General features: G+C 71.6%; 50 protein-coding genes and 2 tRNA genes (1 of these 52 running past the window's edge). 39 read left to right on the forward strand and 13 right to left on the reverse strand.

The window, feature by feature from the left end; all coding sequences use genetic code 11:
* The first annotated feature begins 154 nt into the window (after positions 1-154).
* From ACIPEP_RS00060 to ACIPEP_RS00085, 6 genes are all read left to right on the forward strand, one after another.
* Positions 155-334, forward strand: a complete 180-nt coding sequence (locus tag ACIPEP_RS00060; protein ID WP_070418781.1) for an SPOR domain-containing protein — start codon at positions 155-157, stop codon at positions 332-334.
* Between the two features lie 45 nt (positions 335-379).
* On the forward strand, positions 380-1,717 hold the full coding sequence (gene glnA / locus ACIPEP_RS00065) for a type I glutamate--ammonia ligase (protein ID WP_070418782.1): 1,338 nt from the start codon (positions 380-382) through the stop codon (positions 1,715-1,717).
* 22 nt (positions 1,718-1,739) lie between these two features.
* Complete coding sequence (locus ACIPEP_RS00070) at positions 1,740-4,712, forward strand: bifunctional [glutamine synthetase] adenylyltransferase/[glutamine synthetase]-adenylyl-L-tyrosine phosphorylase (RefSeq protein WP_402716115.1); 2,973 nt, start codon at positions 1,740-1,742, stop codon at positions 4,710-4,712.
* Between the two features lie 505 nt (positions 4,713-5,217).
* A complete protein-coding gene (locus ACIPEP_RS00075) occupies positions 5,218-6,816 on the forward strand; it encodes a glycosyltransferase family 2 protein (protein WP_402716116.1) in 1,599 nt (532 codons plus the stop codon).
* On the forward strand, positions 6,809-8,377 hold the full coding sequence (locus ACIPEP_RS00080; protein ID WP_402716117.1) for a glycosyl hydrolase: 1,569 nt from the start codon (positions 6,809-6,811) through the stop codon (positions 8,375-8,377). Before ACIPEP_RS00075 ends, ACIPEP_RS00080 begins: the two co-directional genes overlap by 8 nt.
* Positions 8,374-9,792: a UDP-glucose/GDP-mannose dehydrogenase family protein gene (locus tag ACIPEP_RS00085; protein WP_070418786.1), complete on the forward strand. Its 1,419-nt coding sequence runs from the start codon at positions 8,374-8,376 to the stop codon at positions 9,790-9,792. Before ACIPEP_RS00080 ends, ACIPEP_RS00085 begins: the two co-directional genes overlap by 4 nt.
* A 328-nt stretch (positions 9,793-10,120) precedes the next feature.
* Here ACIPEP_RS00085 and glnA (ACIPEP_RS00090) read toward each other — a convergent pair whose 3' ends face one another.
* Positions 10,121-11,545 carry a type I glutamate--ammonia ligase gene (gene glnA / locus ACIPEP_RS00090; protein WP_070418787.1) on the reverse strand — a complete coding sequence of 475 codons (1,425 nt, stop codon included), beginning with the start codon at positions 11,543-11,545 and terminating at the stop codon, positions 10,121-10,123.
* 141 nt (positions 11,546-11,686) lie between these two features.
* Between glnA (ACIPEP_RS00090) and ACIPEP_RS00095 the strand changes: the two genes are divergently transcribed.
* Positions 11,687-12,154, forward strand: coding sequence for an RDD family protein (locus ACIPEP_RS00095; protein WP_070418788.1), 468 nt, complete (start codon positions 11,687-11,689; stop codon positions 12,152-12,154).
* Between the two features lie 480 nt (positions 12,155-12,634).
* Here ACIPEP_RS00095 and ACIPEP_RS00100 read toward each other — a convergent pair whose 3' ends face one another.
* Entirely contained in the window at positions 12,635-13,363 is a 729-nt protein-coding gene (locus ACIPEP_RS00100; protein ID WP_402716118.1) for a DUF4191 family protein, read from the reverse strand.
* Positions 13,364-13,489: 126 nt separating this feature from the next.
* Here ACIPEP_RS00100 and ACIPEP_RS00105 point away from each other — a divergent pair, with 126 nt between their 5' ends.
* Positions 13,490-14,278 carry a hypothetical protein gene (locus tag ACIPEP_RS00105; RefSeq protein ID WP_402716119.1) on the forward strand — a complete coding sequence of 263 codons (789 nt, stop codon included), beginning with the start codon at positions 13,490-13,492 and terminating at the stop codon, positions 14,276-14,278.
* A gap of 73 nt (positions 14,279-14,351) precedes the next feature.
* On the opposite strand, the gene sucB is transcribed toward ACIPEP_RS00105, so the two are convergent.
* The 3 genes from sucB to ACIPEP_RS00120 all read right to left on the reverse strand — a co-directional run bounded on the left by sucB (position 14,352) and on the right by ACIPEP_RS00120 (position 18,922).
* A complete protein-coding gene (gene sucB / locus ACIPEP_RS00110; protein WP_092387436.1) occupies positions 14,352-15,866 on the reverse strand; it encodes a 2-oxoglutarate dehydrogenase, E2 component, dihydrolipoamide succinyltransferase in 1,515 nt (504 codons plus the stop codon).
* 49 nt (positions 15,867-15,915) lie between these two features.
* Complete coding sequence (lpdA, locus tag ACIPEP_RS00115) at positions 15,916-17,289, reverse strand: dihydrolipoyl dehydrogenase (protein ID WP_070418792.1); 1,374 nt, start codon at positions 17,287-17,289, stop codon at positions 15,916-15,918.
* A gap of 154 nt (positions 17,290-17,443) precedes the next feature.
* Positions 17,444-18,922 (reverse strand): leucyl aminopeptidase, encoded by a 1,479-nt coding sequence (locus ACIPEP_RS00120; RefSeq protein ID WP_071295247.1) that lies wholly within the window; start codon positions 18,920-18,922, stop codon positions 17,444-17,446.
* 76 nt (positions 18,923-18,998) lie between these two features.
* Here ACIPEP_RS00120 and ACIPEP_RS00125 point away from each other — a divergent pair, with 76 nt between their 5' ends.
* The 5 genes from ACIPEP_RS00125 (at position 18,999) to ACIPEP_RS00145 (ending at position 24,891) form a co-directional block, all read left to right on the forward strand.
* On the forward strand, positions 18,999-19,931 hold the full coding sequence (locus tag ACIPEP_RS00125; RefSeq protein WP_070418794.1) for a proteasome assembly chaperone family protein: 933 nt from the start codon (positions 18,999-19,001) through the stop codon (positions 19,929-19,931).
* A gap of 145 nt (positions 19,932-20,076) precedes the next feature.
* On the forward strand, positions 20,077-21,396 hold the full coding sequence (locus ACIPEP_RS00130; protein ID WP_402716120.1) for a nitrate/nitrite transporter: 1,320 nt from the start codon (positions 20,077-20,079) through the stop codon (positions 21,394-21,396).
* Between the two features lie 192 nt (positions 21,397-21,588).
* Positions 21,589-22,857, forward strand: coding sequence for an RNA polymerase sigma factor (locus ACIPEP_RS00135; RefSeq protein ID WP_402716121.1), 1,269 nt, complete (start codon positions 21,589-21,591; stop codon positions 22,855-22,857).
* 4 nt (positions 22,858-22,861) lie between these two features.
* Complete coding sequence (locus ACIPEP_RS00140; protein ID WP_402716122.1) at positions 22,862-24,121, forward strand: MurT ligase domain-containing protein; 1,260 nt, start codon at positions 22,862-22,864, stop codon at positions 24,119-24,121.
* The gene (locus tag ACIPEP_RS00145; protein WP_402716123.1) at positions 24,118-24,891 is read left to right on the forward strand and encodes a type 1 glutamine amidotransferase; all 774 of its coding nucleotides are present in this window, start codon (positions 24,118-24,120) and stop codon (positions 24,889-24,891) included. Before ACIPEP_RS00140 ends, ACIPEP_RS00145 begins: the two co-directional genes overlap by 4 nt.
* Before the next feature lie 602 nt (positions 24,892-25,493).
* Here the strand turns inward: ACIPEP_RS00145 and ACIPEP_RS00150 are convergent.
* The 5 genes from ACIPEP_RS00150 to ACIPEP_RS00170 all read right to left on the reverse strand — a co-directional run bounded on the left by ACIPEP_RS00150 (position 25,494) and on the right by ACIPEP_RS00170 (position 30,934).
* On the reverse strand, positions 25,494-26,756 hold the full coding sequence (locus ACIPEP_RS00150) for a glycosyltransferase family 4 protein (protein WP_402716124.1): 1,263 nt from the start codon (positions 26,754-26,756) through the stop codon (positions 25,494-25,496).
* Positions 26,753-28,318: a lipopolysaccharide biosynthesis protein gene (locus tag ACIPEP_RS00155; RefSeq protein ID WP_402716125.1), complete on the reverse strand. Its 1,566-nt coding sequence runs from the start codon at positions 28,316-28,318 to the stop codon at positions 26,753-26,755. Before ACIPEP_RS00155 ends, ACIPEP_RS00150 begins: the two co-directional genes overlap by 4 nt.
* Entirely contained in the window at positions 28,315-29,226 is a 912-nt protein-coding gene (locus tag ACIPEP_RS00160) for a beta-1,6-N-acetylglucosaminyltransferase (RefSeq protein ID WP_261646391.1), read from the reverse strand. The genes ACIPEP_RS00155 and ACIPEP_RS00160 overlap by 4 nt, the downstream gene beginning before the upstream one ends.
* Positions 29,227-29,307: 81 nt before the next feature.
* Complete coding sequence (locus tag ACIPEP_RS00165; RefSeq protein ID WP_156794728.1) at positions 29,308-29,478, reverse strand: hypothetical protein; 171 nt, start codon at positions 29,476-29,478, stop codon at positions 29,308-29,310.
* Between the two features lie 106 nt (positions 29,479-29,584).
* Positions 29,585-30,934 (reverse strand): glycosyltransferase, encoded by a 1,350-nt coding sequence (locus tag ACIPEP_RS00170; RefSeq protein ID WP_402716126.1) that lies wholly within the window; start codon positions 30,932-30,934, stop codon positions 29,585-29,587.
* Positions 30,935-31,246: 312 nt separating this feature from the next.
* Between ACIPEP_RS00170 and ACIPEP_RS00175 the strand changes: the two genes are divergently transcribed.
* From ACIPEP_RS00175 to ACIPEP_RS00230, 12 genes are all read left to right on the forward strand, one after another.
* Entirely contained in the window at positions 31,247-32,509 is a 1,263-nt protein-coding gene (locus ACIPEP_RS00175) for an ABC transporter substrate-binding protein (protein WP_402716127.1), read from the forward strand.
* A 159-nt stretch (positions 32,510-32,668) separates the two neighbouring features.
* Positions 32,669-33,643, forward strand: a complete 975-nt coding sequence (locus tag ACIPEP_RS00180) for a carbohydrate ABC transporter permease (RefSeq protein WP_402716684.1) — start codon at positions 32,669-32,671, stop codon at positions 33,641-33,643.
* A 95-nt stretch (positions 33,644-33,738) separates the two neighbouring features.
* The gene (locus ACIPEP_RS00185; protein WP_374475467.1) at positions 33,739-34,551 is read left to right on the forward strand and encodes a carbohydrate ABC transporter permease; all 813 of its coding nucleotides are present in this window, start codon (positions 33,739-33,741) and stop codon (positions 34,549-34,551) included.
* Positions 34,552-34,556: 5 nt separating this feature from the next.
* Positions 34,557-35,099: a hypothetical protein gene (locus ACIPEP_RS00190; RefSeq protein ID WP_402716128.1), complete on the forward strand. Its 543-nt coding sequence runs from the start codon at positions 34,557-34,559 to the stop codon at positions 35,097-35,099.
* A gap of 20 nt (positions 35,100-35,119) precedes the next feature.
* Positions 35,120-36,160, forward strand: coding sequence for a LacI family DNA-binding transcriptional regulator (locus ACIPEP_RS00195; RefSeq protein ID WP_092386715.1), 1,041 nt, complete (start codon positions 35,120-35,122; stop codon positions 36,158-36,160).
* Between the two features lie 129 nt (positions 36,161-36,289).
* Positions 36,290-36,955 carry an MBL fold metallo-hydrolase gene (locus ACIPEP_RS00200; RefSeq protein WP_402716129.1) on the forward strand — a complete coding sequence of 222 codons (666 nt, stop codon included), beginning with the start codon at positions 36,290-36,292 and terminating at the stop codon, positions 36,953-36,955.
* 101 nt (positions 36,956-37,056) lie between these two features.
* Positions 37,057-37,132 (forward strand) — tRNA-Glu (locus ACIPEP_RS00205).
* Positions 37,133-37,203: 71 nt separating this feature from the next.
* A tRNA-Glu gene (locus ACIPEP_RS00210) sits at positions 37,204-37,276 on the forward strand.
* Between the two features lie 71 nt (positions 37,277-37,347).
* Positions 37,348-37,755: a RidA family protein gene (locus ACIPEP_RS00215; protein ID WP_175475873.1), complete on the forward strand. Its 408-nt coding sequence runs from the start codon at positions 37,348-37,350 to the stop codon at positions 37,753-37,755.
* A 135-nt stretch (positions 37,756-37,890) separates the two neighbouring features.
* Positions 37,891-38,313, forward strand: coding sequence for a fluoride efflux transporter FluC (locus ACIPEP_RS00220; protein ID WP_402716130.1), 423 nt, complete (start codon positions 37,891-37,893; stop codon positions 38,311-38,313).
* Positions 38,310-38,684, forward strand: a complete 375-nt coding sequence (gene crcB / locus ACIPEP_RS00225; protein ID WP_071296136.1) for a fluoride efflux transporter CrcB — start codon at positions 38,310-38,312, stop codon at positions 38,682-38,684. The genes ACIPEP_RS00220 and crcB overlap by 4 nt, the downstream gene beginning before the upstream one ends.
* Entirely contained in the window at positions 38,681-39,286 is a 606-nt protein-coding gene (locus ACIPEP_RS00230) for a histidine phosphatase family protein (protein WP_070416429.1), read from the forward strand. Before crcB ends, ACIPEP_RS00230 begins: the two co-directional genes overlap by 4 nt.
* Before the next feature lie 99 nt (positions 39,287-39,385).
* On the opposite strand, the gene ACIPEP_RS00235 is transcribed toward ACIPEP_RS00230, so the two are convergent.
* Positions 39,386-40,453, reverse strand: a complete 1,068-nt coding sequence (locus tag ACIPEP_RS00235; RefSeq protein WP_402716131.1) for an FUSC family protein — start codon at positions 40,451-40,453, stop codon at positions 39,386-39,388.
* Positions 40,454-40,612: 159 nt separating this feature from the next.
* Here ACIPEP_RS00235 and leuC point away from each other — a divergent pair, with 159 nt between their 5' ends.
* The 6 genes from leuC (at position 40,613) to ACIPEP_RS00265 (ending at position 47,094) form a co-directional block, all read left to right on the forward strand.
* Positions 40,613-42,052, forward strand: a complete 1,440-nt coding sequence (gene leuC / locus ACIPEP_RS00240; protein ID WP_402716132.1) for a 3-isopropylmalate dehydratase large subunit — start codon at positions 40,613-40,615, stop codon at positions 42,050-42,052.
* Positions 42,052-42,648: a 3-isopropylmalate dehydratase small subunit gene (leuD, locus tag ACIPEP_RS00245; RefSeq protein ID WP_070416426.1), complete on the forward strand. Its 597-nt coding sequence runs from the start codon at positions 42,052-42,054 to the stop codon at positions 42,646-42,648. The genes leuC and leuD overlap by 1 nt, the downstream gene beginning before the upstream one ends.
* Entirely contained in the window at positions 42,648-44,015 is a 1,368-nt protein-coding gene (gene murA / locus ACIPEP_RS00250; protein WP_071296140.1) for a UDP-N-acetylglucosamine 1-carboxyvinyltransferase, read from the forward strand. The genes leuD and murA overlap by 1 nt, the downstream gene beginning before the upstream one ends.
* Before the next feature lie 4 nt (positions 44,016-44,019).
* Positions 44,020-44,856 carry a lysophospholipid acyltransferase family protein gene (locus ACIPEP_RS00255; protein WP_309888907.1) on the forward strand — a complete coding sequence of 279 codons (837 nt, stop codon included), beginning with the start codon at positions 44,020-44,022 and terminating at the stop codon, positions 44,854-44,856.
* A 91-nt stretch (positions 44,857-44,947) separates the two neighbouring features.
* Positions 44,948-45,961, forward strand: coding sequence for an NAD(P)H-dependent glycerol-3-phosphate dehydrogenase (locus ACIPEP_RS00260; RefSeq protein WP_070419107.1), 1,014 nt, complete (start codon positions 44,948-44,950; stop codon positions 45,959-45,961).
* Positions 45,962-45,993: 32 nt separating this feature from the next.
* Complete coding sequence (locus tag ACIPEP_RS00265; RefSeq protein WP_071302178.1) at positions 45,994-47,094, forward strand: D-alanine--D-alanine ligase family protein; 1,101 nt, start codon at positions 45,994-45,996, stop codon at positions 47,092-47,094.
* 7 nt (positions 47,095-47,101) lie between these two features.
* Here ACIPEP_RS00265 and ACIPEP_RS00270 read toward each other — a convergent pair whose 3' ends face one another.
* Positions 47,102-47,587 carry a DUF3515 family protein gene (locus ACIPEP_RS00270; protein WP_071302177.1) on the reverse strand — a complete coding sequence of 162 codons (486 nt, stop codon included), beginning with the start codon at positions 47,585-47,587 and terminating at the stop codon, positions 47,102-47,104.
* A 24-nt stretch (positions 47,588-47,611) separates the two neighbouring features.
* Between ACIPEP_RS00270 and thiL the strand changes: the two genes are divergently transcribed.
* The gene (gene thiL / locus ACIPEP_RS00275) at positions 47,612-48,619 is read left to right on the forward strand and encodes a thiamine-phosphate kinase (protein WP_402716133.1); all 1,008 of its coding nucleotides are present in this window, start codon (positions 47,612-47,614) and stop codon (positions 48,617-48,619) included.
* 25 nt (positions 48,620-48,644) lie between these two features.
* Here the strand turns inward: thiL and ACIPEP_RS00280 are convergent, their stop codons facing one another.
* On the reverse strand, positions 48,645-49,208 hold the full coding sequence (locus ACIPEP_RS00280) for an RsmD family RNA methyltransferase (protein ID WP_070416420.1): 564 nt from the start codon (positions 49,206-49,208) through the stop codon (positions 48,645-48,647).
* A gap of 129 nt (positions 49,209-49,337) precedes the next feature.
* Between ACIPEP_RS00280 and ACIPEP_RS00285 the strand changes: the two genes are divergently transcribed.
* The 7 genes from ACIPEP_RS00285 to ACIPEP_RS00315 form a co-directional block, all read left to right on the forward strand.
* Entirely contained in the window at positions 49,338-51,527 is a 2,190-nt protein-coding gene (locus ACIPEP_RS00285) for an ATP-dependent DNA helicase RecG (RefSeq protein WP_402716685.1), read from the forward strand.
* A gap of 20 nt (positions 51,528-51,547) precedes the next feature.
* Positions 51,548-52,042, forward strand: a complete 495-nt coding sequence (coaD, locus tag ACIPEP_RS00290; protein ID WP_070416419.1) for a pantetheine-phosphate adenylyltransferase — start codon at positions 51,548-51,550, stop codon at positions 52,040-52,042.
* Between the two features lie 87 nt (positions 52,043-52,129).
* Positions 52,130-52,732, forward strand: a complete 603-nt coding sequence (locus ACIPEP_RS00295; RefSeq protein WP_070416418.1) for a DUF177 domain-containing protein — start codon at positions 52,130-52,132, stop codon at positions 52,730-52,732.
* 47 nt (positions 52,733-52,779) lie between these two features.
* Entirely contained in the window at positions 52,780-52,983 is a 204-nt protein-coding gene (rpmF, locus tag ACIPEP_RS00300; protein ID WP_022905230.1) for a 50S ribosomal protein L32, read from the forward strand.
* Between the two features lie 13 nt (positions 52,984-52,996).
* Positions 52,997-53,722, forward strand: a complete 726-nt coding sequence (rnc, locus tag ACIPEP_RS00305; protein ID WP_309888899.1) for a ribonuclease III — start codon at positions 52,997-52,999, stop codon at positions 53,720-53,722.
* A gap of 4 nt (positions 53,723-53,726) precedes the next feature.
* Positions 53,727-54,698 carry a bifunctional DNA-formamidopyrimidine glycosylase/DNA-(apurinic or apyrimidinic site) lyase gene (gene mutM, locus ACIPEP_RS00310; RefSeq protein WP_336696682.1) on the forward strand — a complete coding sequence of 324 codons (972 nt, stop codon included), beginning with the start codon at positions 53,727-53,729 and terminating at the stop codon, positions 54,696-54,698.
* 32 nt (positions 54,699-54,730) lie between these two features.
* Positions 54,731-57,671 carry the 5' portion of an AAA family ATPase gene (locus ACIPEP_RS00315; RefSeq protein WP_402716134.1) on the forward strand. Its footprint extends 854 nt past the window's final position, so 2,941 of the gene's 3,795 nt are visible here — the first part of the coding sequence; it begins with the start codon at positions 54,731-54,733; its stop codon lies off the right edge, out of view.

Raw genomic sequence — 57,671 nt, forward strand, 5'->3', positions numbered from 1 at the left:
CCACTGTGGGGGGGGCGGGGGGGGCGCGGGGGGGGCCCGGGGGGGGGGGGGGGGGCGGCCCCCCCCCCCCCCCCCCGCGCCTCCAGGCGGTCACCCAGCGCGCGGGGCGCGGCGCGGCCGCACCGCCGCCGCCCCACCTGGGTACGGTGGCGGCATGAGTGACGAACGCATCGAGTCCCAGTGGTGGTTCAACGAGAAGACGCACGCCGTCGAGCAGGGTCCGCAGTCGCCGCAGCGCGACCGGATCGGCCCGTTCGCCTCGCGTGAGGAAGCGCAACACGCCCTGGACCGGATCAAGGCGAACAACGAGCGTTGGGACGACGAAGACCAATAGGCTGAGACTCCCAGCTGGACCAGCTGCACCACGGAAAGGGCGTCAATGGACAAGCAGACGGACTTCGTGCTCCGCACCATCGAGGAGCGGGGCATCAAGTTCATCCGACTCTGGTTCACGGACGTCATCGGGACCCTGAAGTCCGTGGCGATCGCCCCGGCCGAGGTCGAGGGCGCGTTCGCCGAGGGCATCGGGTTCGACGGCTCCGCGATCGAGGGCCTCACGCGCTCGTACGAGGCGGACGTCCTGGCCCACCCGGACCCGTCGACGTTCCAGATCCTCCCGTGGCGCGGCGAGATCGACCCGACCGCGCGGATGTTCTGCGACATCACGACGCCGGACGGTCAGCCCGCCGTCGCCGACCCGCGCAACGTGCTCAAGCGCACGCTGGCGAAGGCGAGCGAGCGCGGCTTCACGTTCTACACGCACCCCGAGATCGAGTTCTACCTGCTGAAGAGCCGTGATTGGAAGGACGGCGGCCCGCAGCCCGTCGACCGTGCCGGCTACTTCGACAACGTCCCCGGCGGCAGCGCGCACGACTTCCGTCGCCGGTCCGTCCGGATGCTCGAGGACCTCGGCATCTCGGTGGAGTTCTCCCACCACGAGGCCGGCCCCGGCCAGAACGAGATCGACCTCCGCTACGCCGACGCACTGACGATGGCGGACAACATCATGACGTTCCGCACCGTCGTGAAAGAGGTCGCGATCGAGCAGGGCGTCTACGCGACGTTCATGCCGAAGCCGATCTCCGGCCAGCCGGGCTCGGGCATGCACACGCACGTGTCGCTGTTCGAGGGCGACCAGAACGCCTTCTACGAGGCGGGTGGCCAGTACCAGCTGTCCGACACGGCGAAGCACTTCATCGCCGGTGTCCTCAAGCACGCGCCGGAGATCACCGCGGTCACGAACCAGTTCGTGAACTCGTACAAGCGCCTCTGGGGCGGTGACGAGGCCCCGTCGTTCGTGACCTGGGGCCACAACAACCGCTCGGCCCTCGTGCGCGTCCCGCTGTACAAGCCGAACAAGGGCCAGTCCGCCCGCATCGAGTACCGCGGCATCGACTCGGCGGCGAACCCGTACCTCGCGTACTCGCTGCTGCTGGCCGCAGGGCTCAAGGGCATCGACGAGGGCTACGAGCTCCCGCCGGAGGCCGAGGACAACGTCTGGAGCCTGTCCGACTCCGAGCGCCGTGCCCTCGGGTACAGCCAGCTGCCGGCGAGCCTCGACCACGCGCTGAGCCTCATGGAGGACTCGGAACTCGTGGCGGAGACGCTCGGCGAGCAGGTCTTCAACTTCGTGCTGCTGAACAAGCGCCAGGAGTGGAAGGCCTACCGCGACCAGGTCACGCCGTTCGAGCTCGACACGAACCTCGGCGCGCTCTGACGGCACCGGGGGCACGCACCACATGACCGGTCGGACGACGACGTCGCGTTCCGAGTTGGCCCGCCTGGGCTTCGCGGAGCTGTCGGAGAGCCTGGAACGCATCGCCGACCTGGAGGCGCGGTTCGGCCCCGACCTGCAGGTGCCGGTGAGCGGGTCCCCGGCACTGTGGGAGTCCACGGCCGATCCGGACGGCGCACTCCGCGCGCTCGAGCGGCTGCTCGAGCGCGCGCCGGACGAACTGCGTCCGGTCCTCGCGGACGACGCCGCCACCGAACGGCTCGTGCGACTCCTCGGGGCGTCGGTCGGGCTCGGCGAGTTCCTGCACCGCCGTCCGGCGGAGATCGACCTGCTCCTGGCGCCCGTGACGGCGCCGTGGTCGCAGCAGGAGTACACCGACTCGTTGCTCGCCGCGATCGACGGTGCCACGGGCGAGGACGCCCGGCTCCGGCTCCGGGTGCGCTACCGCCGGCACCTGGCCCAGATCGCGCTGTTCGACGTCCTGAACGCCGCGCCGACCGAGGCCTTCCCCGCCGTCGCGGCCGGGCTGGCCGACCTCGCCGGTGCCGCGCTCGAGGCCGCGGTGGACGTCGCCCGGCGCGAGGTCCCGTTCCCCGCGGCCGACGTCGAGGCGACACCGCTCGCCGTCATCGGGATGGGCAAGGCCGGGGCCCGCGAACTCAACTACGTCAGCGACGTCGACGTCATCTTCGTCACCGAACCCACCCGCGACGACGAAGCGGGCACGGGCGTGGGGACCGACCGCGCCGTGCTCATCGCCACGCGGCTGGCGATCGCGGCCACGCACGCCATCACCGACCTCGCGGCCGAACCGGCGCTGTGGGAGGTCGACGCGAACCTCCGGCCGGAGGGCAAGGACGGCGCGCTCGTCCGGACGCTCGACTCCCACGTGGCGTACTACGAGCGCTGGGCGAAGGAGTGGGAGTTCCAGGCCCTGCTCAAGGCGCGGCCGATCGCCGGGTCGGTCGACCTGGGGGAGCGCTACGCCACCGCGGTCGCCGACTTCGTGTGGACGTCGGCGCAGCGACCGGGGTTCGTCGAGTCCGTGCAGCGCATGCGGCAGCGGGTCACCGACAACATCCCCGACGACGAGGTCGACCGGCAGCTCAAGCTCGGGCCGGGCGGTCTGCGCGACGTCGAGTTCACCGTGCAGCTGCTGCAGCTCGTGCACGGCCGCGACGACGAGACCGTCCGGGTCCGGTCCACGCTCGAGGCGATGGACGCGCTCACCGACGCCGGCTACGTCGGCCGTGCCGAGGCCGCCCGGTTCGGTCCGGACTACGCCCTGCTCCGCCTGCTCGAGCACCGCATCCAGCTCCGCCGCCTGCAACGCACCCACCTGATGCCCTCCGACGAGGACGAGCTCCGGGTACTCGCGCGGTCGAGCGGTCTCGCCCGGTCCGCTGCGGCGCTCGAGACACGGTGGCGTGCCGTGAAGCTCGAGGTCCGTGGCCTGCACGAGCGCCTGTTCTACCGACCGCTCCTGTCCGCGGTGGCCGCGAGCGACGGCGACATCGTGCTCACCAGCGACCAGGCGGTCGACCGGCTCGGCGCGATCGGCTTCGCGGACCCCGCCGGGGCACTCGGCCACATCCGGGCACTGACGCAGGGCACGAGCCGCCGGGCGGCGATCCAGCGGAACCTGCTGCCGGTGCTCCTGCGCTGGATGGCCGAGGGACCGGCACCGGACCGGGCGCTCCTGGCCTTCCGCCGGCTGAGCGACACCCTGGGGGAGTCGAGCTGGTTCCTCCGCATGCTCCGGGACTCCTCCGGCGCGGCGCACTCGCTCACCACCGTGCTCTCGGAGTCGGCGTTCCTGTCCGGGCTGCTCGAACGCTTCCCCGAGGCGGTGGCCTGGCTCGACGAACCGGAGGCGCTGCTGCGTCCCCGGCCGATCGAGTCGCTGCTCGCCGAGGTCACCGCGACGACGGCACGGCACGGGGACGACGTGGACGGCGCTGCCGCCCTGGTCCGGTCCGCCCGCCGGCGTGAGACGCTCCGGCTCGGCATGGCCGCCGTCCTCGGACACCTCGACGTCGATGCCCTCGGCCCGGCGTTGAGCGACGTCACGGAGTCGACCCTGGCCGGTGCCCTCACGCTCGCGCGACGGGACGCCCCGGCAGGCCTGGAGTTCGGCGTCATCGCGATGGGGCGGTACGGCGGCCGTGAGCTCGGCTTCGGTTCGGACGCCGACGTCCTCTACGTGTACCGGGCGACCGAGGACGTCCCGTCCGAGCAGGCTTCGCGAGCGGCGCAGACCATCGTGCGGGAGCTCGCCCGGTTGACCGACGACGCGATCCACCCGTTCGACCTCGACATCGACCTCCGCCCCGAGGGCAAGAACGGCCCCGTGGTGCGCACGCTCGACTCCTACGGCGCGTACTACGCCCGCTGGTCGCTCACGTGGGAGGCCCAGGCGTTGCTCCGGGCCCGCGGGGCGGTCGGGGACGCGCATCTCCTCCGGGACTTCGAGCACCTCGCCGACCGCACGCGCTACCCCGAGCACATCGACGACCAGCAGGTGCGCGAGGTCCGACGCATCAAGGCCCGCGTCGAGTCCGAACGCCTCCCGCGCGGTGCGGACCCCGCCCGGCACCTCAAGCTCGGCCGCGGTTCCCTGAGCGACGTGGAGTGGTTCGTCCAGCTCCTCCAGCTGCAGCACGCGCTGACGATCCCCGGCCTCCGGACGACGTCCACGCTCGAGGCGCTCGACGCCGCGCGCGACGCCGGACTCGTCGCCCCCGACGACGCCGAGCGTCTCGGTGCCGCCTGGCGCTTCGCCTCGCGGACCCGGAGCGCGCTGGTGCTCTGGTCGGGCAAGACCACCGACGTGCTGCCCGTCGACCGGGTGCAGCTCGAGGGCATCGCACGCCTGATGGAGTACCCGCCGGGGTCCGCCTCGGAGCTCGAGGAGGACTACCTCGGGGTCACCCGCCGGGCACGTCAGGTCTTCGAGCGCGAGTTCTACGGCGCCTGACGCCCGTCGCGACACGCCCGGACCGACGTGTTTCGCAGCGAGTTGACACGTCCTCGGAAGTGAATTCCCCGTAACGTGCAGCGTCCCCCGTTCGACATCTGCCTGTACCCCGCCAGGTCGAGCTCGGGCGTCCGTTACCGGGACGTGATCCTGCTGGCCACGTCGACGCGAGGCGACGGCCGGAGCTGCTCGCGGCGCGCCCGGCGACCATGACCTGAACAGGGCTTTCGCTGGGGGCCGAGCCGCGCCTCCTGGGCCGCCCACCACCCGCACAGGGTGAGTGGCAGGGTGAACGCGGTCCACCGGAGTGCTGTCAGCACCAGTGCGGACACGATGACCACACGCGGAGGGGGACCGTGGTGTACCCCGTAACGTGCCCGTAACGCCCCCGGTCGGGGGTCGCGTTGCGCACCGGGTCACGGTTCTGCATCAATGGGGTCACCCGAACCGGCCCTGATTCCCCAACGACGCGGAATCTCCACCTCGAACGTTGAAGCAGGGATCGATGTTCACCTTCATTCTGCAGATCAGGCAGATGGTCGAAGGGCACCCCGAGTTCTACCTGTTCGCCGTGTACTCCGCGGTGATCTGGTTGCTCTGGCTGCTCAAGGTCATCCTGTCCGCCCGCTACCGCCCCTACACCGGCACCTACACCGGCACCACGAGCGTCGTCGTCCCCGTCGTGGACGAACCGCTCGACCTCTTCCGCGACGTCATCGGCCGCATGGTCGAGCAGCGTCCCGGCGAGATCATCGTCGTCATCAACGGCGCCCGCAACGAGGCCCTCGAAGCGGTCTGTGACGAGTTCGCCCCACTCGTCCGCTGGACGCACACGCCCATCCCGGGCAAGCGCAACGCCGTCAAGGTCGGCACCGAGATGTCCAACGGCGACATCACCGTGCTCGTCGACTCGGACACGGTGTGGACGCCCGGCACCCTCGACGAGCTGCTCAAGCCGTTCGCGGACGCCTCGGTCGGCGGCGTGACGACGCGCCAGCGCATCCTCGAGCCGACCCGCAGCTGGATCACCCGCTGGGCGGACTGGCTGGAGAACTCCCGCGCGCTGTACTCGATGCCCGCGCAGAGCGTCCTCGGCCAGATCGGCTGCCTGCCCGGGCGCACGATCGCCTTCCGCCGCGACATCCTCGTGCGCGTCATGGACCGGTTCATGCACGAGAAGTTCATGGGCGTGTTCCTCGAGGTGTCCGACGACCGGACCCTGACGAACCTCACGCTCAAGGAGGGGTACCGGACCGTCTACCAGTACACGTCGCTGGTCTACACGGACGCTCCGCTGCAGGTGAAGAAGCTGTTCAAGCAGCAGCTCCGCTGGGCCCGTGGTTCGCAGTACAACACGCTCCGGATGCTCCCGTGGATGCTCGGCCACGCGCCGATCCTCGCGGTGTTCTTCCTCACCGACATCATCCTGCCGTTCATGCTGTTCGGCGTGATCGCCGGCTGGATCTACCGCGCCTTCACCGGCCAAGGCGAGAACCTCTACCAGGGGATCCTGCAGCAGTACGGCTTCTCGACCGGCTTCGTCTACGTCGCCGCCCTCATGGTGGTCTCGTCGGTGCTCAGCATGGCGATCCGGCAGATGCGGCACCTCGCCGAGAAGCCGAGCGACTTCTTCCGCCTGCCGATGTTCATCATCGTGTCGACGTTCTTCCTCATGCCGATCCGGCTCATCGGTTTCTTCCGCCTGGCGCACGCGTCCGGCTGGGGGACCCGTGCCGGTGCGTACGCCGGTGGACCGATGGAGGAGGACCCCGCGGACGCGGTGCAGCCCTCGGCCGTCGCCACCCAGACCCCGGTGAGCCCGATCGACGCGGCTGCCCCGGCCCCGGCCGGTGGAACCGGCTACGGCGACGACCAGCGTGCCGTGGACCGGGCGTTCGACGACCTGTTCGGCCCGGACGCCACCACCAACTCCACCGCGACGGTGCTCGCGACCCGCCGCTCGGCAGCCACTGCAGCGCAGTCGCAGTCGGCGGCCGCGGCGGCCCCCGCCCCGGCACGCGTCCGTCGGTACAACCCGTACGCCGCGATCCCGTACTGCATCGGCTTCGCGATCTTCGCCCTGGAGGCCTTCCTCATTGTCTGACCTCATCCGCTCCTCAGGTGCCTGGTGGGCCCAGTCCAGCAAGCACGCACGACTCACCGCGGTCGGGACCACCGCCATCGTCCTCGTCCTCGGACTCATCACCTGGAACGTCTGGGTGTCCCCGGCGGGCTCGGTGTCCACCGCGGTCCACCAGGCGCTCGGTGTGACGCCGCCGAAGAAGAAGATCTCGGCGGCCGAGCTCCAGACGAAGCTCACGGCCGCCCAGGAGAAGATCTGGGCGCTCGAGGGCAAGCTCGACTCCTCGACCGCGCAGTCCGGCTCGCGTGCCGACCAGATCGCCGAGCTCAAGGCGCAGATCGCGTCGCTGCAGTCGGACCTCGGGGCCGCCAAGGCCGCCGGGGCACGGTCCGGTGACGGCGCGTCCGGTTCGGGAGGGTCGGGCGACGGTTCCGGCGGTTCCGGCGGGTCCGGCGGCTCCGGTTCCGGCAGTGGCTCCGGTTCGGGCAGCGGCTCCGGTGGCTCCGGTGGCTCCGGCAACGGTTCCGGCTCCGGCAACCACGGCGTCACGAACCCGAACGGCGGCCCCTCGAAGGACCCCGGCACGACCCCGATCGCCGTGCCCACCAAGGCGCAGATCATGGCGCAGCCGGCTCGCTGGTACGGCCTCTACACCGCGCAGTCGCCCTTCAACTGGGCGGAGTACGACGAGGTCTCGCAGCAGGTCGGCAAGGCCACGAACATGGTCGGCTTCTTCCAGGGCTTCGACCAGGACTTCAACGCCACCGCCGTCCAGCGCGCGTGGGCGAACGGCCGTCTGCCGCTCATGACCTGGGAGTCCGCACCCGCCAAGACGGGCAACGACGCGAAGTACGTCCCCGGGTACACGAACGAGGACATCGTCTCGGGCAAGTTCGACGCCTACCTCACGAAGTACGCGAAGGCCCTCGCGGCGAACGGGCAGCCGATGGTCATCCGGCTCGACCACGAGATGAACGGCTCTTGGTACAACTGGTCCGAGGGGACGGCGCAGCAGAACGCGGCCGGGTCCTACGTGGCGATGTGGCAGCACGTGCACGACGTCTTCCAGGCCAGCGGCGCGAACAAGTACGTCATCTGGAACTGGGCACCGAGCCGCATCGACAAGCTCGGCAACGACAAGTACATGCAGCTCGACTACCTGCGTGAGTACTACCCGGAGTCGAAGTACGTCGACTGGGTCGGGATGAGCGGGTACTACCGCACCGCGTCCGAGTCGCCGACCTTCGACAACACGTTCGGCAAGACCCTCGCCCAGCTCCGCCAGATCGCACCGGACAAGAAGATCCTCCTCAGTGAGATCGGTGCGACCGAGACCGGGACGAGCGTGACCAACGGGCAGAAGGCGAAGTGGATCACCTCGCTCTTCGACGGCCTCGCGGAACCGGCCAACGACGACGTCATCGGCTTCTCGTACTTCAGCGAGACCGCGACCACGGTCGTGGACGGCGTCCGCACCACGAACGACTGGCGACTCAACTCCCGCGCCGACAGCCTCCAGGCCTTCGTGGCCGGCATCTCGCGCACCGACACCGACTACGACCTGCAGGAGGTCAAGCAGTGACCGCTCAGAAGAAGACCGCAGACTCCCGTCCGGCACCCGTCATCAGCGTCATCGGCACCGGCTACCTCGGTGCCACCCACGCGGCTGCCATGGCCGAGATGGGCTTCGAGACCATCGGCGTGGACGTCGATCCCGCCAAGCTCGCGGCCCTGTCGGCCGGCGAGGTCCCGTTCTACGAGCCCGGACTGCCGGAGCTCATCACGAAGCACGTCGCCAGCGGCAAGCTCCGCTTCACGGCGTCGCTGCCCGAGGCCGTGGCCGCGGCCGACGTCCACTTCGTCTGCGTCGGGACGCCGCAGCGCGCCGGGTCGCACGCCGCGAACCTGACCTACGTCGAGAACGCCACCCGCGGTGTCGCCGAGAACCTCACGCACCCCGGCCTCATCGTCGGCAAGTCGACGGTCCCGGTGGGCACGGCCGAGCGGCTCCGCGGCATCGTCCGCGAGTTCACCCCGTCGGGTATCGACGCCGAGCTCATCTGGAACCCCGAGTTCCTGCGCGAGGGCAAGGCCGTCGACGACACGCTGCACCCGGACCGGCTCGTCTGGGGCGGTGCCTCCGCGTCGGCCGACGCCGTGATCCGCGAGGTCTACGCCGCACCCATCGCCGAGGGCACCCCGGTCATCACGACCGACCTCGCCACGGCGGAGCTCGTCAAGGTCAGCGCGAACGCGTTCCTCGCCACGAAGATCTCGTTCATCAACGCGATCTCCGAGATGTGCGCGATCACCGGTGCGGACGTGTCCACCCTGGCGGACGCCCTCGGGCACGACGCCCGCATCGGCCGCAAGTTCCTGAACGCCGGCCTCGGCTTCGGCGGTGGCTGCCTGCCGAAGGACATCCGGGCGCTCATGCACCGCGCGAACGAGCTCGGTGCCGGTCGTGTCGTCGGCCTCATGCAGCAGGTCGACGAGATCAACATGGGGCAGCGCGAGCGCGTCATCGACATGACGATCGACGCGCTCGGCGGCTCCGTGCTGAACCGTCGCGTCGCCGTCGTCGGGGCGGCGTTCAAGCCCCTCACCGACGACGTCCGGGACTCGCCGGCGCTCAACGTCGCCGCTGCGCTGCACCTCCGCGGCGCCCAGGTCACCCTGTGGGACCCGGAGGCGATGGAGACCGCCCGCCGCTCCTTCCCGACGCTCACCTACTCGTCGTCGATGGAGGGTGCGATCGAGGACGCCGACGTCGTACTCGTCCTCACCGAGTGGGACGAGGTCATCGCCGCCGACCCCGCGGCGCTCGCCTCGATCGTGGGGCGTCGCACGGTGATCGACGCCCGCAACTGCCTCCCGGTCGCCGACTGGGTCAAGGCGGGTTGGACCGTCCGTTCCCTGGGACGGCCCACTCCGGTCACGGGTGCACCCGTGAGCGTCGCTGCGGGGACGAACGACGCGGTGGCCACCGCGCGGTAGTCACCCGGACGCGAAGCGGGGTCTGTGCCGGGGCGGCACGGGCCCCGTTCTCGTGTGCCCGGCGCGTTCGGGCGCACCTGGTCGAAACGGGCGTACCTGGTCGGAACTTCCGACCAGGTACGCCCGATTCGTCGTGGCAGCGCGCGTGTCGTGGGAAGGAACGTGCGAGGCGACCGCCTGGAGGCGCGGTGCCGGCCCGCCGGGCGTGCGCCGCGCCTCCAGGCGGGCACGTTCCCACCCGGTGGCCGGGCCCGCAGGCGAGTGTCGGCACAGCGAGAACGCCCCCGCACCGGAGACCGGTGCGGGGGCGTTCGTGGTGCGGTGCGTGTCAGACGCCGAAGTAGAGCTCGTACTCGAACGGGTGCGGGCGCTGCGCGAGCGGGAGGATCTCGTTCTCGCGCTTGTAGTCGATCCAGGTCTGGATGAGGTCCTCGGTGAAGACGTTGCCCTTCGTGAGGAACTCGTGGTCCGCCTCGAGCGCCTCGAGCGCCTCGTCGAGGGAGCCGGGGACCTGGGGGATGCCCTTGGCCTCTTCCGGCGGGAGCTCGTAGAGGTCCTTGTCGACCGGCTCGTGCGGCTCGATGCGGTTCTGGATGCCGTCGAGGCCCGCCATCAGCTGCGCGGCGAACGCGAGGTACGGGTTGCCCGAGGCGTCCGGCGCGCGGAACTCGATGCGCTTGGCCTTGGGGTTCGTGCCCGTGATCGGGATGCGGATCGCGGCGGAGCGGTTGCCGGCCGAGTAGACCAGGTTGACCGGGGCCTCGAAGCCCTTCACCAGACGGTGGTACGAGTTGATCGACGGGTTCGTGAAGGCGAGCAGCGCCGGGGCGTGCTTGAGGATGCCACCGATGTACCAGCGGGCGAGGTCGGACAGGCCGCCGTAGCCGTTCTCGTCGTAGAACAGCGGCTTGCCGTCGCTCCAGAGGGACTGGTGGGTGTGCATGCCCGAACCGTTGTCACCGAAGAGCGGCTTCGGCATGAACGTGGCGACCTTGCCCCACTGGTCGGCGGTGTTCTTGACGATGTACTTGAACTTCAGGATGTCGTCCGCGGCGTGGACCATCGTGTCGAACTTGTAGTTGATCTCCTGCTGGCCGCCGGTGCCCACCTCGTGGTGCGAGCGCTCGAGCTCGAAGCCCGCCTCGATCAGCTTGAGGGTGATGTCGTCGCGGAGGTCAGCCGTCTTGTCGACCGGCGACACGGGGAAGTAGCCGCCCTTGTAGGGGGTCTTGTTGGCGAGGTTGCCGCCCTCTTCCTCACGACCGGTGTTCCAGGCGCCCTCTTCGGAGTCGACCGAGTAGAACGACTTGTTCTGGGTGACCGAGTAACGGACGTCGTCGAAGATGTAGAACTCGGCCTCGGGGGCGAAGAACGCGGTGTCCGCGATGCCCGTCGACGCGAGGTACTTCTCCGCCTTCTTGGCGACCTGACGCGGGTCACGGCCGTAGATCTCGCCGTTCCGTGGGTTGTAGATGTCGAAGATCATGATCAGCGTGCGCTCGGCGCGGAACTGGTCGATGTACGCCGTCGTCACGTCGGGGATGAGCTGCATGTCGGACTCGTGGATCGACGCGAAGCCGCGGATCGAGGAGCCGTCGAAGAGCTGGCCGACCGAGAAGAAGTCCTCGTCGACGGTGGAGGCCGGGATGTTGAAGTGCTGCTGCACACCCGGCAGATCCGTGAACCGGATGTCGAGGAACTTGACGTCGGTGTCCTTGATGAAGGCCAGGACCTCGGAGGAATCGCTGAACATGTGGGCCGATCTCCAATGGGTTGGGTGATGTCGGAGGGTCCATCTCGGCACCCTCCGACGAGGCTATTGACACCGAGTTTCCCGGACATGACTGGATTGTTTCGTGCGTGTTACGTCGACCCGTTCGCCTACGCTGGGACCATGGCCCGCAGCACCAGTTCGTCGTCCGCGTCGTCCTCCGGGGGATCGGGGCATCCCGACGGCTGGCCGGGCAAGGACCTCGGTCTGCCGGAAGAGGGGCCGCGCAGCGTCGGGCGGATCGGCCGCCGGATCGTGGCGCTGCTGATCGACGGTGCGCTGGCCGACCTCGTGGCGTACGTGACCGGTGTGTGGTCGCCGGTGAACGGCTCGGGGGACATCGCGCACTCGTGGATCCAGATCGCGATCTTCGCCGTGCTGCAGATCCTGTTCATCTGCCTGCTGTCGGGGTCGTTCGGGCACGTGTGCGTCGGGCTCCGGGTGGTGCCGATGCGCGGCGGGTACGTCGGGGTCTGGCGGCCGGTGGTGCGGACGGTGCTGCTGTGCCTGGTCGTGCCGGCGCTGATCATCGACCGCGACAGCCGTGGGGCGCACGACCGGATCGCGGGGACGGTGTTGGTGCGGCGCTGAGGGTGCTGCGGCGCGGAGGGGCGAGAGCGCGGCGCCGCGGGGCGCTGCGCGGCGGCGCGGAGCGCGTGGCGCGGGCGGCGCGTGAGCGCGGCGCAGCACGGTGCGAGGTTCCGTCCTGAGTGCGAGCAGGCGCCCGTCCCACGGTGCGCCGAACCTCGCACGGTGCGCGATCGACCCGTCGCCGACGTTCGGACCGCCAGCGCACGGGACCCGCGCTGCACGGTGCGAGGTGCTTCGCCGGGCATGAGGTTGCCCACTCGGTGCCGTACTACGAGCCCGCACCGCGTGGTCGTCCTCGCACCGACAGGCGAGAGCCGCACCGTGCGACGCCGCCGACGTCGCATGACGCCGCGCGGACGCCGTACTGCGCGACGCCGCTGACCCCACCGAGCCACCGCCCGCCCCGCCACGCGGCCCGCGGACGCAGAACGCCCCCGACCTGGCACGGTCGGGGGCGTTCGTCGCTTGTGGGGGAGTCCGTCAGCGCGGACGTCCCGCGCGGGCCCGCATCGGGTCCATCCCCTTCGGGATCGCCGAGGCCGGGCTCTGCGTGAGGGAGTCGAGCCGGTTCGCGACCGCCAGGACCTCGTTGCGGTTGAGCGCCTTCTTGAACTTGTTCATGGCACGGGGGAGCTTGTGCAGCGTCACGGAGTCGTCACCGTCGCCGTCCTTGCCGCTGGCCACGTGCACGACGTGCACCGGGACGTTCGGGACGATGCGCTGGACCTTGCGGCGCTCCTCGTCGACCTGGCGGTTGAGGTTGCCGCGCTGGCCCTCGGTGATGAGCACGACGCCCGGGGTGCCGACGGCCCGGTAGACAGCGGCCTGCGAACGACCGTGCACCGCGACCGGCATCTCGCTCGAGCGCCACTGACGGCGGAGCGAGTTCGACAGCACGGCACCCACGGCACCGGGCTGCCCCTCGATCTGCGAGTAGGCGGCACGTTCGGCCAGCCGACCGAGGACGATCAGGAAGAGCAGCACACCCAGCAGCACGCCGGCCACGATCCAGAGGATGATCGCGAGCCAGTTCTGCCCGGGCAGCAGCAGGGCGAGCAGGACGCCCAGCACCACCGGGACGACGAACGCCAGGGCGAACCACCAGACGGAGCTCGGGTCCGCCCGACGGGTCATCGTGAAGACCTGGTACATCTGCTTGAGACGACCCGGCTCCTTCGCCGTCGTACCTTGAGAACTGCTGCGTGCCATGCGACCAGGATACGGCCTGTCCCGACTTCCGAGGACCGTCGATGCTCTGGCTGTGGGCGAACAGCGTTCTCCACAGGACGGCGTTCCGTCCGCCGGAGGCTGGTCGGGCCCGGCCAGGCTGTCCGGATGCAGACGCTCCCCGATCACGTCCGGTGGCACGCGGTGGACGACGAGCAGCCGTTGCTCGCCTGGGTCGCCGACCGCGCCGCCGTCGCCCCGGACCCCTCGGCGCGGCACCTCGTCCCGGTCGTCGACGTCGGCCGACTGGCGGACGGACGGCTCGCCGTCGATGTCCTCCGTCCCGCGGGGACGGTGCTGTCCGCGGCACTCGACACCCTCGGCACGCCGACCACCGGTGTCGCCGTGACGCTCACCGTCCCGATGCTCGAGCTCGCAGTGATCGAACGGTCCGGCGCGGTGCAGATCGGCTCCGCGGGGCTCGACGACGTCCTGGTGGACGATGCCGGTGCGGTCGTGCTGTGCGACCGGCCACCCGGGTCGGACGGCGTCCGTCGGTCCGACCAGAGCGGCGCGAGGGTCCTGGTCCTCGCGGCCCGGCTGGTGTGGGAGCGGACCGACGCACGCGCGCCGGACCGTCCGGCCGTCGATGGTGCCCTCGCCGAGGCCCTCGACGGCGACACGACGGCGGTGCGTGCGGCGTTGGCGGTGGTCCGAGCGGCCGCAGCGCCGCGCCCGATCCGCTGGGAACGGCCGTCGGACGACCTGCTCGTCGGACTGCCCGAGCGCACGTCGATGCCACCGGGGCCGGCTGGCTCCCTCGAGACGGCGCTGCGCGAGGTCGTCGAGCACGGCCTCCCGATCGGCGGTGGGAGACGGCTGCCGCTCCGACGCGCGCTGGTGGGGGTCGTGGTCGCGGCGGGACTGACCGCGGCGGTGGTCTTCACGATCGGCTGAACACGCCAGCAACGGGGAACGGCCCCGATCCACGGTGGGATCGGGGCCGTCCGGAGTACGACGAGCGCTGGGCTCAGTACCCGAGGTTCGGGCCGAAGTTGCCCTCCTCGAGGCGGTTCTTCACCGCGACGAGGTAGCGCGACGCGTCGGCGCCGTCGATGATGCGGTGGTCGTACGACAGCGCGAGGTACACGAACGAACGGATCGCGATCGCCTCTTGGCCGTCGACCTTCACGACCGCCGGACGCTTCGTCACGATGCCCGTGCCGAGGATCGCCGACTGCGGCAGGAACACCACGGGGGTGTCGAACAGCGCGCCACGCGAACCGGTGTTCGTCAGCGTGAACGTGCCACCCGCGAGCTCGTCCGGCTTGAGCTGGTTGTTGCGGGTGCGCTCGGCGAGGTCCGCGATCGACTGCGAGAACTGCGCCAGGTTCAGCGACGCCGCGTCCTTGATCACCGGGGTGAGCAGGCCGCGCTCGGTGTCCACCGCGATGGAGACGTTCTCGGTCTCCGGGTAGACGATCTCCTCGCCCTCGACGGTCGAGTTGATCTTCGGGTGCGCCTTGAGCGCCTCGGACGCCGCGAGGGCGAAGAACGGCATGAAGGAGAGCTTCGAACCGGTCTTCTCGAGGAACTCGGCCTTGTGCGCGTCACGGAACTGCGCGACCTTCGTCACGTCCACCTCGACGACGCTGGTGAGCTGCGCGGTCGAGGTCATCGACTGCACGGCGCGCTCGGCGACGACCTTGCGGAGGCGGGTCATCTTCTCGCGGGTGCCACGCAGCGGCGACACCTCGGCGACGAAGGGGCCGGCCGGGGCCGCAGCGGCGGAACCACCGGCGGCCGGGGCCTTCGCAGCGGCTTCGGCGGCGGCGAGGACGTCTTCCTTGCGGATGCGTCCGCCGACGCCGGAGCCGGTGACGGTCGAGAGGTCGACACCCTGCTCGTTCGCGAGCTTGCGCACGAGCGGGGTGACGTAGCCGGAGGCCGAGGCGTCCTGCGTCGGGTTCGGCACCGAGGCGCTGGCGGCCGAGCCACCCGAGGCGGCAGCCGGAGCCGGAGCGGCAGCCGGAGCCGGGACCGCTGCCGGCGGGGCAGCGGCGGGCGGCGGGACCGGAGCGGCCTGCGGCACCGGAGCGGCGGCGGGCGGTGCCGCCGGAGCCTGCGGCGCAGCGGGCTGCGTCTGACCGGCGGGGGCCGGCTCGGGCTCGGTCGGCTCCGGGGCAGGGGTCTCGGACTCCTGCTCTGTGCTCGGCGCTGCCTCGGGCTCCTCGGCGTCGGCAGCGGCCTCGTTCGAGGACTCGTCCGACTCGGTGGAGCCACCGTCGGAGGAACCACCGTCGGACGACCCGTCGCCGATCTTCACCAGCGCGGTGCCGACCTCGACGGTCTCGTCCTCCTGCACGAGGATCTCCTCCACGACGCCGGCGATCGGCGACGGGATCTCGGTGTCGACCTTGTCGGTCGAGACCTCGAGCAGCGGCTCGTCGACCTCGACCCGGTCACCGACGTTCTTCAGCCATCGGGTCACCGTGCCCTCGGTGACGCTCTCGCCGAGCGCCGGGAGGTTGACGGATTCGCTCATCGGGTGGACTCCTCTTCGCAGGGGTGGTTCGTGGTGGTGGTCATGGTGTTCACAGTGCGTGCAGCGGCTTGCCCGCGAGGTGCAGGAACGCCTCGCCGAGTGCCTCGTTCTGCGTCGGGTGCGCGTGGACGAGCGGCGCGACGTCCTCGGGGTAGGCCTCCCAGTTCACGGCGAGCTGTGCCTCGCCGATGAGCTCGCCGACCCGGGCGCCGATCATGCTGACGCCGACGACGGGGCCGTCGACCACACGGACGACCTTGACCGAACCGGACGTGCCGATGATGTGGCTCTTGCCGTTGCCGGCGAGGTTGTACTCGTACGAGTCCACCTTGTCGGCGCCGTACTGCTCCTCGGCCTTGGCCTGCGAGAGACCGACCGATGCGACCTCGGGGTCGGAGTACGTGATCTTCGGGATGTTCTTGTCCTCGATGATGACCGGGTTGAGCCCGGCGATCTCCTCGGCGACGAAGATGCCCTGCTGGAAGCCGCGGTGCGCGAGCTGCAGGCCCGGAACGATGTCGCCGACGGCGTACACGTTCGGGATGTTCGTGGCGAGGCGCTCGTTCGTGGTGACGAACCCGCGGTCCATCGCGACGCCGACCTCGTCGTAGCCGACGTTCTGCGTCACGGGGCCACGGCCGACCGCGACGAGCAGGATGTCGCCGTCGAAGGTCTTGCCGTCCTCGAGCGTGACGACCACGCCGTTCTCGTGCTGCTCGACGCCCTGGAACCGGACACCGAGCGAGAACTCGATGCCGCGCTTGCGGAACGCGCGCTCGAGCTGCTTCGACATCGACTCGTCCTCGGCCGGGACGAGGTGGGGGAGCGCCTCGACGATCGTCACCTCGGCACCGAAGGACTTCCAGACGCTGGCGAACTCGACGCCGATGACGCCACCACCGAGGATGACGACCTTGTTCGGCACGTAGTCCATGCGTAGGGCGGTCTCGGAGGTGATCACGCGACCACCGATCTCGAGGCCGGGGAGCGACTTCGAGTAGGAGCCGGTCGCGAGCACGATGTTCTTGCCGGTCACGGTCTGGTCGCCGACCTGCACGGTGTTCTGCGAGGTGAGGCGGCCCCAGCCCTCGACGACGGTGATCCCGCGTGCCTTGATGAGCCCCTGGAGGCCCTTGTACTTCGACGAGATGACGCCCTGCTGGTACTCGATGACCTTCGGGACCTCGACACCGGCGAACTCGGCGATGACGCCGTACTTCTCGGCGTCGCGCGTCGCGTCGGCGACCTCGGCCGCGTGCAGCAGCGCCTTCGTCGGGATGCAGCCGCGGTGCAGACACGTCCCCCCGAGCTTGTCTCCCTCGATGAGCGCGACGCTCATGCCGAGCTCGGCGGCCCGGAGCGCAGCGGCGTAGCCACCACTGCCGCCACCGAGGACCACGACGTCGTAAGTCTGTTCCGTCACCTGGTGCAACTCCCTCGTGCGTGTCGGGACCGATCGGGCCCCACTGGACACCGCGGCGGCGGCGTCCGACGGTCGGACCGCATGGTTCCGGTCCCGTCCCGTTGGTTTCCGGCGGGGGCGCGTCGAGCGCGCCGTCCCGCCGGAGTCAAACCTACTACTTGGCCTGGAGCTCTTCTGCGAGCGAGATGAGCGTCCGGACCATGGCGCCGGTCGCGCCCTTGCCGAGCCACCCGTAGCCGCCGCCCTTGTTCTCCGACGGACCGGCGATGTCGAGGTGCGCCCACGGGATGCCCTCGCCGACGAAGCGCTCGAGGAACTTGCCCGCGAGCAGCATGCCGCCCGCCGGGTTGCCGACGGTGGCGTTGACCATGTCGGCGACCTCGCTCGCGAGTCGGGCGTCGAGCTCCTCGGGGAGCGGCATCGGCCAGATCGGCTCCGCCACGGCCCCGGCGACCGCGCGGACCTGCGCGACGAGGTCGTCGCTGCCCATGAGCCCGGTGGTGCGGTCGCCGAGCGCGACGACCTGCGCCCCGGTCAGCGTCGCGACGTCGACGATGGCGTCGGGCTGCTCGAGCGACGCGGCGGCCATGCCGTCACCCAGCACGAGTCGGCCCTCGGCGTCGGTGTTCGTGACCTCGACGGTCTTGCCGTTCTTCAGCGTGAGGACGTCGCCGGGGCGCGTCGCCGAGCCGGAGGGCATGTTCTCCGCCAGGCACAGCCACGCGGTGACGCGGACGTCGAGTCCGAGACGCGCGGCGGCGACGGTCGCGGCGAGGACGGTGGCGGCACCCGTCATGTCGGTCTTCATGCCGAGCATGGAGGCGGCCGGCTTGAGCGAGAGACCACCCGAGTCGAACGTGATGCCCTTGCCGACGAGTGCGAGGTGCTTCGTCGCGGACTCCGGCGCGTACCGGACGACGACGAGCCGCGGCGGGCGCTCCGAGCCGCGACCGACACCGAGGATGCCGCCGAAGCCCTGCTCCTCGAGCGCGGTCTCGTCGAGGACCTCGACGGTGAGGGGGAGCCCCTCGGCCTGCGCACGGGCGACGTCGGCGACGTCCGCCGGGCCGAGGTCACCGGCAGCGGTGTTGACGAGGTCGCGCACGAGCGTGGCGGCGTCGCCGACGATCGCCGGGCGGACGGTGGCGTCGGCCGCGGCGGAGGGTGCCAGCACGGTCACCTGCTGGTCCCCGCGTGCGGGACCGGTCGTGCCGGCGCCCTTGTGTCGGGTGAACGAGTAGGCACCGAGCGCGGCGCCCTCGAGCGCGGCGTCGACGAGCTCGGTCGTGTCGGTCGGCAGCGCGAGGACGATCGACGACGCGAGGGGGAGCTGGCGGACCGCGCTGCCGGCGGCCGAGCGGAGTGCCGCTGCGTCGGTGCCGGAGCCGAGCCCGATGAGCGCGATGCCCTGCGCGTCGACACCGACGGCGGGGATGCGCACCAGCTGGTCCTTCGCACCGGTCGCACCGATGGCAGCGAGGTCGATGCCGTCGAGCGCGGAGAACGGCGTCGTGGCGGGCGTCGCGATGGTCGCGGGAGCGCCGTCGGACCCGGGCCGGACACCGAGCACGAGGACGTCGGCGGAGATCGAGGCGGGAGCGGAGGAGTCAGTGGAGAGCGTCGGTCGGACCATGCCCCAACCCTATCCAGCAGGTGTTCGCTGTCGGCGTGGCCGCCCGGCACCGGGGGACACCGGCTCCCCGCCTAGCATGGGGACGGTGAACCACCCCGAGGAGCTCTACACCTTCGCCGAGGACGCGCCGTCCGTCCCCGAGGGGCTGCACCTGGTCGCCGGACTCACCGGGTTCGCCGACGCCGGCTCGGCCGTGGCGCAGGTGACGACCGCCGTCCTGGACGACCTCGAGACGGAGCTCGTCGCCGAGTTCGACCCGGACGTCCTGCTCGACTGGCGTGCACGCCGCCCGGTGATCACCTTCGAGCACGACCACATCGCCGCCGTCGAGCCCCCGCGGCTCCGGCTGCACCTCGTGCGCGACGAGATCGGCCAGCCGTTCCTCTTCCTCTCCGGGTACGAGCCGGACTTCCAGTGGAACCGGTTCGTCCGCGCGGTCACCGACCTCGCCGCCCAGCTCCGGGTCGCCGACACCACCTGGGTCCAGTCGATCCCGATGCCCGTCCCGCACACGCGCCCGATCAGCCTCACCGTCTCCGGCACGCGCGCCGACCTCGTCGAGCAGATGAGCGTCTGGAAGCCCGAGACCCAGGCGCCCGCGAACGTCCTGCACCTCGTCGAGCACCGGCTGTCCGAGCTCGGCGAACAGGTCACCGGACTCGTCCTGCTCGTCCCGCACTACCTGTCCGACACCGAGTTCCCGGACGCTGCCGTCGCCGCGCTCTCCGGCATCTCCGCCGCCACCGGCCTCATCTTCCCCTCCGACGAGCTGCGCGAAGAAGGACGCGAGTTCCGCACCCGCGTCGACGAGCAGGTCGCCGGCAACGAGGAGCTGCAGCGTCTGGTCGGGGTGCTCGAGGAACGGCACGACACCTACATGGAGGGCAACCCGATCGCGTCGCCGCTCACCGGCGTCGACGGGCAGGTCCCCACTGCGGACGCGATCGCCGCGGAGCTGGAACGCTTCCTGGCGGACCGCCGCACCGACGGCGACGCGAGCGGCGACTAGCCGTACCGATCAGCCGCACCGACGTGGCGGAGGCGGGTCGCGCCTCCTGGACCGTCGGACGGGAGGCGCGACACCCGTCGGCCCCGCTCGTCACGTTCTCCACAGCCCGTCCTGGCGGCGGTGCCGCCCCCGCTAGCCTGGTGACGTGAATTCCCGCCGCGCCTTCCTCGTGTGGGGCGTCGCGGTCCTGGCGTACGTCCTCGCGGTCGTGCAGCGGTCCTCGCTCGGTGTCTCCGGGGTCGACGCGCAGGACCGCTTCGCGGTGTCGGCGGCGGTGCTGTCGACGCTCGCGGTGGTGCAGATCGCCGTCTACGCCGGACTCCAGATCCCGGTGGGGATCGCCCTCGACCGCGTCGGGCCGCGCCGACTCGTGCTGCTGGGGGCCGCGCTGCTCGTCGCCGGCCAGGCCGTGGTGGCGGTGTCGCCCACCATCGGGCCGGCGATCGCGGGGCGTGTCCTCGTCGGCGCCGGGGACGCGATGACCTTCATCTCCGTGATCCGCCTCGTGCCGATGTGGTTCAGCGGGCCGATCCTGCCGCAGATCTCGCAGTGGACCGGCAACCTCGGCCAGGTCGGGCAGATCCTGTCGGCGTTCCCGTTCGCCGTGCTGCTGCACACCGCGGGGTGGTCGCCGGCGTTCGGCGTCGCCGCGGCCGCGAGTGCCGTCGGGCTCGTGCTGGCGTTCGTCTTCGTCCGGAACGGCCCCGTGCCGGTGCGCACCGACACGATCCCGCTGCCGCACACCTGGCGGGGCGCGTTCCACACCTTCGGGCACGCGCTGCGGCGTCCCGGTACCCAGCTCGGCTTCTGGTCCCACTACGTCACGCAGTCCTCCGGAACGGTCTTCTCGCTGCTCTGGGGCGTCCCGATGCTGCGCGGGCTGGGGTACTCCCCGTCCGAGGCGGCCGGCTTCCTCACCGTGATCGTCGTCACCGGGTTCGTCGTCGGGCCGGTGCTCGGCGTGCTCTGCGCCCGGTTCCCGCTGCGGCGGTCGAACCTCGTGCTCGGGATCGTCGTCGCCCTCGCGGTGGTGTGGACCGCCGTGCTCGTGTGGCCCGGACAGCCGCCCACGTGGCTGCTGATCGTGCTCGTCGTCGTGATGGGGATCGGCGGTCCGGGCTCGCTCATCGGGTTCGACTTCGCGCGGTCCTTCAACCCCGTCGGCTCCCTCGGGTCGGCGAACGGCGTGGTCAACGTCGGCGGGTTCCTCGCCGCGTTCGTGATGATGTTCCTGATCGGCACGATCCTCGATGTCGCGTCGTCGGCGTCGGGGCAGACCGTGTTCGCGTGGACGAACTTCCGGCTGGCCCTCACCGTGCAGTACGTCGTGGTCGGGATCGGCGTCGTGATGCTGCTGCACGCCCGTCGCCGCACGCGCCGGGTGCTGCACGCCCAGGACGGAATACGGGTGGGGCCGCTCTGGGTTGCACTCGTTGCGCGCCTGCGGAAGCGGAGCGTGCAATAATGAACGCGGACCCGTTCGGGCCTCCTGTGTCTCGGAGCACTCCAGTGCGCCGCAGAAACCGGGGGACTTGACATGGGTCCTAGTGCTGCCCGGAACGGTAGGACCTGATGACGCGGGAGACCGCGGCGCAGGCCCTGGGCGGCGAGGGAGGCCACGACCCCACGAACGTGGCACGACGAGAGAGGTGATCGCATGGCTGCCCGGAGCACGACGATCGATCCCACGAAGGACACCGAGCCCGAGGGCACCGCAGCAGAGAGCGCTGTGGAAGCCGAGGGGACGGCCGCGCCGAAGAAGCGCGCCACCAAGACCACCGCCAAGAAGGCCGCCCCGAAGAAGGCCGCCCCGAAGGCGAAGAAGAAGGCCGACGACGACGAGGACATCGACGAGGAGACCCCGGTCGCCGAGGCCGACGCGACCGACGACGCCGACACCGAGACCGACGAGAAGGACACCAAGCCGGACGCCGCAGCAGCGGTCGCCGCGGGTGCGCTCGTCATCTCGCAGTCCGACGACGACGAGGCGCCGGTCTACTCCACGACGATCACCGGTGCCACCGCCGACCCGGTGAAGGACTACCTCAAGCAGATCGGCAAGGTCGCCCTCCTCAACGCCGAGCAGGAGGTCGAGCTCGCGATGCGCATCGAGGCCGGCCTGTTCGCCGAGGACAAGCTGCAGCACTCGACCGGGCTCTCGAAGCCGGAAGAGCGCGAGCTGCGCTGGGTCGCCCGTGACGGTCAGCGCGCGAAGTCGCACCTGCTCGGCGCGAACCTCCGCCTGGTCGTGTCGCTCGCCAAGCGCTACACCGGCCGCGGCATGCAGTTCCTCGACCTCATCCAGGAAGGCAACCTGGGCCTGATCCGTGCGGTCGAGAAGTTCGACTACACCAAGGGCTTCAAGTTCTCGACCTACGCCACCTGGTGGATCCGTCAGGCGATCACCCGTGCCATGGCCGACCAGGCCCGCACGATCCGCATCCCGGTCCACATGGTCGAGGTCATCAACAAGCTGGCCCGCGTCCAGCGCCAGATGCTGCAGGACCTCGGTCGCGAACCCACTCCGGAAGAGCTCGCCCGCGAGCTCGACATGACCCCGGAGAAGGTCGTCGAGGTGCAGAAGTACGGCCGCGAGCCCATCTCGCTCCACACCCCGCTGGGTGAGGACGGCGACTCGGAGTTCGGCGACCTGATCGAGGACACCGAGGCGGTCGTCCCGGCCGACGCGGTCGGGTTCACGATGCTGCAGAAGCAGCTCGAGAGCCTGCTCGACTCCCTCTCCGAGCGTGAGGCGGGCGTCATCCGCATGCGCTTCGGTCTCGGGGACGGCCAGCCGAAGACCCTCGACCAGATCGGTGACACGTTCGGCGTGACGCGTGAGCGCATCCGTCAGATCGAGTCCAAGACGATGGCGAAGCTCCGCCACCCGTCGCGGTCGCAGTCGCTGCGCGACTACCTCGAGTAGGCCGATGCGCTTCGTCATCCCGATCCTCGTCGGGCGGATCCTCCGCGCCCTCGCACGTGCGCGGGGCGGTGGATCCGCCTACCCCGGGTACATCGTGCTCAAGCTGGTGCCGAACTTCCTCCAGCACGTCACCGCGCAGTTCCCGAACGGCGTCGTCTTCGTGCTCGGTTCGAACGGCAAGTCGACGACGACCCACATGATCTCCGACATCGTGCGGGCGCACGGGCTGCGGGTCTTCACGAACCCGTCCGGGGCGAACCTGCCGCAGGGCATCGCCTCGGCGCTGCTGTCCGAGGTGTCGCTGACCGGCAAGCTCAAGGCGGACATCGGCATCCTCGAGGTGGACGAGGCCTTCGCGGTCGAGCTCGCCGGGATCCTGTCGCCGTCCACCGTGACGATGCTCAACGTCCAGGTCGACCAGCTCTACCGGTTCTTCGAGACCGAACGCGTCGCCACGATGATGCTCGACACCGCGGCCCTGTCGACCGCGAACGTCGTCACCAACCGTGACGACCAGTTCCTCGACGCGTACGTCGGCACGGACGGCCAGCGCGTGCTGCGCTTCGGTGCCAGCGCCGAGGTCGTCGCCGCCGCACCGAACGGCCTGCAGAACGCCGACGACTTCGACCGGCAGGACGCCGTGCCGAACGTCGCCGACGCCGAGGTCGTGGTGAACACCGGCGACGGTGCGACCATCCGCTTCGACGGTGCCGAGATCCCCGTCCGCCTGCCGGCTCGCGGGCTGCACTACGCCGTCGACGCGGCAGCGGCCACCGCGACGGCGAGTGCCGCACTCGGTGCGCAGTTCCGCGCCGACGCCGTGACGACGGCCTTCGGCACGATGAAGCCGGCGTACGGACGTGGTGAGCGACTCCCCATCGCGGGCGAGTCCGCCGAGTTCACGATGTTCAAGAACGCCGCGAGCCTCCAGCTCAACCTCGACGCCCTGCCGGACCACCCCGAACAGGTGCTCATGGCGATCGACGAGGGCACGCCGGACATCTCCTGGATCTACGACATCGACTTCTCGAAGCTCGACCACGTCGACGTCGTCTCCGGCGACAAGGCCTGGCAGATCGCGATCGCCCTCGAGCACGCCGGTGTCCGCATCGGCCGGGTCGAGCCCGACGTCGAGGCCGCGATCAAGCAGATGGAGCAGCTCGGTTCGACGACCTCCGGGACGAAGAACTTCATCGTCAACTACGAGATCATGATGATCGCCCGCAAGGCCCTCGGCCACCCGGACATGGAGAAGACCGCATGACGGCCGACCGGCTGACCATCCTGCACGTCTACCCCCGCCAGATGGGCGTCTCGGGCGACCGTGGCAACGTGGCGGCCCTGGTCCGTCGTGCCGCAGCCGCGGACATCGCCACCGAGGTGCTCGAGTACGCGCCGGGTGACGAGCTCCCCGCCGCGGCGGACGTCGTCGTGATCGGCAACGGACCGCTCAGCGCGATGCGGTCGCTCGGTGACGACATCGCACGCATCGGTGCGCCGCTCCGCGAGTTCGCCGCTGCCGGGGTGCCGGTCGTTGCCGTCGGCGGCGGGTTCGACCTCGCCACGACCGAGGTCGTGCCGACGGACGGTGCTCCCGTCACCGGTTTCGGGGTCTTCGACGCGCGTGCCGTCCGCGGCGCCGAGCGTCGGGTGAACTACTTCGTGCTCGATACCGCGTACCCGCTGCTCCCCGGAGCCCCGACGCGCCTCGCCGGCTTCGAGGACCACGCGACGCGCATCGAGCTCGGTGCCGGTGTCCGGCCGTTCGCCGACGTCGTCTCCGGCGGCGGCAACCAGGCGGGCGCCCCAGTCGAGGGCGCGATCGTCGGCAACTCCTTCGGCACGCACACGCAGGGGCCGATCCTGCCGCTCAACCCGCAGCTGACCGACGGCGTCCTCGCCGCGGCCACCGCTCGGCTCGGCCGCGAGTACGCACCGGACCCGGAGCGCACCGCGTCGATCGACCGCTACGCGCGCGAAGCGCGGGCAACGGTCGACCGCTACGTCGACAAGGCGTTCAAGCGGATCGCTTGACGCGACTGCAGACAGACAGGAGGCGGGGGGGGCGCGGGGGCCCCCCCCCCCGGGGGGGGGGGGGGCGGCGGCGGGGGCCCCGGCCGCCCCCCCCGGGGCGTGGGGGGGCGCGGCGGGCGCCCCGCGCGCGCCGCGGGGGGGGGGGGCGCCCCGCGGGGGGGGGCGCCCCCCGGCCGCCCGCGGCCGCGGGGGGGGGGGGGGGGGGGGGGGGGGGGGCCCCCCCCCCCCCCCCCCCCCCCGTCCGTGCGTTCGCGAGGATCGCGGGCGCAGCGTGCGAGGTTCCGCGCGCGGTGCGGCCCGTGAGCCGTTGCACCGTGCGCGCGACCTCGCACGCTTGTGCGGCGCGTGCCGCCGCGGGTGACCGTCGTCGTGGGCGCGACCTCATCGCGGCGGGCGGCGCGGTACCGGCGGGCGGACGCCTGGGGGAACGGGCGGGCATCGCGCGGGGAGAGCACGTTCTGGACGGGAGGTGTGACCGTTCTGGTTCGCGATCGCCGGGGATCGCGAACCGGAACGGTCAGGCGGCGAGGAGAAGGCGACACGGGCGCGGGCACGCGACGGACGGGAGGGGCGGTGCCAGGGGGAGCCGCGCCTCCTGGGCTTCAGTGACGGGCGTGCGTGAGCAGGGCGCGCAGGAGACCGGCCACGTGCGGTCCGCGGCCGTAGTGGTCGCGTACCCAGGCGCGGCAGCGCTCGCCGAGGGAGGGGTCGCGGTCGGCGCGGTCGAGGGTGTCGAGGACCTTGGTGGCGAGCGCCTCGGGGTCGGTCGGGTCGACGGTCGACGTCGCCCACTCGCCGGCGAGGATCTCGCCCGTGCCACCGCTCTCGGCGGCGACGACCGGGCGGCCGGCGGACATCGCCTCGACGACGACCCGGCCGAAGCCCTCGGGCTCGATGGAGGGCACGACGACCATGTCGGCGGCGTGGAGCAGGGTGACGACGTCGTCCCGCTCGGGGAGGAGCACGACGGAGCCGGCGGGGAGGGACGCGACGGCGCGTCGGACGTCATCGGCGTCGTCGGGGTCGGCCGCTCCGGCGAGCACGAGCACGGGCGGGTGGTGCGGCTGCGTGGCGTGGTGCGTGCTGGCGGGCCCGAGCGCGGGGGTGAGGGCACGTACGGCGGCGCGCGGCGCGCGGGCGCGGTAGCGTTCGGCGTCCTGCTCGAGCACGAGGCGCCAGGCCTCGAGCAGCGCGAGCACGCCCTTCGACCGGGTGAGGCGGCCGTAGTAGAGGACGGTGCGGGTGTCGTCGTCGAGCCCGAGGGTGCGGCGGGCGCGGACTGTCGCGGACGGCGTGGCCGCGGGGAAGAGTGCGGTGTCGACGCCGTTCGGGACGACGGTGATCCGCGAGGCCGGGATGCCCACGTCCGCCCACGCACGAGCCATCGCGTGCGAGACGGCCAGGTAGTGCGTGCGGCCGCCGGCGATCGGCCCGAGGCGTCGGTAGTTCGGCGCGTGGTGCAGGTGCACGACGAGCGGGACGCCGGAGACCACGGACGCCACACGACCCCAGGGGAGGTGCTCGGGCCGGTTCAGCCAGATGACGTCGGGGCGCGAGCGGCGGAGGCGGAGGCCGTCGAGGACGAACCGTGCGGCGTCGCCGGCAGCGCTGCGGAGGCCGAAAAACCGGTTGCCGGTGCGGTGCAGGGCGACCCCGAGCTCGGCGAACTGGTCGCTGCCGGGTTCGGCGCCGTCGGGTCCCGGGGCGAGGTGGCCGCGGTGCCAGACCTCGACGTCCTGCCCGGCGCGCACGAGCTCGCGGGTGTCCTCGAGGACGCACCGCTCGACCCCGCCGGTGATGGCGAGCCCGTTCGTGACGACCGCGATCCGCAGTCGACGGTCGGGGCGTTCCGGGGCGTGGGTCACGGTGTGCCTCCTCGGGCGATCGCGAGCCTGCGGATGAACCAGGGCAGGCAGCCGAGGACGCCGGCCACGCGGACGATGTTCCACACGAGGTCCTGGGGCACGAGGACGGACACCCCGGCGACGACCACCACGGCCGCCAGGACGAGGACCGTCCGGGCACGCGGGCCGCGCCACTCACGGCGGTCGGGGAGCGAGAGCTGCTGCAGCGCCGCGAGCACCATGTAGGCGAAGACCGTGGAGACCCCGGCACCGGCGATGCCGAGCAGCGGGACCAGCAGCAGGTTCGCGCCGATGTTGACGGCACCGGCGATGGCCGCGATCACCCCGACGGCGACGCCGCGACGCTCCACGAGCAGGAGCCGTCCGGTCGCGCCGCTGGCGATCACCGGGAACGCCGTGAGCGCCACGATGAAGACCACGACGGTGAGCTCGTGCACGCGGTACGACGCCGGCGCGAGGATCGGGAGCGCGACCGGTGACACGAGGGTGACCGCGAGCAGCACCGGGGCGAGCAGCAGGTACAGCTGGTCCCGGGCGTGCAGGGCCAGCTGTCGGCGGGCCACGGCGTCCCGGAGCGCCGCGAAGTGCGGTGCCCACGCCTGGTTCGTGAAGGTCAGCAGGAGGATCACGGCGGAACCGACGACGTAAGCGATCTGGTAGCGCGCGACCTCGTCCGGGCCGAGCAGCCGCTGCACGACGATCCGGTCGCCGGCGTTCAGCACGAAGTAGGACAGGTTGCCGAGGGCGATCGGCACGCCGAGCTTGAAGGCCCGTGCGGTGGTCTGGCGGTCGAACAGGCCGGCGAGGCGAGGCCGGGTCGCCGCGAAGCCGATGACCATCGCGGCGGCCTGGGCGAACACGCCGCCCCATGCGTAGGTCGTGGCGTCGGCGTGCACGAACACGAGCAGGCCGAGGCCGATGATCGAACCGCCGACCGAGGACAGCAGGCTCGTGACCGCGAAGACCCGGATGCGGTCCTGGGCGACCAGGATCGCGAGGGAGAGCTGCACGACCGCGGCGGGGAAGATCCAGAGGACGGCGACGAGCAGGATCGGGTGTTCGCCGACGAACCCGGCGACGTCGCCCCAGAGCGGGATCGTGGCGAGGGCGACCGCGGTGACGACGGCTGCGAGGACGATGCCGACCGCGATGAGCCCGCGGGCCTTCCGGTCGTCACCGCCGTCCTCGGCGCGCTGCAGCACGGACGCCTGGTCGAGTCCCGCGACCGCGAGCACGACGAGCGCCTGGTAGAGCGCGATCGCCGAGGCGAGCACACCGAACTCGGAGAGCGGCATGAGGTGCGCGAGGACCGGCGAGATCAGCGAGCTCACGACGAGCTGCATCGACCACACGACCACGTACAGCAGGCCACGGCCGAACAGGACGGACGCGCCCTTCTGGACCGCGGTGCTGCCGGTGTCGGGGACGGTGTGGGCGGCGGCCTCGACGGCGGCCGCTGCCTCGGCGGCCTCGACCGCGGCGGCCTTCCGACTGGTGCTGTCGGCGTCGGGCGGGGTGGCTGCGGCGTGGCGGGCCTCGCGGCGGGTCTGGGGAACGGTCACGAGACACCCACCTCCGGGGTCCGGACGTGCTGTCGGAGTCCGAACGCCTGGTCGACGAGGTCGAGCAGGTCCGAGCTCGCAGCGGTCGAGAACTTGCGGGCGAAGAGGTGCGGCATCGCGGTGGGGTCCGTCGTCCATCGTTCGAGCAGTCGACCGGCGTGGGGGAGCGTCAGCCACGGCGGGCTCTTCATCTTCGAGCCGTCCCAGCCGATGAACCACAGGGTGTGCGGGACGTGGTCCTCGGCGAAGCCGTCGACCAGGGCGGGGGAGTTCAGCACGGTCGGCACGAACGACTCGTCGGCGATCCAGGTGCGGCGCCAGAAGCGGACCAGGTCGGGACGGGCATCGACGACCTCGACGACCGCGGCGGCGTGCGCGGCGCTGAGGACCTTGAGCTGCGACCCGCCCGTGAGCACGACGTCACGCGGGATCCGTCGGGGGATCGGCAGGCGGAGCATGTGCTTCCGCCACGCCCAGTGCGGGTACCGCATGCGCGCGACCCCGCCGCTGGCGCCCCACGCCGCGTGCGGGAGGGGGTGTGGGATGAGGAAGGACTGGTCGCGGTGGGCGTCGAGCAGCGCGGTGATCTCGGCGGGGTTCGCCAGCGGGTAGTCGCTGCCGGTCAGCACCGCCACGTGGCGCGCGCCGGTCTCGGCGAGGGCGGCACGGTAGCCGGAGACCTCGGCCGCGACGTTCTCCCACTTCGCCCAGCCCGTCCGCAGTCGCGGCAGGAGGCGGACCCGGTCGGGGAGCCCCTCGGTCATCGCCCGGTGCACGTCGTCCGGGGTCCGCGCGTCGACGTGCAGGAACACCGGGAACGGGTCGAGTGCCTCGACGAGTCGTCGGACGTGCTGGGGGTCCTCGTGGGCGAGGACGATGCACGCGAGCGCCGCGGGGGAGTTGGCCATGTCTCGAGTGAACAGGGCCGTCCGGACACCGACAAGGCGGTCCCGGGGCGGGTGCGGGGAAGCGGCGGTTTCCCGCAGCGGTCACCGGCGGCGGCGGTACCTCGGGCAGTCGCAGAGGGCGCAGTCGCTGCCCGGCCGGTAGTGCTCGTGGGCGTCCTGCGCGTGGCCGCACACGCAGACGGCCGTCTCCGTGGTGGCGTGGGACGTCGGCACGGTGACGGGCTCGAGCACGAGCGTGGGCCCAAGCGGCATGCGTCCTCCTCCGACCCGCGCGGTACGGGCAGCTGCACCGATCCTACGGGGCAGGGAGCGACGCGTCCGCCGACCGAGGGGGTCGGGCGTGGAACCGCCCGCGGGGTCACCCGGCGTGGAACCGGCCGGCCTCGACGTCCCGCCAGCGACGACGGCTGCGGAACCACGCCGCCGGGCCCGCCGGGAAGCCCCGGAGCTCGTGGTAGGCCAACGACCGCGGCACCCCGGCGTCCGGGACGGCGGGGATCGCGGGACCGACGGGCGCGGACTCGACGGCAGCGGGGGCCGGTGCGCTGCCGGTGCGCAGCCGTCCGACCGTCTCGCGGAGCTTCACCATCGCGGCGGCGGGCACGAGCCGGGCGAGGACCGCGACGTGCCGCCGGTCCTTGGCGGCGAGGGCGCACATCAGCGCGGTGAACCCGACGCCGTTGCCGTGCAGCTGCTTGTGCAGGTCCTCGATGCTCTGCCGGTGCCGGTGGTGCACGACCGCGCGCGGCTCGAACCCGATGCGCCCACCGCGCCAGAGCGTCTCGATGAACATCGCCAGGTCCTCGCCGCCACGGGCCGGGGAGCCCGCGCCGAGCGTGGTGTCGAACCCGCCGACGGCGTCGATCACCGACCGCCGGAACGCCATGTTCGCACCAGCGCCGTAGGCACCGATGCCGTACACGGCGAAGTGCTTCACGACCGACCCGTCCGGGCGGACCGCCTGCACCCGCGCGTGCCGCATCGTGCCGGCGACGTCGTCGGGGACGATCGTGACGGGCGCGAAGGTGCGCTCGCCGCTGAACCCGCCGTAGTACGCCTCGTACCAGATCTGCGCGGGCGTCGAGAGCTCGGTGGGGAGGATCACGCCGGACACCGCGTCGAGGTCGTCCTCGCGGACGAACCGCGCGCCGAGTGCGCGCAACCACTGCGGGTCGACCCGCACGTCGTCGTCGGTGAACGCGACGACCTCGCCGCGGGCGGCCGCGACCCCGGCGTTGCGGCCGGCGGACAGGCCGGGCCGGCGCTCCGTCACGAGGCGCACGCCCCGACCCGCGAGCAGTGCCGGGAGCCGGTCGTCGGCGGGTACCCGGACGCGGTTGTCGACGACGATCACCTCGTGGTCGGGGTAGTCCAGGTGCTCGAGGACGTCGAGCAGTGCGCCGAGGTCCTCGACACGATCCACCACCGTCGAGACGACCACGGAGATCGTCGGCAGGAGGGCATCCGGCACCGGTTCGACGTCGGCGAGCACGGTCTCCCGCAGCGATCCGAGCGCACGGGCGGCGTCGGCGGGGTCGTCGGTGAGCTCGACATCGAGCGTGCCCGTCGGACGCCCGCCGCGGTAGCCGATCACCAGCGCGGACGAGCCCGTGCCGTCCGCGACGAGGCGGGGGAGCGGTGCGTCGAGGTCGACGTCGATCACGCGTCGGGGTGCGGGGAGTGCACGAGCGGTGCTGGTGGTGGCCATGGTGTGGACGGTAGGTGCCAGGCCGCGGCGGCGACAACGGGGAGCGGGGCCGCTGGCGGTGATCGTGCGGAACCCCGCACGGCCGCGCTGACGAGCCCGGACGAGGGTGAGCGCTCACACCCGAAAAGCGAACGGCGCACGGTGGTCACGAGCAGGTCACGGATTCTTTGCAACCGGTTGCGAACGGCTGAGAGCGGGCGTAGCTTCCTCCTCCAGCAGGCAGCGTCGCCTGCTCCAGGCAGCGTCGACCCGATGGTCCTCGCCTGGTGATCTCAACGTGGAGACGACACTGTGAAGACAACACGCGCCAAAGTGCGGTTCGCATCCGTAGCGGGGATCGCGGTCATCGGCCTCGTGCTGACCGGGTGCTCGAGCGGCAGCTCGGCGTCGGACGACGCCAAGAACGGTCAGGACAGCCGCGGCCCCATCACCTACGTGCAGGGCAAGGACAACTCGAACGTCGTCCGCCCCCTGATCGCGAAGTGGAACAAGGCCCACCCCGACGAGAAGGTCACCTTCAAGGAACAGTCCGACCAGGCCGACCAGCAGCACGACGACCTCGTGCAGCACTTCCAGGCGAAGGACGCGAACTACGACGTCGTCGACGTGGACGTCGTCTGGACCGCCGAGTTCGCGGCGAAGGGCTGGCTCACCCCGCTCACCGGCAGCATGAAGATCGACACGTCGAAGCTCCTGCCGGCCACCGTCAAGACGGCCACCTACAACAACACGCTCTACGCGGCACCGCAGACCTCGGACGGCGCGCTGCTCTACTACCGCAAGGACCTCGTCAAGACGCCCCCGACCACCTGGGACGAGATGATGAAGGACTGCGACATCGCCAAGCAGGCCGGCATCGGGTGCTACGCCGGGCAGTTCGCGAAGTACGAGGGCCTGACCGTGAACGCCTCCGAGGCGATCAACGGCTCCGGCGGCTCGGTCCTCAGCAAGAGCGGCACGCCGGACGTCGACACGTCCGACGCGAAGGCCGGCCTGCAGAACCTGGTCGACGCCTTCAAGGACGGCAACATCCCCGCCGAGGCGATCACCTACCAGGAAGAGCAGGGCCGCACCGCCTTCGAGGCCGGCAAGCTCCTGTTCCTGCGCAACTGGCCGTACGTCTACAGCCTCGCGAAGACGGACGGGTCGAGCACGGTCAAGGACACCTTCGGCATCGCGCCGATCCCCGGCAAGGACGGCACCGGCGCCTCGACGCTCGGCGGTCACAACGCCGCGATCAGCGTGTACTCGAAGCACAAGGCGACCGCGCACGACTTCCTCGAGTTCCTGGAGTCGAACGAGACGCAGAAGTTCTTCGCCACGCAGGGCTCCCTCGCCCCGGTCGTCGGTGACCTCTACACCGACTCCGAGCTGACGAGCAAGCTGCCCTACCTGCCGACCCTGCTCAAGTCCATCGAGTCGGCCGAGCCGCGCCCGGTCACGCCGTTCTACCCGGCCGTGACGAAGGCGATCCAGGACAACACCTACGCCGCGCTCAAGGGATCGAAGAGCGTCGACGAGGCGATGAAGGACATGCAGGCGGCCCTCAAGACGGCCACCAGCAGCGGCAGTTAGCACCCGAGTACGCGGCGTTCGCCGCATCGGACTGGAGGCGCGGGTCGACCCCGCCCCGCGCCTCCCGTCCGTCCCATCCTGCGTTCCGACACCCGGCAAGGAGGCCGTCACGTGTCAGCAGCAACCGAGATCCCCGCCGCCATCCCCAACCCGACGGGCATGGAGCCGCAGAAGCGGCGCAAGGGCGGACTCAACGCCGAGCACGGCCGATGGGCCGTGTACCTCATCGGCCCGACGATCGTGCTCCTCGCCATCGTCATCGGCTACCCGGTGGTCAGCGCGATCATCCAGTCGTTCCAACTCGACCAGGGTCTCGACAAGGCGACCCAGCTCTTCGTCGAGGGCGGCTTCGCCGGCGTGACGAACTACGTGCACTGGCTCGGACAGCAGTGCGGGAACGTCACCTGCCCACCCGGCAGCCTCGGCTCCCAGTTCTGGGTGTCGATGGGCAACACGTTCTTCTTCACGGTCGTCACCGTCGCCCTGGAGACGGTGATCGGCGTGTGGATGGCGATCATCATGAACCGCAACTTCAAGGGCCGCGCCCTCGTCCGTGCCGCGATCCTCGTGCCGTGGGCCATCCCGACCGCCGTCACCGCGAAGCTCTGGTACTTCATCTTCGACGCGAACGGCGTGCTCAACCACGTCCTCGGGCAGCAGATCCTCTGGACGAGCGGCGAGTGGGCGTCCCGGTGGGCGGTCATCATCGCCGACACCTGGAAGACCACGCCGTTCATGGCGCTGCTCATCCTCGCGGGGCTGCAGCTCATCCCGGAAGAGGTCTACGAGGCCGGCAAGATGGACGGCGCCTCCACCGTCCAGCGCTTCGTGCTCATCACCCTGCCGCTCATCAAGCCGGCGCTCATGGTCGCGGTCCTGTTCCGCGTGCTCGACGCGCTGCGCATGTACGACCTGCCGGCGATCCTCACCGGCGGTGGCGGTGGTTCCGGCAACGCCACCACGACCCTGTCGATCCTCGTCGTCGAACAGATCCGGCAGGGCTTCAACTCCGCGTCGGCACTGTCGACCATCACCTTCCTGGTGATCTTCATCGTCGCGTTCGTCTTCGTGCGGTTCCTCGGCGCCAACGTGGTGCAGACGCAGGCCGCCCAGCAGAAGGGGGAGCTCAAGTGACCCTCGCAGCCGACCGTCCCCGGTCCAACGCCCGAGCCCGCGACATCGCCGTCGACCGCAGCGATGTTCGGGTCAAGCGCCACACCGGCCCGCGGATCCGCACCGCCGTGCAGGCCATCGTCATCGCCGTCTGGTGCCTCCTGCCGTTCTACTGGATGGTGGTGACCAGCTTCCGCGACGTCGGGTTCACGTTCGACGCCACACCGTGGCCGACGCACGTCACGCTCGACAACTACGCGACGGCGTTCTCGACGTCGCTCGGCAACCACCTCGGGCGGGCGCTCGCGAACAGCCTCCTCATCGGCGGCGTCGTGACGATCATCGCCCTGCTCGTCGGCACGAGCGCCGCGTACGCCCTGGCCCGTCTCGAGTTCAAGGGCAAGTCGCTCATCGCCGGTGCGATCCTCGCGGCGTCGATGTTCCCGGGCGTCGCGCTCATCTCCCCGCTGTTCCAGCTGTTCACGGACATCGGGTGGATGGGCTCGTACCAGGCGCTGATCCTGCCGAGCATCTCGTTCGTGCTGCCCCTGACCGTCTACACGCTCGCGAGCTTCTTCCGCGAGATGCCGTGGGACCTCGAGGAAGCGGCACGCATCGACGGGTGCACCCGCGTGCAGGCGTTCCGACGGATCATCCTGCCGCTGGCCGCCCCGGCCGTGTTCACGACGGCGATCCTGGCGTTCATCTCCAGCTGGAACGAGTACCTCATCTCCTCCCAGCTCTCGAGCGACGCGACGCAGCCGGTGACCGTGGCGATCGCCTCGTTCGCCGGGTCCCAGCCGCACCAGGAGCCCTACACGGCGGTGATGGCCGCCGGCACGATCGTCACGATCCCGCTCGTGGTCCTCGTGCTCATCTTCCAACGACGCATCGTGGCCGGCCTCACCGCCGGCGGCGTGAAGGGCTGACGACCATGGCACAGCGCGGACCGACCCGGCCCACGGCCCGGATCGAGGAGGCCATCGGCTTCGTCGGCACGTTCGGCATCCTGTTCCTCGGGGCCACGGTGTTCTGCGAGCTCACCGGCCGCCCGGCGCTCGGCTGGGCGCTCACGCTGCTCGTCTGCGTGCTCGGCGTGGTGGTGCTCGACCGGTGGCGGGTGTCGGTGCTCCGCCGCACCCGTTCGACCGACGGTGTCGGCGGGGCGGCGCCGGTCCACGCTTCGGTCGCGCGGCCGTCGACGGCGCCGGTCGCCGCGGCCGGTGCCGGTCCGTCGGGGTGGCGGTCGGACCCGTCCCGCATCGCCGTGCAGCCCGCGGCGGACGGTCGGGTGCACCGCCACGTCGGGTGGGACGAACTGGCGCCCGCCGGTCGTCGGGCCGCTCGGACGCGGCGCGTTGCCCCGATCCCCGGAGCAGCGCCCGGCACGGCGCTCCCCGGGGCGGGCAGTGCGCCGACGGTCGCGCGAGCGCAGACCGGCCCCGTCGCCGAGGTGCGGCGGCCGTCGGACGGGTGACGGGCCTCCCGGGACCGTCCATGGGCATCCAGGAGATCGCGACCGTCACGGGCCTGTCGAAGTCGACGGTGTCCCGCGCACTGCGTGGGATGTCGACGGTCGCGGACACCACGATCGACGAGGTGCGACGGGTCGCCGACGAGCTCGGGTACGTGCCGAGCTCGGCGGCGGCCGGTCTCGCCACGGGGCGGCAGCGTGCGATCGGCGTCGTCGTCCCGGTGATCGACCGGTGGTTCTACGTCAAGGCGCTCGGCGGTGTCGACGCCGAACTACGGCGGGCCGGGTACGACCTGGTGCTGTACAACCTCGGCGGACCCGGCGGCGACCGCGACCGGGCGTTCCGACGGTCGATGCTGCGGCACCGGGTCGACGGCCTCGTCCTGCTGTCGCTCGTGCTCGACGAGACCGAGCGCGCCGAACTGGAACTCACGCGGCACCCCATGATCGTGATCGGCGGTCCGGCGCCGGGCCTCCGGAACGTCGGCGTGGACGACGTCGCCGTGGCCGGGATCGCCGTCGAGCACCTGTGCGGACTCGGACACCGGGACGTGGCCTACGTCGGCGGACAGGACGAGGCGGGGATGAACGTGGCGGTGCCGTGGCTGCGGCGGGACGGGTTCGTGGACGCCCTCGCCGCGCGGGGGATCGCGGTGCGGGAGGACTGGATCCTCGACGGGCGGTTCTCCTTCGCGGGTGGCGTCGACGCGGGGGAGGCGTTGTTCGGCGGCCGTGACGGGCGCCGCGGTGTCGGGCGTGACGGCGCGTGGCCGACCGCGGTGTTCTGCGCGTCGGACGAGATGGCGCTCGGGGTGGTCCTCGCCGCGCGTCGAGCGGGCCTCTCGGTGCCGGAGGACGTCTCGGTCATCGGCATCGACGGCCACGAGTACGGCGAGGTCGCCGGGCTGACCACCATCGCCCAGGACCCGGTTGCCCAGGGTCGGGTCGCGGCGCGGGCCGTGCTCGCCGAGGTCGACGGCGGGCTCGCGGGGCCGTTGCCGGCGTCCCCGGCGCACCTCGTGGTGCGGTCGACGACGGGGCCACCCCGGGCCGTCCGCGCGTAGGCGGTGGCATCGCCGAGCTCCGAACCACGAACGCGACATCGAACCGGGCGCCGCGCCTGGTTCGACGTCGCTTCCGTGGTTCGACGCAAGCCGCGCCGCACCGCCGCGCCGCCGCGTAGGGTCGCCCGCATGGAGGTCACCAAGCTCGAGCACGCCTGCCAGATCGTCACTGAGGGCAGCGCGCGCCTGGTCATCGACCCGGGCAACTTCACCCGGCCCGTCGACGTCACCGGGGTCGTCGCCGTCGTCGTCACCCACGAGCACCCCGATCACGTCACGCCCGAGCAGGTCCGGCGGATCCTCGACGCGAACCCCGGGGCGGTCGTGATCGGCCCCGCCGGTGTCGCCCGGGCGCTCGCCGGCGCGAGCGACGCGGGCGGCGCGGGCGGCGCGGACGGCGTCGTGGTGGACGTCGTCACCGCCGGGGACCGTCGCACCGTGGGCCCGTTCGACCTGTCGTTCCACGGCACGCGTCACAACCTGATCCACTCGAGCGTCCCGATCGTCGACAACACCGGTGTCCTCGTGAACGGCAGGCTCTTCCACCCGGGCGACTCCTACACGGTTCCCGACGTCCCGGTCGACGTCCTCGCCGCACCCGTCGGTGCCCCGTGGCTCAAGGTCTCCGAGATGATGGACTACGTCCTCGCGGTCGGGCCCCGCCTGGCCTACCCCGTGCACGAGGCAACGCTCTCCGACGTCGGCTACGGCATGCACACCGGTCGTCTCCGCGAGGCCGTGGAGCCCGCCGGCTCGCTCGTCGTCCTCCGTCCCGGGGAGTCCCTCACGATCTGACGGGGGCGGTTGTCCCGCCGCGGCATGGCGGCGCACCCGGGCGACACGCCTCGTTTTGGCACGGCGTCGGGCTTGTGCAATACTTGTCGAGTTGTCGGAACGGCCCCATCGTACAGCGGCCTAGTACGTCGCCCTCTCACGGCGGTAACGCGGGTTCGAATCCCGCTGGGGTCACCACAGGTGGCTTGCCTCCGACTCCGACAACGACCATGACCCCCGCTTCCGGGCGGGGGATTCCCATGTGTGACGGCCCCATCGTACAGCGGCCTAGTACGTCGCCCTCTCACGGCGGTAACGCGGGTTCGAATCCCGCTGGGGTCACACCAGCACGAAAGCCCTCCGGTCCGCCGGGGGGCTTTCATCGTCCCGGTCGGCTCTGCGAGGCTGACGGGGTGACCAGTGTCGTGCAGCTCATCCGTTCCGGTGCCCTCAGCGACGTCGCGGAGTACGCGTACGCCGCGTCCGTGCCGGCCGGCAGCCGACTCGTGTTCCTCGCCGGCGCGTGCCCCCTCGACGCCGACGGCCGGACCGTGGCCGTGGGCGACGTCCGCGGTCAGGCGGCGCAGTGCGTCGAGAACCTCCGCACCGCGCTCGACGCCGCGGGGGCCGGGATCGCCGACCTCGCCCAGACCCGGGTCCTCGTCGCGTCGACGCGGCAGGCCGACCTCGTGGCCGCGTGGGAGGTCGTCCGCGAGGCCGTGGGCGACCACGACGTGCCGAGCACCCTCGTCGGGGTGACCGTCCTCGGGTACGACGACCAGCTCGTCGAGATCGAGGGCATCGCGGCCGTCGCGGACTGACGCGGTACGCTGATCCGGTCGTCAGACCCGGCAGTGGGGCCTGCCGGACCCAACCGCGGCCAGCCGCCAACGGTCCCTATCCCGAGAACACCGCACGCGCGGAGACGATCCGGCGTGCTCGGCGATAGGAGCACCGTGCACGAACGTCCACCCCACCTCCGCTGGTCGATGCTCGGCGTCGTCGCACTCGGCGGGGCGATCGGCACCGGTGTCCGAGCGCTCCTCGCCGAGGTCTTCCCGGCGCACGACGGCATCAGCTGGGCGATCTTCGCGATCAACGTCGTCGGCGCGTTCTGCCTCGGCCTCCTGCTCGAGGCGCTGGCGCACCGCGGCCCGGACGTCGGGCGTCGTCGGGGCCTGCGGTTGTTCGTCGGCACCGGGATCCTCGGCGGCTTCACGACCTACAGCACGCTCGCCGACGACACCGCGCAGCTGCTCGACGTCGGTCGCTGGGGCGCCGGCAGCGGGTACGCCCTGCTCACGGTGGTGGCGGGGCTGCTCGCCGTCGTGGCCGGCATCGGGCTCGCCACGGTGGTCCGGTCCGGAGGCGCCCGGTGAACGCCCTCGAACTGCTCCTCGTCGCGGTCGGCGGGGGAGTCGGCGCGGCGCTGCGCTTCCTCCTCGACGGCGTCGTGAAGGCCCGGGTGTCCGGCTTCCCGCTCGGCACGGTCGTCATCAACGTGTCCGGATCGCTCGTCCTCGGGGTCCTGACGGGCCTCGGGCAGGCGGGCACGATCCCGCTCCCGGTCGTCGCGGTGCTCGGAACGGGCATGATGGGTGGGTACACGACGTTCTCGACGGCGAGCGTCGAGACCGTACAGCTCCTCCGATCCGGCAAGCCCCGGCTCGCCGTCCTGAACGGCCTCGGGATGCTCGTCGTCTCGGTCGGCGCAGCCGCGCTCGGCCTGCTCATCGGAAGGAACACATGACCTCGGAACGCCCCGGCGAACTCGTCCTCGTCCGTCACGGAGAGACGGAGTGGTCGAAGAGCGGGCAGCACACCGGCCGCACCGACATCCCGCTCACCGAGAACGGCATCGAGCAGGCGAAGCGCGCCGGCCGGTACCTGGCGGACCGCACGTTCGCGCTGGCACTGTCCAGCCCGTTGCAGCGTGCCCGCGACACGGCGGCGCTCGTCGGTGTCGACGCGGAGCTCGACGAGGACCTCTACGAGTGGGACTACGGCGCGTACGAGGGGCTCACCACGCCGCAGATCAAGGTCCTCCGGCACGGCCCGTGGGACCTCTGGACCGACGGCGTGCCCGCCGGTGACACCCCCGGCGAGAACGCCGCCGAGGTCCGGGTCCGCGTCGAGCGCATCCTCAACCGTGCCCGACCGGTCCTCGCCGAGGGGCAGGACGCGATCGTCGTCGCCCACGGGCACGTCCTCCGCGCGCTCGGCGCCGCGTGGATCCGCCTCGCACCGCAGGACGGCGCCGTGCTGAAGCTCGGCACCGCCTCGGTGAGCGTGCTCGGGTACGAGCACGGCCGCCCCGTCATCGACGCCTGGAACATCCAGCCCCGCGACTGACGCGTCCGCGCACGCGTCCGCAGCGGGTCTGCGGCGGGCGGTTGCGGACGGGAGGCGCGGTGCCGGCCCGACCCGCCCCTCCTGTCCGCGCAGCCCGCGTCAGACGGTGCGGATCGCGCTCGTCGCGCCCAGCGCGCGACCGCGCCGCCGCTCGATCCCACGCCCCACGAACAGCAGCGCGACGCTGACGAGCGCGCCCAGGGTGGTCTGCGCGACGCGGTCGAGCGCGAGGAGCTCCGGCGCCTCGGGCAGGCTCAGCCACGACACGGCGAGTGCAAGCGGCGTGAGGAAGAGCAGGCACACGGCGTAGTGCCGCGCGACGAAGATCTCCGCGAAGAACTGCCCGACGACGGCGATCAGGACGATCCACCACGCCGAGGGCTCCAGCAGCAGGATGCCCACCGCGATCACGGTGCCGCCGATCGTGCCGATGAACCGCTGGAACGCCCGGAACACCGTGTGCCGCTGGCGCAGTGCGGGCAGCGTCGACACCACGGCGATGACCGCCCAGTAGGGGTGCCCGAGCCCGGGGATCGTCTCGGCGACGGCCCCGGCGACGAGCGCTCCGACCACGTTGAGGGCCACGGTCTCCCACAGCGCGGGCGTCCGGAGCACCGCGAGCGAACGGTGCTTGCGCTCCGCCAGCGGCCGGAACCGGTGCGGGGCGTGCGGGTGCAGCACGAGGCGCAGGACGGAGCCGGACATCGCGACGAGCCAGGCCCAGACGACCGAGCACACGATGATCGTGGCGATGACCGGGACGTCGGCCGACCGGACCGGCACGAGCGACGAGACGAGGAACGCGAACACCGGGAAGATCGGCTGCGCCGGGATCGAGCGGAGGGCGCTCAGCGTGCAGACGGCGAAGACGAGCACGAGGACGAGCCCGACCGCCTGCATCCAGAGCTGCGACCCGGCCAGGGCGACACCCACGCCGGCGGCCATGCACACCGCCTGCATCGCGCCGGCGACACCGGTCGTCACCGCACGCTGCCGGTAGGGCTCGGTCGCGCCGAAGATCGCCGTGAACCCGGCGAACATGGCGAAGGCGGCGTACCCGGGCATCCCGAGGGCGATGAGCAGCGCGAGCGGGGCGCCACCGGCGACCGCGGCGCGGATCGCGCCCTCGATGTTGATGGTCCGGGTCGAGTGCGCAGGTGTCGTCATGTCGCGACCATCTTCCCACCGCGACGGGTGTCGCGGAGTCGAACCGCGCCTCCAGGCCGCCGGATCGGCGCGGGAGCACGTTGGTATACCAACCTGCTAGACTCGCCGGACCGAGCCGCGACAGCGGCGCATCGACGACAACGAGGAAGGGTCGGGCCGATGGGAAAGACGCTCGCCGAGAAGGTGTGGGACGACCACGTCGTGGTCAAGGGCGAGGACGGCAACCCCGACCTCCTCTACATCGACCTCCACCTCGTGCACGAGGTCACGAGTCCGCAGGCGTTCGACGGCCTGCGCCAGGCCGGCAGGCCGGTGCGCCGCCTGGACCTGACGATCGCGACCGAGGACCACAACACCCCGACCCTCGCGATCGACCGTCCGATCGCGGACCCGACCAGCCGGACCCAGATCGAGACGCTCCGTCGCAACTGCGAGGAGTTCGGCGTCCGCCTGCACTCCCTGGGCGACAAGGAGCAGGGCATCGTCCACGTGGTCGGTCCCCAGCTCGGCCTGACCATGCCCGGCATCACGGTGGTCTGCGGCGACTCGCACACCAGCACGCACGGGGCGTTCGGTGCGATGGCGTTCGGCATCGGGACGTCCGAGGTCGAGCACGTCCTCGCGACCCAGACCCTGCCGCTCAAGCCCTTCAAGACCATGGCGATCACGGTCGAGGGCACGCTGCGTCCGGGCGTGACGGCGAAGGACATCATCCTCGCCGTCATCGCGAAGATCGGCACCGGCGGCGGGCAGGGCTACGTGCTCGAGTACCGCGGCTCGGCGATCCGTGCCCTCTCGATGGAGGGCCGCATGACGATCTGCAACATGTCGATCGAGGCCGGTGCCCGCGCCGGCATGGTCGCCCCCGACCAGACCACCTACGACTACGTGCAGGGTCGCGACCACGCCCCGACCGGCCAGGACTGGGACGACGCCGTCGCGTACTGGGACACCCTGTCGACCGACGACGACGCGGTGTTCGACGCCGAGGTCTTCATCGACGCCGACGAGCTCGAGCCCTTCGTCACCTGGGGCACCAACCCCGGCCAGGGCGTCTCGCTGTCCGAGAGCGTGCCGTCGCCCGCCGACTTCGACGACCCGAACGACCAGGCCGCCGCGCAGCGTGCGCTGGAGTACATGGACATCGCGGCCGGTACCCCGATGAAGGACATCGCCGTCGACGCGGTCTTCATGGGGTCGTGCACGAACTCGCGCATCGAGGACCTGCGGGCCTTCGCGTCGATCATCCAGGGCCGCAAGAAGGCCGACGGGGTCCGGGTCATGGTCGTGCCGGGGTCCGCACGGGTCCGGCTCGAGGCCGAGGCCGAGGGGCTGGACAAGGTCATCACGGAGTTCGGCGCCGAGTGGCGGTTCGCCGGCTGCTCGATGTGCCTCGGCATGAACCCCGACCAGCTGGCACCGGGGGAGCGCTGCGCGAGCACGTCGAACCGCAACTTCGAGGGGCGTCAGGGCAAGGGCGGGCGCACCCACCTGGTGTCGCCGCTCGTGGCCGCGGCGACCGCCGTGCGTGGCACGCTCTCCAGCCCGTGGGACCTGGAGACGTCCGAGTCGAACGCCGTCCTGGAAGGGGCAATCTGATGGACAAGATCACCACCGTCACCGGGATCGCCGCACCGCTCAAGCGGTCCAACGTCGACACCGACCAGATCATCCCCGCGGTCTACCTCAAGCGGGTCACGAAGACCGGCTTCGAGGACGCCCTGTTCTCCGGCTGGCGCCAGGACCCCGACTTCGTGCTGAACCAGCCCGAGTACCAGGGCGCGAAGGTCCTGGTGGCAGGCCCGGACTTCGGCACCGGCTCGTCGCGTGAGCACGCCGTCTGGGCACTGCGTGACTTCGGCTTCGCGGTCGTCATCTCGCCTCGCTTCGCCGACATCTTCAAGGGCAACGCGGGCAAGCAGGGACTGGTCACCGCGATCGTGACCGAATCGGAAGTCGAGCGGCTCTGGGCCGAGATCGAGCGGAACCCGGGGGTGTCGGCGACCGTGGACCTGGTGGCGCAGCGCGTGTCGCTCGGGGATGTGGACGTCCCCTTCGAGATCGACGCTTACACTCGTTGGCGGTTGATGGAAGGGCTCGACGACATCGGGCTCACCCTCCGTGACGAGACCTCGATCACGGAGTTCGAATCCCGCCGCTCCCGTTGGCGGCCGAAGACATTGCCGGTGAAGTAGTGAACTCTCTCGTACAGGACGCAGCGGCCGCAGGGGCGCGCGTGGGCCTCAAGTCGGACGAGATCGTCATCCGCGGGGGCAAGCCGCTCGTGGGACGCATCGAGGTCCGCGGGGCGAAGAACCTCGCGACCAAGGCCATGGTGGCGTCGCTGCTCGGTGACACCCCGTCGATCCTCAAGGACGTCCCGGACATCTCCGACGTCAAGGTCGTCCGCGGGCTGCTCGAGGTGCACGGCGTGCGCATCACCGATCCTGCACGAGGCGAGCTCATCCTCGACCCGTCGAACGTCGAGTCGGCGCACTTCGCCGAGATCGACGCCCACGCCGGTTCGAGCCGCATCCCGATCCTGTTCTGCGGTCCGCTGCTGCACAAGCTCGGCGAGGCGTTCATCCCGGACCTCGGTGGCTGCCGCATCGGCGACCGCCCGATCGACTTCCACCTCGACGCCCTCCGTGCCATGGGCGCGGTCGTCGACAAGCAGGTCAACGGCATCCACCTCACCGCCCCGGACGGCCTCAAGGGCGCGTACATCGAGCTGCCGTACCCGAGCGTCGGCGCCACCGAGCAGGTCCTGCTGTCCGCGACCCTCGCCGAGGGCGTCACGGAGCTCCGGAACGCCGCGATCGAGCCCGAGATCATGGACCTCATCGCGATCCTGCAGAAGATGGGCGCCATCGTCTCGGTCGAGCCGAACCGCGTCATCTTCATCGAGGGCGTGCAGTCGCTCCGCGGCTACACGCACCGTGCGATCAACGACCGCAACGAGGCCGCCAGCTGGGCCTCCGCCGCGCTCGCGACCAACGGCGACATCTTCGTCGAGGGCGCGAAGCAGCAGGAACTCATGACGTTCCTCAACGTCTTCCGCAAGGTCGGCGGCGGGTTCGACATCCAAGAGGACGGCATCCGCTTCTACCGCGAGCTCGAGGTCCTCAAGCCGGTCGTCATCGAGACGGACGTGCACCCCGGGTTCATGACGGACTGGCAGCAGCCGCTCGTCGTGGCCCTGACCCAGGCCGCCGGGCAGAGCATCGTGCACGAGACCGTGTACGAGAACCGCTTCGGCTTCACCGACGCCCTGAACGAGATGGGCGCGGACATCGTCGTCCACAAGGAGGGCCTGCCCGGGCACGACCGTCGCGTCGCCCGCCGTCCCTTCGAGCAGGCCGCGGTCATCACCGGCCCGACGACGCTCCACGCCGCCAACGTCCGCGTGCCGGACCTCCGCGGCGGCTTCAGCCACCTCATCGCGGCACTCACCGCCGAGGGCGAGTCCCACATCACGAACGTCGGCATCATCAGCCGCGGCTACGAGCACTTCATCCCGAAGCTGCGCAAGCTCGGCGCCGACTTCGACTTCGCGGGCTAGCGCGGTGACTGCTGCTCCGGCACCTCGCGGTGACGGTGAGGGCCAGGAGGCGCGGCGCGCCTCCGCCTCGCAGGTCACCACCGGCATGCCCGTCCCTGGGCGCCGGTGGCGTCGCGGCGAGCTGAACACGGCCTTCCGGATCCTCGCGACCGTGGTCATCCCGACCTTCCGCTTCTCCGCGCGCTACCACTGGCACGGACCGAACCGGTTGCCGGCCGAGGGCGCGTTCGTGCTCGCACCGAACCACTTCACCAACATCGACCCGCTCGTCGTCGGCACGGCGGTCTGGCTGTCCCGTCGGGCACCGCGGTTCCTCGCGAAGGCGTCGCTCTTCAAGGTCCCGGTCTTCGGCAAGATCATGTCCGGCATGGGCCAGATCCCCGTCGAGCGTTCCGGCCGTACCCGGCTGAGCGACCCGCTCGGTGGCGGCCGGTCCCTCATCGAGCAGGGCGGCGCCATCATCGTCTACCCCGAGGGCACGCTCACCCGTGACCCGGACCTGTGGCCGATGCGCGGCAAGACCGGCGCGGTGCGGATCGCGCTCGAGAACGACGTGCCGCTCATCCCGATGGCCCACTGGGGCACGCAGAACATCATGGCGCGGTACGGCAAGAAGCTCCGGCTCATCCCGCCGTCGCGCGTGGACGTCATCGTCGGCGACCCCGTCGACCTGTCGGCGTACCGCGGCAAGCCGATCGACCAGCAGGTGCTCGTCGAGGCGACCGAGCTGCTCATGCGGCACATCACCGCGCTGCTCGAGGAGCTCCGCGGGCAGCAGGCACCCCCGACCCGCTGGGACCCGGCGGCGAACAACCAGAAGGAGACCGGCCGGTTTGAGTGAGCAGCGACCGGGCCTCCGCCCGCACGATGACCACCCGGACCCCGCGGTCGCAGCCCCCGGAGCGGTGGACACCGCCGCGATCCGCGTGGTCATGCAGTCGACCGACAAGCCGCGCGTCGCCGTCATCGGTGCCGGCAGCTGGGGGACCACGTTCGCCAAGGTCCTCGCCGAGGGCGGTGCGGACACGGTCGTGTGGGCACGTCGCCCCGAGGTCGCGCGCGAGATCACCGAGACCAAGCGCAACTCGGAGTACCTGCCCGGCATCAACCTCCCGCGCACCCTGACCGCCTCGACGTCGCTGTCCGCCGTGCTCGACGGCGCCCAGCAGGTGTACGTGTCGGTGCCGTCGCAGACCCTGCGGTCGAACCTCGACGCGATCGCGCCGCTGCTCGCGCCGGGGGTGCCCGTGGTGAGCCTGATGAAGGGCGTCGAGAAGGCGACCGGTCTGCGGATGAGCGAGGTCCTGCTCCAGGGCCTCGGCATCGACCAGGACCGCATCGCCGTCGCGAGCGGCCCGAACCTGGCGCTGGAGATCGCCCGTCGGCAGCCCACCGCGGCCGTCGTGTCCTCGTCGTCGGCCGAGACCGCCAGCGCGGTGGCCGCCGTCGCCACGAACCCGTACTTCCGGTCGTTCATCAACACCGACGTCATCGGCACCGAGTTCGGCGGCGTGCTGAAGAACCTCATCGCCGTGGCGATCGGCATCGTCGACGGCGTCGGCTACGGCGAGAACACGAAGGCGTCGATCATCACGCGCGGGCTCGCCGAGATGACCGACTTCGCGGTGTCGCTCGGCGCGCAGCCCTCGACGCTGTCCGGGCTCGCCGGTCTCGGCGACCTCATCGCCACGTGCCAGTCACCGCTCTCGCGGAACAACACCGCGGGGCGGCTGCTCGGCCAGGGGTACCGGTTCGACGAGGTCGTGCGCCAGATGAACCAGACCGCCGAGGGGCTCGCCTCGGTCGCGCCGATCCTCGAGCTCGCCGCGGCGAACGGCGTCGACATGCCCATCGTGGGGCAGGTCGCCGAGGTGCTCGCCGGTAGGCTCGATCCGCGCAACATCGCGCCGCACCTCACCGAGACCGACGAACCCCAGGGCGAGTGACCGGTCCGACCCCGACCAGCAAGAGGACTGCCATGCCCACGATCGCACCCGTGCCACCGACGACCGTCGCCGTGCTGTTCGGCGGCCGTTCGAGCGAGCACGAGATCAGCTGCGTGACCGCCGGCGGGATCATGGACGTCGTCGACCGTGCCGAGTACGACCTCGTGCCGATCGGCATCACGAAGGACGGGGCGTTCACGCTCCAGCCCGACGACCCTGCGCAGTGGGCGCTCCGTGACGGCACGCTCCCGACCGTGCCCGACAACGGCACCCGCGTGGCGTTCCCGACGTCGCCGGCGACGAACGAGCTCGTGGTCTCGCACCCGGACGGCTCCGTCACGACGATCGCGGTCGACATCGTCTTCCCGATCCTGCACGGCCCGTTCGGCGAGGACGGCACCGTCCAGGGGCTGCTCGAGATCGCCGGTCTGCCGTACGTCGGCGACGGGGTGCTCGCGAGCGCCCTGGCCATGGACAAGCACGTCGCCAAGGCGGTCCTCGAGCACGCCGGGCTCCGGGTCGCGCCGTGGACGACCGTGCTCCGTCGCGAGTGGTCGGCCGACCCGGTCGACGTCGCCGAGGCGATCGCCGCGCACGGGTGGCCGCTCTTCGTGAAGCCGGCACGTGCGGGCTCCAGCATGGGGGTGTCCCGCGTGGACGGTCCCGACGAGCTCGGTGCCGCGATGGACCTGGCGTTCGAGCACGACTCCAAGGTCATCGTCGAGCCGCGGGTGATCGGGCGCGAGGTCGAGGTCGCGGTGCTCGAGGGTCGTGACGGAGTCCCGCGCACGAGCCTGCCGGGCGAGATCGTCGTCGCCGAGGACGGCTTCTACGACTTCGCGTCGAAGTACCTCGGCGGTGACGAGTCGCTGCTCTGCCCGGCCCCGCTCACCGAGGCGCAGACGGACGAGATCCGGTCGATCGGCGCCCGGGCGTTCGAGGCGATCGGCGGCTCCGGGCTCGCCCGCGTCGACTGCTTCCTGACCGACGACGGCTTCGTGGTGAACGAGGTCAACACGATGCCGGGGTTCACGCCGCTGTCGATGTACCCGCGCTGCTGGGCGGCGTCGGGCGTGTCCTACGGCGAGCTCGTCCGCGAGCTCATCGAGCTGGGGCGCGCCGCCGTCCGCTGACCCGGGCCTACTGGTCGACGTCGGACGGGTCCAGGCACTGGTGCCCGTCCTTCGGGAGCGTCGACACCGCGTCGGTGACGTCCTGCACGACCTGGTTCGTGGTCTTCGTCGCGTCGATGACGAGCTGGACCGCCGGCGACCGCCCGAAGGTCGTGTAGACGATCTGCCCGCCACGGTCGTCCCGGATCCAGTCGACGTCACCGAGCGAGAAGCACGGCAGGTCGGAGACCGTCGGGACGGCCACGCCGCAGTGGTACAGGGCCACCTCGGGGTCGCCCCACGCCGCCGTCGACTGGGCGTTCGTGTTCCGCAGGTCGAACTTCGAGTCGACCGCTGCCGGCAGCCGGACCTGCACCGCTGCGCACGCGGCGGCGTCGGCTGAGGGCGCCGGGGACATCGCGACGGCGTTCGTGCAGCCGGTCAGACCGGCCGCGAGGGCGATCACGACGCCCACGATCGCGGTCTTCCGGGTGGGGCGGCGCACGGTGTCCATCGACGTCCAGGCTACCGTTCTCGTGTGGACGCGACGTACGACGCCTGGGCCGGACCGACCGTGGGGGAGCTCGGCGAACTCGTCGTCCTCGACCGCATCGTGCGCCGGTTGCCCGCCGGAGCGCCGCTGCTCGGCCCCGGCGACGACTGCGCGGTCGTGGCGGCCCCGGACGGCCGGTTCGTGGTGACCACGGACATGATGGTGCACGGGCCGGACTTCCGCTGGGCCTGGTCCGCACCCGAGGACGTCGGGTGGAAGGCCGCGGCGACGAACCTGTCCGACGTCGCCGCGATGGGTGCGGTGCCGACCGGCCTCGTGATCGCCTTGGCGGCGCCACAGGACACCCCCGTGGCGGTGCTCGAGGCCTTCGCGGACGGGGTGCGCCTGGCCGTCGACGCCCTGGCGCCCGGCTGCGGCGTCATCGGCGGGGACCTCTCCACGTCGTCGGCGTTCACGGTGTCGGTGACGGCGTTCGGCGACCTCGAGGGCCGTGCCCCCGTCGTCCGCTCGGGTGCCCGCCCCGGGGACGTCCTCGCCGTCTCGGGGGAGCTCGGACCGGCGGCGCGCGGGTTGACGCGGCTCTTCCGCGAGGGTGTGGACGCCGGCGGCGAACCCTCCCGCGACGCGGTCGTGGCGAGCGGCGCGGACACGGACCCCGACGTCGGACGACAGCGGCGCCCGGTCCCGCCGATCGCGGACGGGCCACGCGCGGCGTCCGCGGGGGCGACGGCGATGCTCGACCTCTCCGACGGGCTGGCGATCGACGCCGGACGGCTCGCCCGGGCCAGCGGGGTGACACTGGCGCTCGACGAGGCCTCCGACAGCGGGCACGTCATCGACGAGGTGGCGCTGCACGGCGGTGAGGACCACGGGCTGCTCGCCGCGTTCCCGCCCGGTGTCCCGCTGCCCGGGGGGTTCCGTCGGATCGGCGTCGTGCTCGACCGGGGCGACGCGGACCTCGTGCGCGGGGGAGTGCCCGTGCCGACGACCGGGTGGGACCCCTACGCCGACTGGGACGGCGCGGCCGGCTGACCGGCTCGCGGGCGCGGGCGCGGCGTCAGGCGGCGGCGACCACGGCCTCCCACGCGACGGTCTCGCCGTAGCTCCGCTTGCTGAACGGCTCGAGCCCCGCGGGCCAGGTCGGCTCGGGGGAGCGCTTGCTCCGCTCCACGACGACCACCGCGGCCGCCGTGAGCCGGGGCACGAGCGTCTCGAGCACCTCGGCCAGCTCGTGCTCGGTGACGTCGTACGGCGGGTCGATGAACACCAGGTCGAACGTCCGCACGGTGCCGCGCAGGTACCCGAGCACCGGCTGCGGCTGCACGTCGATCCGCACCCCGGGAACCCGCTGCTGCACGGCCTTCGCGTTCGCCCGGCAGGCCTGCGCCGCCGCCGACGCCCGGTCGACGAGCACGACCTCGACCGCACCGCGGGACGCCGCCTCGAGCCCGAGGGCACCCGTGCCGGCGTACAGGTCCGCGACGGAGGTGTCGTCGACGAGCCCGCGTGCCTCGAGCGACGAGAACAGTGCCTCGCGCACCCGGTCGCTCGTCGGCCGTGTGCCGGACTTCGGCACCCGGAGCGTCGTGGAGCCGGCGGCGCCGGCGATGATGCGGGTCATGCAGCCACCGTAGCGGGCCGCCGCGCGCTCGAGGCGTTCTCCACAGGCGGTCCAGGAGGCGCGGATCGCGTCGGTGCCGCCGGGTACCGTTGACGTGTGGTCACGACCGGAACGACAACCGAGCCGGCGGTGCCGGACCTCGGCCCCGCACCGCTCGACGCGCGGTTGTCGACCGTCCTCGGCGGACGGACGGCGAGCGCGATCGAGAAGGCGTTCGGGTACCGCACGGTCGGCGAGTTCCTCGAGCACGCGCCCCGGCGCTACGCCGAACGCGGTGCCCTGACCGCGCTCGACTCCCTCGCGATCGGCGAGTCGGTGACGATCGTGGCCGAGGTCGTCGACGTCCGCGAACGGACGATGCGTGCGCGCCGCGGGTCGATCCTCGAAGCCAAGATCGGCGACGGCAAGGGGCTGCTCACCCTGACGTTCTTCAACCAGGGCTGGCGGACGAAGGACCTCGTGCCCGGTGCCCGCGGCATCTTCTCCGGCAAGGTCGGCGACTACCGCGGTGCACGGCAGCTCGCCCACCCCGACTACGAGCTGTTCGACCGCGACGACCCCCGGGCGACGGCGGACCCCGAGTCCGAGGAAGCCATCCGCTTCTCCCGCCAGCCGATCCCGATCTACCCGGCGACGTCGACGCTGACCTCGTGGCAGATCGCCAAGTCGATGGCGATCGTGCTCGACACGCTGCCCGACGTCCCGGACCCGATCCCCGCCCGGGTGCGGATCCGGCTCGACCTCGTGCCGTTCCGCAAGGCCCTCGAACTCCTGCACCGCCCCGAGAAGGTCGCGGACTTCAAGCGCGCGCAGGACGCCCTCCGCTACCGCGAGGCGTTCGTGCTCCAGACCGCCCTCGTGCAGCGCCGGATCGCCGCGCGCGCCACCGCCGCCACGCCGCGCTCCGCCTCGTCCGGCGGGATCCTCGAACGCTTCGACGCCACGCTGCCGTTCACGCTCACGGACGACCAGCGGTCGGTCGGCGCCGAGATCGCGCACGACCTGGCGGCGGACTGGCCGATGCACCGCCTCGTGCAGGGCGAGGTCGGCTCCGGCAAGACCCTCGTGGCGATCCGGGCGATGCTCACCGTGGCCGAGTCCGGCGGGCAGTCGGCGCTCATCGCCCCGACCGAGGTCCTCGCGGCGCAGCACCTCCGGTCGATCGTGAAGTTCCTCGGCCCCGACCTCGCGGCCGAGCTCCGGCCGGTGATCCTCACGGGGTCGCAGTCGACGGACGAACGGCGGCGGGCCCTGCTCGCAGCGGCGTCCGGCAGCTCGCGGCTCGTGGTCGGCACGCACGCGCTCCTCGGCGACCGGGTCGACTTCGCCGAGCTCGGCCTCGTCGTGGTGGACGAGCAGCACCGCTTCGGGGTCGAACAGCGCGAGGCCCTCCGCACGAAGGGGGCCACACCGCCGCACGTGCTCGTCCTCACCGCGACGCCCATCCCGCGCACGGTGGCGATGACGGTGTTCGGCGACCTCGACGTCTCGACGATCACCGGGCTGCCCTCCGGCCGCGCCGGCGTCGAGACCTTCACGGTCCCGCTCGCCGAGCACCCGGGCTGGGAGTCCCGCATCTGGACCCGCATGGCCGAGGAACTCGCCGACGGCCGACAGGCCTTCGTGGTGTGCCCGGCGATCGACGACGCTCACACGGAAGACGACGGCGAGCCCGACCCGGCGAACGACGACGCCCCGAAGCGCGCCCCGGCCACCGTGCTCGCCACGGCGGAACGCATGCGGACGATGCCGGTCCTCGCCGACCGCCGGATCGAGGTCCTGCACGGCCGCATGACGGCGGACGAGAAGGACCGGGTGATGACCTCCTTCGCGGCCGGAACGGTCGACGTGCTCGTGGCCACGACCGTGATCGAGGTCGGCGTCGACGTGCCGAACGCCTCGATGATGGCCGTGCTCGACGCCGACCGGTTCGGCGTCTCGCAGCTCCACCAGCTCCGCGGGCGCATCGGCCGCGGCCAGTACGCCGGCGTGTGCCTGCTCGTGACCGCGGCCGAGGCCGAGACGACCTCGCGGGAACGGGTCGACGCGGTGTCGGCGTCCGACGACGGGTTCGAGCTCGCGCGGGTCGACCTCGAGCTCCGGCGCGAGGGCGACGTGCTCGGCGAACGGCAGTCGGGCGGGCGGTCGTCGCTCAACCTCCTGCGCGTCGTGGAGCACGCCGACCTCATCGTCGACGCGCGCGAGGAAGCCGAGCGCGTGCTGGAGCCCGATCCGCAGCTCGACGGGCACCCCGCGCTCCGCGAAGCCCTGGCCCGGCGGCTCGACGAGTCCGACGCCGCGTTCCTCGGCAAGAACTGAACGCCGGTATCGTCGCTGGCATGGCGCAGATCGCGGTGGTCCCCGGTTCCTTCGATCCCGTGACCCTCGGGCACCTCGACGTGATCGGGCGTGCGGCGGGGCTCTTCGACGAGGTGCACGTGCTCGTCGTGCACAACCCCGACAAGCGGCCCGCGATGTTCGACGCGGTCGACCGTGTCCGCCTCATCGAGGAGTCGCTCGTCGAGACGGGCGTGTCCGACAACGTCCGGGTCGGGGAGTGGACCTCGGGGTTGCTCGTCGACTACTGCCGGCAGGTCGGTGCGAAGGTCCTCGTCAAGGGCGTCCGATCCGGCGAGGACGTCGCGTACGAGACCCCGATGGCGATCATGAACCGCCACCTCGCCGACGTCGAGACGGTGTTCCTGCTGCCGGAGGCCGCCCGCGCCCACGTGTCGAGCTCGCTCATCCGTCAGGTGGCGTCCCTCGGCGGCGACGTGACCCCGTACGTGCCGCAGGTGGTCGCGGCGGCCCTCCACGAGCACACCGGACGCTGAGCGCCGGACGCACGGAACCGGACACGCCCGCCCCCGCCTCGACTCGCAGGCCGGAGCGATGTAGGCTTGTCGATCGTGTCTTCCCACGTGAACAGCCCCTACGCCCTGCGCGTGCGCGACCTCGCGCACCGGCCGGGCGAGATGCGCGAGCACTCGCTCGACATCGCGGTGCCGGATGCGATGGGAGCGGGTGTCATCTCCGTCCGCGAAGGCGCCGAGATGCACATCGACCTCCGGCTCGAGGGCCTGCACGAGGGCGTCCTCGTCTCCGGGCACGCCAGCGCCGAGGCCGAGGGCGAGTGCTCCCGGTGCCTCATCGACATCAGCGAGCCCGTCGAGGTCGATTTCGCCGAGCTGTTCGCGTATGATGCCTCGGAGGATTTCGACTTCTTCGTTCACGATGACCACGTGGATTGTGAACAGGTCGTTCGAGATGCGGTGGTGCTGGCGCTGCCGTTCCAGCCGGTCTGCCGACCGGACTGCCCAGGCCTCGACCCGGTGACGGGCGAGCGACTGGCCGACATCGGCGAGCAGCGCGCTCACGAGGTCCTGGACCCGCGGTGGGCTGCGCTGAGCGGCATCACCCTCGACGACGCGACGAGCGGCGGCGAGGACACCGACGCAGCCAGCACGACCACGCCCCAGACCACCGAGGGTCAGGAGCGGTCCGACGCCGACCAGGCCGACTGACCGCCGCCCCTCGCCACTGACCACCGACCAACCGAAAGAGAACCACCATGGCCGTTCCCAAGCGCAAGCAGTCCCGTGCCAACACGCACGCCCGTCGTTCGCAGTGGAAGGCCGCGCCGGTCCAGCTCGTGAAGACGATCGAGAACGGCAAGGTCACCTACAGCCTCCCGCACCGCGCGAAGGTCGTCGAGGACTCCGCCGGCACGCCCCTGTACATGGAGTACAAGGGCCGCAAGGTCGCCGACGTCTGATCGGACCACACGCATGACAGCGACGTCCGGCGCCACGGGGTCCCGCCCCGTGGGGCCGGACGTCGTTCGTCTGCAGGGGATCCTCGGGGCCGACATCGACCTCGAGCTCCTGCAGCTCGCCCTGACCCACCGCTCGTACGCGTACGAGCACGGTGGCATCGGGCACAACGAACGCCTCGAGTTCCTCGGGGACTCGATCCTCGGCCAGGCCGTGACCGTGAAGCTCTACCGGTCCTTCCCCGACCTCGACGAAGGCGACCTCGCCAAGCGGCGCGCGAGCCTGGTGTCGACGGTCGCCCTCGCCGAGATCGCCCGCATGATCGGGCTCGGACAGTACCTCCGGCTCGGCAAGGGTGAAGAGCAGACCGGTGGCCGCGACAAGTCGTCAATCCTCGCCGACACGGTCGAGGCCGTGATCGGCGCGACCTACCTCTCCGCCGGCCCCGACCCGGCGACCGAGCTGGTGCTCCGGCTGGTCGAACCGCTCCTCATCGACCCGGACCGCTTCGGCGCCGCGATGGACCCGAAGACGAGCCTGCAGGAACTCGCGTCGAGCCTGTCGCTCGGCAACCCGTCGTACCGCGTGACCGAGGCCGGTCCCGACCACGACAAGACCTTCCACGCCACGGTCGTGCTCCAGGGCGAGGACGTCTCCACCGGCACCGGGTCGAGCAAGAAGACCGCCGAGATGGCAGCGGCGCTCCAGGCGTGGACGCAGCTCTCCGGCCGGGCGGCCTGACCGCGTGCCCGAACTGCCCGAGGTCGAGGTCGTCCGCGCCGGCCTCGAACCCGCCGTCAGCGGCGCGCGGGTCCTGCACGTGGACGTCGTCGACGACCGGGCACTGACCCGCCACGACGGTCCGGCCGAGGACTTCGCCGACCGCCTGACCGGTCGCACCATCGCCGCCGCGGTCCGTCGTGGCAAGTTCCTCTGGATGCCCCTGCAGCCCGAGCACGAGGGCGACCGACCCGAGGCCCTCGTGGCCCACCTCGGCATGAGCGGTCAGATCCTGCTCGGCCGCGGGCGCGAGGCGGCGAAGCACCGACGGATCCTCCTCGACGTCCAGCCCACCGGCACCGACCGCGACGGCTCCCCGGAGCCCCCGGTCGAGCTCGAGTTCGTCGACCAGCGCACGTTCGGCTCGATGGCGATCGACGAGATGGTCCCGACGATCGACGGGGCGCCGGCCGGTTCCGCCGGACACGTCGACGAGGTCGATCCCGACGCCGTGTGGCGCCGGAGCATCCCGAAGCAGGTGTCGCACATCGCACGCGACCCGCTCGACCCCGCGTTCGACGACGACCGCTTCATCGCCGCCGCCCGGAAGCGCTCGAGCGGCATCAAGCGCGTCCTGCTCGACCAGGGCGTCGTGAGCGGCATCGGGAACATCTACGCCGACGAGTCCCTCTGGGCGGCCAGGCTGCACTACGACCGGCCGGCCGAGCGGCTGACCCGCGCCGACCTGCACGGCCTCCTGGCCGAGGTGCGGCACGTCCTCGGCCGTGCGCTGGAGGACGGCGGCACGAGCTTCGACGCGCAGTACGTCAACGTGAACGGGCAGTCCGGGTACTTCTCGCAGCGGTTGCACGTGTACGGGCAGCAGGGGAAGCCGTGCCCCCGGTGCGGCACCACGATCGTGCGTGAGGCCTTCATGAACCGATCGAGCCACATCTGCCCCGTGTGCCAACCACGCCCACGCCGTCGCACGCGTTAGCCTGACGCCCAACCAGAGCATCCGGAGACCGCATGTACTTGAAGAGCCTGACCATCAAGGGGTTCAAGTCCTTCGCGCAGCCGACGACGTTCGCGTTCGAACCGGGCGTCACGTGCATCGTCGGCCCGAACGGCTCCGGCAAGTCCAACGTCGTGGACGCCCTCGCCTGGGTGATGGGGGAGCAGGGGGCGAAGACCCTCCGTGGCGGCAAGATGGAGGACGTCATCTTCGCGGGCACCTCGACGCGCGGTCCGCTCGGCCGTGCGCAGGTGCTGCTGACGATCGACAACGCCGACGGCCTGCTGCCGATCGAGTACTCCGAGGTCACGATCTCCCGCACGCTCTTCCGCAACGGCGGCAGCGAGTACGCGATCAACGGCGAGAACTGCCGTCTGCTCGACGTCCAGGAGCTCCTGAGCGACACCGGCCTCGGCCGTGAGATGCACGTCATCGTCGGCCAGGGCCAGCTCGACAAGGTCCTGCACGCGACGCCCGAGGACCGCCGCGGCTTCATCGAGGAGGCCGCCGGCATCCTGAAGCACCGTCGACGCAAGGAGAAGACCCTCCGCAAGCTCGACGCGATGCAGACGAACCTGACGCGCCTGTCCGACCTCGCGGGGGAGATCCGCCGCCAGCTGAAGCCCCTCGGACGCCAGGCTGAGGTCGCGCGCAAGGCCCAGTCGGTCGCCGCGGTCGCCCGTGACGCCAAGGCCCGCATCCTCGCCGACGACGTCGTCCGCCTGCGCCGCGAGCTCCACGAGCACCAGGAGGTCGAGGCCGGCCGCAAGTCCGAGCGCATCGTGCTGCAGGAACGGCTCGACCAGACCCGTGCCCGCCAGCAGCACGTCGAGCAGAGCATGGTCGGCGACGACGTCGACCGCGCCCGCACGGTGGTGCACCGGCTGGAGAGCGTGCAGGAGCGGCTCCGCGGCCTGTCGAGCCTGGCGAACCAGCGCCTGATGTTCCTCGCCCAGCAGGCCGACGCGCCGCAGCAGGGCCCCACGATCACGCCGGAGCAGGTGCAGGGCGTCCGGAACGAAGCCGACCGGCTCGAGGCGCAGGCGGCGGAGATGACCGGCGGCACGGCGGTGGCGGCGCAGCGGGTGCAGGCGGCCCGTGCGGAGCTCGACGCCCTCGACGAACGGATCGCCGCCCAGGCAGCCCTCGTCTCGCAGCACGACCTCGAGGCCCAGCGCCTCGGGTCTGCGGTGGACGTGGCGACGTCGAAGCGTGGCTCCGCGGTGGCCGACCGGGAACGGCGCGAGCGGGCGCTGGCGGAGGCGGGGGAGCGGTCCGAACGGGCGGCTGCGGCCCTCGCCGAACTCGGGACCGATCCGTCCGAGGGCATCGACGAGGACGCGCTGACCGCCGCGCTCGAGACCGCCCGCGAGCAGCAGGAGGCGGCGCAGTCAGCACGTGACGAGCTGCGCGACCGCCTGCACGCCCTCGAGCGCGAACGGGACGCCCTGGACGCCCGTGTCGCCGCGCTCGGCATGTCGATCGACGTCCGTGACGGTTCGCAGGCACTCATCGAGGCCGGGCGCGACGGCATCGTGGGTCGCCTCGCGGACCGTCTCAGCGTGACGCCCGGGTTCGAAGGGGCGATCGCGATCGCCCTCGACGGGCTCGCCGACGCCGTCCTCGCCGACGACCGGTCCGTCGCGCTCGACGCCGTCGCGCACGCCCGCACCGAGGACATCGGACGCATCGACGTCGTGGTCGCCGACGCCGACGCCCCGCCGTCCGGACTGCCCGAGCGGCTCCCGGCCGGGGTCCGCCGCGCACTCGACCTCGTGCAGGGTCCGCCGGCGATCGCCGCGATCCTGCGGGACACGCTCGTCGCCGACACCGACGGGGTCGACCTGGAGGCGGTGCTCACCGCCGCCCCGCAGGCCACGGTGGTGACGCGGTCCGGTGACCTCGTCCGTGCGGTCCGCGTGACGGGCGGCGGGGAGCGCGTGACCTCGCGCATCGAACTCGTCGCGGAACGCGACGACGCCGTGACCCGCCGCGACGCGATCGCGCGCGACGCCGAGGACGCGGCCACGCGCCTCCAGGCCGCCCGTACCGCCGTCGAGGACGCACGTCGTGCGGCGGACGACGCGGACGCTGCCTCGCGCGCCCACGCCCGGGCGAAGGCGGAGTACGACCGGACCAGCGCGTCGACCCGCGCGAAGGTGGAGAACGCCGCCGCCGAGGTCGAGCGACTGCGCGCGGCCCTCGCCGAGACCGACGGCGCCGTCGAGGCTGCCGAGGCGGCCCTGGCCGAGGCGGAACGCGCACGCCAGGAGTTCGCCGACCGTCCGCGCCCCGTCGTCGACGCGTCCGAGCGCCCCGGGTTGCAGGACGCGCTCGAGGCCGCACGTGCCGCCGAGATCGAGCAGCGCATCCAGGTCGAGACCGTCCGCGAGCGTGTCCGTGCGGAGCGGACCCGCGCCGACCAGCTGGAGCGGCAGCTCGAGGCCGAACGCGCCGCAGCGGCGGAGGCCGCACGACTCGCCGTGATCCGCCGTGGCCAGATCGCCGTCGCCGAGGACGTGCTCGCCGACCTGCCCGGGCTGCTCGGTGCCGTCGACCGGTCCCTCGCCGAGGCCCGCGTGCAGCTCGCAACCGAAGAGGCCGAGCGGTCGAAGCGGAACACCGAGCTCCAGACGATCCGGAACGAGGAGCGCGAGCTCCGCGACCGCCTCCAGTCCATCACCGACGGCGTGCACTCGCTCGAGATGGAGATCTACGAGAAGAAGCTGCACGTGTCCGGCGTGCTCGACCGGGCGCAGAGCGAGCTCGGGCTCGTCGAGGCCGTGCTCGTCGCCGAGTACGGGCCGCACGTGCCGGTGCCGGTGGACGTCCTGATCGACCCCCGGGTCCTCGCCCGGAAGCACCGCGACGCCGAGCGCGCGGCCGCTGCCGCCGCGGCCCTGGACGGCTCCGCGCCGGAGGCGACGGTGGAGGACGGGGCCGAGCCGCGCCTCC

This window comes from Curtobacterium sp. NPDC087082, assembly GCF_044745045.1.
Lineage (GTDB): Bacteria > Actinomycetota > Actinomycetes > Actinomycetales > Microbacteriaceae > Curtobacterium.

Bases quoted from the DNA above. Each gene is read 5' to 3' on its own strand.
- rpmF (WP_022905230.1), top strand. From the start codon at position 52,780: ATGGCCGTTCCCAAGCGCAAGCAGTCCCGTGCCAACACGCACGCCCGT.
- glnA (WP_070418782.1), top strand. From the start codon at position 380: ATGGACAAGCAGACGGACTTCGTGCTCCGCACCATCGAGGAGCGGGGC.
- rnc (WP_309888899.1), top strand. From the start codon at position 52,997: ATGACAGCGACGTCCGGCGCCACGGGGTCCCGCCCCGTGGGGCCGGAC.
- ACIPEP_RS00100 (WP_402716118.1), bottom strand. From the start codon at position 13,363: ATGGCACGCAGCAGTTCTCAAGGTACGACGGCGAAGGAGCCGGGTCGT.
- ACIPEP_RS00160 (WP_261646391.1), bottom strand. From the start codon at position 29,226: ATGGCCAACTCCCCCGCGGCGCTCGCGTGCATCGTCCTCGCCCACGAG.
- ACIPEP_RS00120 (WP_071295247.1), bottom strand. From the start codon at position 18,922: ATGGTCCGACCGACGCTCTCCACTGACTCCTCCGCTCCCGCCTCGATC.
- ACIPEP_RS00070 (WP_402716115.1), top strand. From the start codon at position 1,740: ATGACCGGTCGGACGACGACGTCGCGTTCCGAGTTGGCCCGCCTGGGC.
- ACIPEP_RS00190 (WP_402716128.1), top strand. From the start codon at position 34,557: ATGGCACAGCGCGGACCGACCCGGCCCACGGCCCGGATCGAGGAGGCC.
- ACIPEP_RS00105 (WP_402716119.1), top strand. From the start codon at position 13,490: ATGCAGACGCTCCCCGATCACGTCCGGTGGCACGCGGTGGACGACGAG.
- leuD (WP_070416426.1), top strand. From the start codon at position 42,052: ATGGACAAGATCACCACCGTCACCGGGATCGCCGCACCGCTCAAGCGG.
- ACIPEP_RS00180 (WP_402716684.1), top strand. From the start codon at position 32,669: ATGGAGCCGCAGAAGCGGCGCAAGGGCGGACTCAACGCCGAGCACGGC.
- ACIPEP_RS00195 (WP_092386715.1), top strand. From the start codon at position 35,120: ATGGGCATCCAGGAGATCGCGACCGTCACGGGCCTGTCGAAGTCGACG.
- ACIPEP_RS00280 (WP_070416420.1), bottom strand. From the start codon at position 49,208: ATGACCCGCATCATCGCCGGCGCCGCCGGCTCCACGACGCTCCGGGTG.
- sucB (WP_092387436.1), bottom strand. From the start codon at position 15,866: ATGAGCGAATCCGTCAACCTCCCGGCGCTCGGCGAGAGCGTCACCGAG.
- ACIPEP_RS00060 (WP_070418781.1), top strand. From the start codon at position 155: ATGAGTGACGAACGCATCGAGTCCCAGTGGTGGTTCAACGAGAAGACG.
- ACIPEP_RS00075 (WP_402716116.1), top strand. From the start codon at position 5,218: ATGTTCACCTTCATTCTGCAGATCAGGCAGATGGTCGAAGGGCACCCC.
- coaD (WP_070416419.1), top strand. From the start codon at position 51,548: ATGGCGCAGATCGCGGTGGTCCCCGGTTCCTTCGATCCCGTGACCCTC.
- ACIPEP_RS00200 (WP_402716129.1), top strand. From the start codon at position 36,290: ATGGAGGTCACCAAGCTCGAGCACGCCTGCCAGATCGTCACTGAGGGC.
- ACIPEP_RS00145 (WP_402716123.1), top strand. From the start codon at position 24,118: ATGACGGCCGACCGGCTGACCATCCTGCACGTCTACCCCCGCCAGATG.
- leuC (WP_402716132.1), top strand. From the start codon at position 40,613: ATGGGAAAGACGCTCGCCGAGAAGGTGTGGGACGACCACGTCGTGGTC.
- ACIPEP_RS00135 (WP_402716121.1), top strand. From the start codon at position 21,589: ATGGCTGCCCGGAGCACGACGATCGATCCCACGAAGGACACCGAGCCC.
- ACIPEP_RS00260 (WP_070419107.1), top strand. From the start codon at position 44,948: ATGCAGTCGACCGACAAGCCGCGCGTCGCCGTCATCGGTGCCGGCAGC.
- ACIPEP_RS00095 (WP_070418788.1), top strand. From the start codon at position 11,687: ATGGCCCGCAGCACCAGTTCGTCGTCCGCGTCGTCCTCCGGGGGATCG.
- ACIPEP_RS00170 (WP_402716126.1), bottom strand. From the start codon at position 30,934: ATGGCCACCACCAGCACCGCTCGTGCACTCCCCGCACCCCGACGCGTG.
- ACIPEP_RS00125 (WP_070418794.1), top strand. From the start codon at position 18,999: ATGGGGACGGTGAACCACCCCGAGGAGCTCTACACCTTCGCCGAGGAC.
- ACIPEP_RS00235 (WP_402716131.1), bottom strand. From the start codon at position 40,453: ATGACGACACCTGCGCACTCGACCCGGACCATCAACATCGAGGGCGCG.
- ACIPEP_RS00230 (WP_070416429.1), top strand. From the start codon at position 38,681: ATGACCTCGGAACGCCCCGGCGAACTCGTCCTCGTCCGTCACGGAGAG.
- ACIPEP_RS00270 (WP_071302177.1), bottom strand. From the start codon at position 47,587: ATGGACACCGTGCGCCGCCCCACCCGGAAGACCGCGATCGTGGGCGTC.
- ACIPEP_RS00140 (WP_402716122.1), top strand. From the start codon at position 22,862: ATGCGCTTCGTCATCCCGATCCTCGTCGGGCGGATCCTCCGCGCCCTC.
- glnA (WP_070418787.1), bottom strand. From the start codon at position 11,545: ATGTTCAGCGATTCCTCCGAGGTCCTGGCCTTCATCAAGGACACCGAC.
- ACIPEP_RS00265 (WP_071302178.1), top strand. From the start codon at position 45,994: ATGCCCACGATCGCACCCGTGCCACCGACGACCGTCGCCGTGCTGTTC.
- ACIPEP_RS00165 (WP_156794728.1), bottom strand. From the start codon at position 29,478: ATGCCGCTTGGGCCCACGCTCGTGCTCGAGCCCGTCACCGTGCCGACG.